The organism is Bradyrhizobium sp. Gha, from assembly GCF_900113735.1.
Classification (GTDB): Bacteria; Pseudomonadota; Alphaproteobacteria; order Rhizobiales; family Xanthobacteraceae; genus Bradyrhizobium.
This window is the reverse complement of record NZ_FOQM01000002.1, coordinates 224,711-282,381: the sequence shown is the minus strand read 5'-3', so window position 1 is coordinate 282,381 and position 57,671 is coordinate 224,711. Positions and strand designations below refer to the sequence as shown.

The following is a 57,671-nucleotide window of genomic DNA, read 5'->3' as shown; positions in this document are numbered from 1 at the left end:
GCTGTATGAAAGCGTGGGTGACGTGAATGCATATTTTTTGGTTCGTCAACACTTCGAGATCTTGAACACGATCATCCGGGAACGATCCGGCACCATCATCAAGACGATCGGCGACGCGGTCATGGCCGGGTTCGAGCGCCCCCAGGATGCGGTTTGCGCCTCCATCAAGATGATCGAAGAACTGTCCAGGTTCAACCGGACCGCTTCGCGGCCGCTGGGCCTCAAGGTCGGTGTCCATAAGGGGCGGGCGATTGCGGTGAACCTCAACGACCGGATCGACTATTTCGGACAGGACGTGAATATCGCCGCACGCGTGCAAGGTCTCGCCGAAGTCAACGAAGTGTGCATCAGTGCAACGGTGATGGAGGCGCCGGGGGTCAGCGACATCGTCAATTCACGCTCGGTGTCGCGCAACTACGAGAACCTGAAGGGCATCGGTCAAAAGATGGAAGTCCATCGCATAACAATCACGCCGAGGCAGACATAAACGACCGCGGTGCTGCCGCGAGGCGAAGGCCGACGGTTCCTCGACGACAGACCGAAATCGTCGGCTCGGGGTCAATCGCGACGGTTTAGCTCGATCAAGTTAGCCTACCCCTGACAGCCGACATCTCCCGGTCGTGGGTGCGGCAGGCGCGCCGCCCGAGCTGAGCTCCATAGCACACCAGCTCACTTGGCAAGATCCCCAAGGCCGACGCTCGCAGTCTCTAAGTCCTAGCTGGCTCTCGCCCTGCTCCATTCACTCCGCTTCAGGGCATTCCGCAAGGTCAGGATGGTTGATGCGAGTTCGGTTGGAGGAACCGGACGGCTGAACAGGAACCCTTGCGCCTCGTTGCATCCTTCCGCCTTCATTTCGTTCAGCTGCTCAACCGTCTCGACGCCCTCGGCGGTTGTTGTCATGCCGAGGCTTCTTGCGAGGCTAGTGATGGCTCTTACGATCAATTTCGATCCCTTTGTTGCCGTTGCGTCACGGACAAAGCACTGATCAATCTTGATTTTGTCAAAGGGGAAACTGCGGAGATAACTCAGAGACGAGTAGCCCGTCCCAAAATCGTCCAGGGCGATGCGCAGCCCACGCGCCTTCAGCTCGTGCAGCATAGCGATGGTTTCAGAGTTGTTGCCGAGCAGAACCGATTCGGTGATTTCAAGTTCGAGCCGGTGCGGCGCCAGCCCCGACATGGCTAATGCGTCGGCGATGACGTTCGTCAAACTCGGGTCCCGAAATTGGGTCGGCGAGACGTTGACCGCAACTTTGAACTCGTTCGGCCAACTGGCCGCCTGCTCGCAGGCTCGATTCAGCACCCACTCGCCCAATGGAGCGATCAGACCAATTTCTTCCGCGAGCGGGATGAATTGGTCAGGGGGAACCAGTCCGCGCGACGGATGCTGCCAGCGCAACAATGCTTCGAAGCCGCTGATCCTGTCCGTGCGCAGGTTATAAACCGGCTGGTAGAACAGAGCGAACTCATCCTTCTCCATTGCCTCGCGAAGGTCGATTTCGAGCGCTCGGCGGTTCTGCGCAGTGACGTCCATCGCCGGCTCGAAGAAGCGCCATCTTCCCCTGCCGTCCATCTTGGACCGGTACAGCGCCAGATCTGCGTTCTTCAGTAGCGTCTCGCGTGTCGTGCCGTCACCCGGCGCCAGGCAGATTCCGATGCTGCAGCCGACATTAACGCGATGGCCCTTCAACTCATACGGAGCGCCGACGCGCTCCACGATCCGCTGGGCAAGGCGCTCGGTTTCTTCCGCTGTCCGAACTTCCGTCTGGATGATCGCGAACTCGTCGCCTCCCAAGCGCGCTACGGTATCAACCTCTCGGACGCAGGCTTCCAATCGTTCTGCGACCGCGCAAAGCAGCCCATCGCCGACCGGATGTCCCAACGTATCATTGATCTGTTTGAAGTTATCCAGATCGATGCAGAACACGGCGAAGTCGGCGCCCGGACCGGTGCCTGCAAGGGCCTGCTCGATTCGCTCGGCAAACAGGGACCGGTTTGGCAGCCTGGTCAAAGCGTCATGTCGCGCCATGAACGCGATTTGCGATTGGGCCCTGTGCTGTTCGGTCACGTCTTCACAGCTGATCAGCCAGCCGCCGTCGGGTGTAGAGCGGTGGGCGATCGAGACGACACGTCCATCGCTGAGGTTCTGGAGGTAATTGCCGCTCTTGCGCCGAGCCAGGAACTCCTCGCACTCCGCCAGAAGATCAGCCACCGTTTGGCTGCCATGGTTGCCGGCGGCAACACTTAAACGGAGGACGTCTTCGAACGTCATTCCCGGTCGCACAAGCTCGGGCGAAATATCGAAGATCTCACAGAAGCGACGGTTGACGACCTGCAGCCGTCCCTCTCTGCCATAGAGGCAGAGACCTTGCGACATATGGGTGAGCGCCGCGTCCAGTCTCAGATTCGTGGCGTGCAGCTCGGCCTTCTGCTGCTTCAACCCGGTAATATCGCTGTAGACGAGCATGACGCCGCCTTCCTGCGTCAAGCTGCGGCTGACCCGGAGCCATCTCCCGTCCGGAAGCTGCGCTTCGGCTTCCATGCCCTCACTATCACCTAGGATGTCTCTGTGCACGAGGCTCAATGAGCTGCTGTCCCCAGTCCACACGCGGCTCCGCCAGGGATCCGGATGAACCAGTTGAGGCGAGCAGCGAATGAATTCACTGGCCCTGGAGTTGGCTAGAGCGATCTCGCCATCCCCATCCAGGAGCACAACCCCTTCACGGGAGTTCTCGAGTGCATCGGACAGCCGCGCCTGGGCCGAACGTCGCTGGGCCACCTCTCGATCGACCATCGATCTGATGTTGTCCCGCATCCTTCCCATTGCGCTCAGGAGAGTACCCAGCTCATCCCCGCCGCCGTTCGGAATGTCCGTGTTCAAATCGCCATCGGCAATGCTCGTTGCAGCTTTAGAGGCGATCGCGACTGGGCCGATGATCCGGCGTACCAAAATCCACGAAAACAGGGCGGACAGCAAAAGCGCGAGCGCCAGCCCCGCGATATTGAGTTGGAGATCCCGTTCGATGGCGGCCAGGGCACGCTGCCGAAATAGAAAGCCATCACCGGCGGTGTAGTTGACAAGCAGTTCGATCTGCTGATTCACAGTCTTGGAGTATTGGTCGAGTTCGACATCCTGCGCATTGCTCGACGCGCGCTCGTCTATTGCTGATTGGATAGGCCGATGAAGCGCGAGCCAGGCGCTAGCCGCCTCCTGGACCTTGGCGGCTGCCTTTTCAGCTCGCGCCGATTGCGAGCGTTCCGCGGCGATCGTGACATCTTCCGAAAGCGACTTCGCAAGCTCGCCGATCTCCGCGTCAAGTCTGGCACGGATTGAGCGATCCTTTGTGAGCAGGCGTTGTGCCGATGCCACACGCATCGCCGCGAAGTCAGCGCCAGCCGCGCGCGCATAGTTGATCGACATCAGCGACTCGTCGAACGTTCTGGTAACTAGGTCGCCGGCATGCCGAATGCCAAGCGTGGCATAGCCTCCCAGGGCTGCGGCTACCGCGCTCATCGCGAGACAAAAGGTCCAGATTCCGATTCGGATCGAACCTCGCAGGGCGAGGAGATTCGACAGGCAGCCGACCATGGACCGAAGCGTCCCGGGGACCGCTCGCGTTTGACGCGCAATCCTGTCGATGAAAAGACTCATCGCCGTGTCTTTCGCTGCAAACAACTAATCGCAAATACGCCGCGCGGACGCAGCCTCGCTGCCTCTGCCTCAAATTTCCCTAGTAATGACCGGAAGGGATGCGGAAATCGTTAAGATCAAGCTGTAATAAGTATAGGAGTAGTTGCGCGGCCGGAAATCCGAGCCGGTTCGAATTGTTGGTAAACTTGAGGTTTTCAGCGGGGCTTAATTGATGGCAAGGCTGGTACCATTCCGCGCGGGGAAGTTCGGTCTCGGGGTCACAGCCGCCATCGTTGGCGGACTCATCACCGGAGTTGCGCTAGGCGCAAATCCCTACATGATCTCGCAAAGGGACCGCGAGTTCAGGCCGCGAGAGATCATCATCAAGCGTGGTGAGACTTTGCGATTTGTTAACGACGACGGCGAGCTCTTGCATCACGCCTATTTGAGCTCGGAGACCTTCAACTTCGACAGCGGTGATGAGCAGCCGGGCAGCCAATTCGATGTCGTATTTTCCGTGCCCGGTGACTACATGGTGCTGTGCGGCATTCATCCCAAGATGAAACTCGGCGTGCACGTCACAAGGTAGGCCTAAAGAATGGTAGTGTTGAAGATCGCGGCGTGGCCAACGTAGTACGTGAACAGTGTAATCGTCAGTGCAGCACATAGTCCGGCAGGAGCGAGCCACGGAGCAGGATAGTCGGACTCGATCGGCCGATTGTCGGAAAGAATTGCGACGAGAACGACAATAATCGCCGAGTGACCAATCACATCCAGCTTGCCGAATTCGAAGCATGCGCTGATAAACATTCCAAGCAGCATGGCCGCCGCGACACGCCGGACCAACGGCGTCCAAGCCAGCGCAAAGGCGAGCGTGAATTCGACCATTCCCGCGGCCCGCATGTAGAACTCACTATTGAAGCCGAGTGTGATGCCGGGGTGTTCGATCAGGAGCGGAAAGCTCCACTCCGGATAAGCCCACTTCTCCACAGATGCCCACATCAAGGTGACAGCGGTCGCATAACGCACGACGTCCAGGGGCGGAATGCCCAACAGATTCTTTTGCAAGCCGGTGAGAGCCAAATAGCCGGCAAGGCCGAGAAAAATCGGATAATCGGCGAGATGGAATGTGCCGTAGTCGCGCACAGCCAGCCCGAACAACACCACGACGCCGGCAGCCGAGAGCGGCAGCGTGCGGCGCGATAGCATTCCGGCTGCGATGGCGAGTTGCAAAATCCCGACCTCGGGCGATGTGGTTTTCAACTCGGGAGTCAGGATGATACCGCCGATCGCCCAGAGCGAGATAAAGAAAAAGCCACAGACCGCACGAATCATGACTTCGGTGTGCAGCCGCAGGGCTTCCGTGCAGCGGCTAAGGGAGCGGACCATCAGCTCGCCCAACAACGTGCGCTCCACGACGCAGCCGGAAAAGAACCAAAGCAGGGCAACTCCGAGGAGCAGCTCAAAATCCTGACAAAGCACGTTCTCGAGGCCTCGCGGCTGGCCGGCGGCATCATATGCGCAGAACCATTTGACGTGGGCGCTCGCAGCACCGGTCCCGAGAATCCAGATGGCAAATCCAACGACCGACTTCGACAGCAAGAAAACGGCTCGCGACGCCGCTAGGGCATCTCGTCGCTGAGAACTGAACATTTCAAAAATCCGCCCACTTGGGAGGGGACAGCTTTAACGGTTTATTCACCTTACCATAAATTTTGATCATTGGGGCCTCCGTGGCAGCCCCTGGTTGTTTGGTGGTTAATGAGGCGCAGCCGGGCCGACCAGAGCCCAGAGGTCCCGCAAGTCCCTTCAAATTTTACAGATTTCGACGACGAGCCCTCAATTCCGCTGTCGTACTGAACGCACCGGACAAATGGCGGGATGGAGCAATCCATGTTCAGAGAACTAGGACCGGCGCGTGCGACAGTAGCCTCGCTGCTTGTCCGTGGCGCAAAGCGCCTTGCGGTGCGCAGCGAAACCCTGGAAGTCGTGACGGGCGCCGTTCTGGTCCTCGGCTTTGGCCTACTAGGATCGGCACTGCCGCACCTTTACTGAGCCCTCCGCGCAAACGCGATCAGAAGCCCCCTCGGCGCGGAAGTCGGTCACAGGACTCAATGGGGCGCCGCAGTAAGCGTCTGAAGAAAGGCGAGCAGGTCCGCCTTTTCGCTCGTCGTTAGAAACAAAGGCGTGATCGAGGGCGATCTGCTTGGACGGTCAATGCCACCGCGGTCATACAGTTCGATGACTTCTTCGAGCGTCGCGATAGATCCGTCATGCATGTACGGCGCACGCTGCGCGACATTGCGCAAAGTCGGCGTCTTGAACGCATATCGCAGCTTTTGCGAGCTCGGAAATAGCCGGCCGCGGCCAACATCACTATCTCTCGCTGTGCCGATATCCTGAAACGATCCATCGGTAAAAGACGGCCCGCTGTGGCAGTTTGCGCAACGCGCTTTGCCGTTGAATATCTCAAACCCACGCTTGGCCCCGGCGCTAATCGCGATTTCGTCGCCCATGATCCAGCGATCAAACGGGGACTCGCCGGCGACGATAGTACGTTGAAAGGTCGCCAAGGCAGCCTCGATCCTGGAACGCGTGATTGCACGATCGCCGTACGCACTCGCGAACGCATCTGCATAGCCCGTCGTGGCAGAGAGCCGGTCGATCAGCTCCGATTCGGTCAGATTCATGTTGGCTCGCCCCGTGATCGGACCAAACGTGACGGCTTCGAGATCCTTGAACTTTCCGTCCCAACCCAGCGGCTCGGTGAACGCCACATCGATCAGAGTGGGTGCGCGAAGCGGCAGGCCTTTCGGGTCCTCCCCAACTGCGCGCGCGAGGCCATCCCCCCAAGACAGCGAGGGATTGTGGCAAGTCGCGCATGACACGGTACGAGACCTCGACAGCAGCGGATCGAAGAACAACATCTTCCCAAGAGCCGCTTTTTGCGCCGAGTAAGGATTGCCATCGGGAAAGGGAATCGCCACCGCCCGACGGTAGCTGGCGCGGATCTCCGCAGCTTCGCTTGATATCTCCGCTGCCGTCGCGCCAAAGCGCTGCCCCAGCGGTACGAACGCCGCAAGCAAAGCCAGGCTGACCCAGACTTTCATCGGCTTCCTCAGGAAAATTGCCGCTCATTATATGAACAAGTTGGTCAAGGAAGCCTTAATGGCCGGTTAGCGTCGCGAGGCTAAGCAACGGCCTGCACTTTTGTCCGGTTAAGGCCGGATTGGACGCACATCGGCCTGCGCTTTGGAACTGCTGCGACCCCCCGCACTTGTCAGCTTAGCACAAGCAAGGTCTCACCATGAGAGTTCGGGTTGGACTGGTCGCACTATACTTCAGCGCATTTAGCACCCTCGCCTATGCACAAAGCAGCGGTGGCGCCGGTGCGGGCGGTGCTGCCGGTTCGGCAGCGGGGGCTGGCTCGGGCAGCACGGCTGCTGGGTCAATGTCTGCTCCTGGATCGGTAAACGGGACCGGGGGGTCGCCAGGACCAAACACGAGCAACGCCCTCAGTCACGGAACGACAGGAAGTCGGCTCGGCAATACCCCTAACGAACGGAAAAATTCTGGCCCATCATCGGCGGCCAGTGGCTTTGTCAACGACGGTACAATGAACAAAGCTGTTCAGGATTTGGGCAACGCAAAAACCGGCATCATACCCGGACACTGATTTGAGTGCGCACGACTTCGTATTCCCGTCGTTCCGGGCAGCGCATCGCGCGCGAACACCCAATCTCGCGCCAAAATCCCTGGATTCCGGGTTCGCGCTACGCGCGCGTCTGGAATGACTGCGGCTCACGGCGACGGTGATCGGGCCGGTTCGCGCCGGCCCCTTTGCTGTCGCAAGGCGACATTGAGGCCGCTGTGGCCAACGTAAGGGCCCCAAGAGGTAGACGCCTCTGCGCTGCAGAACGTCAACGACTGCTCCGTCTAAGTTTGAATGAAGAGCATTCCATGGGCAGCGGTGTCTACGGCTTTGCCGCAACACGAGATCCGGCGTACGATCCGGGTCACAAGCGGGCATCCTCGTGCTGTCTGACTCTGCGGCCCGAAGGCCAGCATCAGGACGATTGGGACTGAGGACAGCTCAACAGCAAAGCGACAGCCAGTCGGACCCTTTTAGCTCGGGCCAAGAGCGCCCGCCGCCAAATGCAGTTGTCTCCTCCCGGTTCGGGGGGCATTCGCGAAACGGTATCGGCGTCGAGATCCTGATGCTAGATTACCTGGGTCATGCCGGAGAGGAGGATGACATGCCTGATAGCGTCTACAAGGTCATAGAACTGGTCGGTACCAGCAGTGACTCGTGGGAGAAAGCGGCCGCCAATGCGGTCGAGCAAGCTGCAAAATCTCTCCGCGATCTTCGCATTGCAGAGGTCATCAAGCTCGACATGCAACTTGATGAGAAGGGAAAAGTTGAGGCTTATCGCGCCAAGCTCAACGTATCGTTCAAGTTCGAGGGCTCCTAGGCCTCCGCACCTCGCCTGCGCTTGTGGGCGAAGATAGCTCATTGGAAACGGGCGCGTTGCGCGGTTCGCCCGACTGGGCGGTCTGACAGCTCGGAAGTAGGCCCCTAGCCTGACGGGGACCGATATGCTTTGATGCGAGGGGCGTTTGGCAGCGTGGCGACCTCATGTACATGCTCATCCGCAAGTACACCAAGGTTCGTTCGGTAGCGGACGCCGCTCGCCGCGCCAGGAGTGGGGTCGGCCAGATCCTGAGGCAATCGCCGGGATTCAGATCCTACTATGTGCTGGATGCGGGCGACGGTGTCGGTATCGCCGTGATGATATTTGACGACCGCGAAAGCGCCAATGCAGCGAACGACAAGGTACTGGCGTTTGTTCAAGCCAGTCTACATGACCTCGATCTTGGAGTTCCCGAAATTACCACCGGCGAAGTTCTGGTGAACATAGAGCCCGATGGGTCCTCCAGCATAAGGTAGGTGCAAACGTCACCAATTGCGTGGCGGGGGCCGCCCGCGGCTGATGCAGTCAACCTGATCCCGTCGCGTTTGCGCGATCGCGCGTCTTGGGCATCTGCATGTCATCGGCCAAGGATATGCGACTGCGCGTTCTTTTCCAGGAATGGCAACACCATGAAGCAACACACCTCCCGAACATTTTTCGTCACCGCGATCGGCTGGACACCGCTCGTGGGCATGGGCACCGCGATGCCGCCAAGGGACCCCGATGAAGATGACGAGGACGAAGACGACGAAGAGGAAGATGACGCTGATGAACCGCCGGTCGTGCGCGAGCCGGACGAAGACTAGACTGGCGCGCGTTCGGCAGTCTGCGCTATAATTCTCCCATGGGCTGGGATGCGAAAGACATCGCGCTTCTCACTAAACTCTGGTCCGCAGGACAGAGCGCCGCCGAGATTGCGCGCCGTCTCGGGTGCAGCCGCAATGCGGTCTGCGGCATCCTGACCCGAAGGCACCTGAAGCGCGGCCGCAAGCCGCCTACAGCAAGACCGAACATAAGGCCGCCGCCGAAGCTGAGGCCGGCATCGTCGGCAGCCTGCGCCCGTCCAGTCGCAAAGAAGGTGTCGCGGAACACAGGGCAGAGGCCGCAGCCCGACGAACTCAGCAAACGGCAGCTTTACGCCATTCTGGCTGAGGCGGTCAGAAACACTGGCTGATCGCTCACGCTCAAACGCGTTGCGCTCCCGTCCGGGCCTGGCCCAACTCGAAGGGGCGGCCGTCGTGTACCTTCCAGGGTTCGTCCGCTCATGGAATGGTCCGGCCGTGCTCCGGCCCCGCGCTTAATCGTTGTGCAAACAGCGCCGAAATATCCGCTTCGGGCCGGCCAGTAGCGGACTTCCCACTCGCGTCCGCAAGCATAAGATGCAGTCGTTTGAAGGAAGCGGATAATACATTGAGGGAATTGCATGGATAAGATGCCCGCAAACGACCGGTTGGGTTCATTTGTCGTTCGGGATCGTCTGGCTGGCAAGCGCGGTCATATGAACGTGCATTATTATCTTCCTGCGAAAGTTGCGGCCGATGGAAGCCCATTGATTGCTATTCACGGATTAGATAGAGCGGCAACGGATTTCCGATCTGTTTTCGTTCAAGCTGCGGAAGATATTGGCAAGATCATCTTGGTACCCGAATTTGATGTTGAAGCCTTCCCCGATGTTTTTTGGTTTAACTTCGGGAATGTGGTTTCATCGCCCACTCTGTCTCCAAATAACCGCGACCAGTGGAATTATCCGCTCGTTGACAGAGTTTTCGAAGCAGCGAAGGCATCAATAGGATTTCAGTCATCGAGGTTTGATCTCTACGGAAACTCCGCTGGCTCGCAATATGCGCTTCGATGCACCGCTCTCTGTTCTCCTGAGCGGCTCCGCAAGGTGGTTATCTCGAATAGCGGAATTTATATGCTGCCTGACCTGACGGTCGCCTATCCCTACGGGATGGGTAACATTGGACTAGGCTCTGATGACTTGCGACGATATCTCGCGCAGAACGTGTATGTTCTTCTCGGCGAGGCAGACGTTGAGACCGATGCCGCCGACTGCCCCGCAATCCGGAAGCTATGGTGCAGGGGCCACATAGGTTAGCTCGAGGCCTATGGCATTATGAGCATTGTAAACAGTTGGCGCTGAAGCTCGAAGTTGCCTTCGGTTGGCAGATTGAGATCGTACCGAACGCCGGCCATGTCAGTCAGTCGATCTTCGACCGGGCGATGGCGTTTCTCGCTTAGGCGATTTTCAAGCTCTTGTGAGCCATAATCGAAATACGAAGCACTCTAGGTCCGCTATGGGTCAATCGCGTCCGTCTAGCCCCGTTTAACCGAGGTCCGGTCTACCTCTGGCAGCCGACATATCCTCGACCGTCGGATGCGGCAGCAACGGGCCTATAGCAGTCATTGGATCAACTCATCCGCAGAGGCGATGATTGCGTCGGGGACGGTGAAACCAAGGAGCTTGGCGGTCTGCAGGTTGACTACGGTTTCGAATTTTGTTGGCCGTTCAATTGGTAGAAGGGATGGCTGGGTTCCCTTGAGCACTCGATCTACATAGTAGGCCAAGCGCCGATACGATTCCGACAGCTTGGGCCCGTAACTACAGATGGCGCCACTTCTGGCGAATATGGGCCAACCAGAAATAACCGGCGCGCCGTGCTTCATGGCGTAATCAATTATGCGATGACGATACTGAATAGCGAAGCCGTCGGCGAAGAGAGAGATTGCTTGTGGGGGATGCGGGTCCATCGCAGAGAAGGCAGCCGCCAACTGATCATCCGTCGAGGTCCCATGAAATTCAATTTCCAAACCGAGCTTCCGGGCCGTCTCCTCTGAGTAGGTGCGCTCTATCTGACTGCCCGGGTGCTCGGGGTTGGCGATGATGGCAATACGCCGTAGCTCTGGAATGATGTCCCGCAATATCTCCAGGCGCTTTGCATTCAATTCGGCCGCCATGAAGGTGAGACCGGTCATGTTGCCACGCGGATGAGCGAGACTGTCGGCAAACCCAGCGGTAACAGGGTCGCCACTAAAGACGTAGACCGCAGGTATGGAAAGTTTCAGCTCGTAAACCAAGGGAACAGCGGCGCCCTGCACAACCAGCAAGTCAACCGGCTTGCGGACCAGCTCAGCTGCAAGTGGCGCTACCCGTAGAAGGTTGTCATCGCCATAGCGGTATTCAATTTCCAGATTGTCGCTTTCTCGATACCCGAACTCGGCAAGAGCGCTGCGGAATGCGTCGAGAAATGGAGTTAGACTCGACGCCCGTTGCGCGGTCAGCCAGCCGATGCTTACAGTCTTTGTTGCTGCCCGAGCACCGCTTTGGTGCGCCGCCGTTCCAAAGGCGATGATCGATGCGAGAAAAGCGCGCCGATTCATTCCATCGCCTCCTGTGTGGGAACGATTTATCCTAGCGCATTGAAATTGCTCCTTCCACCGTTCGGCGAGGACCGCTTTGGGGGCACAAGCGGGGGTTGGAGCGGCTGGTGATCTACCGTGAAAGCAAATCAGGCCCGGCAGTCGCACCCCTACGACCACCGGACCTGAGCGCCAGCCAATATGATTACGGCATCAAACGTTATCAGTGTCGCTGCAGTGCGTGCGCGGCTCTGTCTACTTCCCGACTTTAGGCGATCCGGAAGACTACGGTGTTCCTGCGGTGGAACGCTCGCATTCGCAACATGTTCGATCCGGATGCGGCCGATGGGGGGCCGTCGCCGTGGACGCTGTAGTATGTGCTCATGAAATCGCGATGGCCGCTTATCCCCCAAGAGAGACGAAAGGCGGACATTTCACAAGGCGAAGCGCCACCTGCGGTCCCGGCGTTAGCCTCTTGGAGCGGCCGAACCGTCACCTGCCTTGTCCGGCCGCCCGCATCGCCCCCTCAGTTTCTCGTTATCATCCCATCATCGAAGCGATCGGCGTCCGGGGACATGAAGGAAAAACTACGTCGCGACGTCGCCGCCGCCCGCCGTCTCAAGCCGGAACGCTGCCGCGAACAGGGCTCGGGTGTAATCCGTCTTCGGGTTCTTGAACAACTCGGCGGCCTGGCCTTCCTCGACCACCTTTCCGCTGCGCATCACGATGAGATGGCTGGCGAGCGAGGCGACGACACGCAGATCGTGCGAGATGAACATGTAGGTGAGATCGCGCCTGCGCTGCAAGTCGCGCAACAGGTCGACCATCTGGGCCTGGATCAGCATGTCGAGCGCGCTGGTCGGCTCGTCGAGCACGATGAAGTCAGGCTCCAGCACCACCGCGCGTGCGATGCTGATGCGCTGGCGCTGGCCGCCGGAGAATTCGTGCGGATAGCGATGGCGGGTGTCCGGCTGCAGGCCGACGTCCTCGAGCGCCTTGACGACGCGCGCCTCGCGCTCCTCGCGCGACAGCTTCGGCTGATGCACGGACAGGCCTTCGGCGATGATGTCGGCGATCGACATGCGCGGTGAGAGCGAGCCGAACGGATCCTGGAAGACGATCTGCATGTCGCGCCGGAAGGGGCGCATCTCCTTGAAGCGCAAGCCCTGGATGTCCTTGCCGAGAAAGACGATGCGTCCGTTCGAGGAGATCAGTCGCAGCAAGGCGAGACCCAGGGTGGTCTTACCCGAGCCCGACTCGCCGACGACGCCGAGCGTCTCGCCCTTGCGCACGGCGACGCTGACGCTGTCGACCGCCTTGATGTGGCCGACCGTCTTGCGCATCAAGCCGCGCTTGATCGGAAACCACACCTTCAGATCGTCCGCCGACATCACCACCGGCGCACCGGGCTGCGGCGGCGCCGGATCAGGCTTCGGCTCCGCCGCGAGCAGGTCGCGGGTATAGGGATGTTTCGGCGTCTTGAAGACCTGGTCGACCGGCCCCTGCTCGACGATCACGCCGCCCTTCATCACACAGACGGTGTCGGCGATGCGGCGCACGATGCCGAGATCATGGGTGATGAAGAGCAGGCTCATGCCGAGACGCGAACGGATCTCGGCGAGCAGCCTCAGGATCTGCGCCTGCACGGTGACGTCGAGCGCCGTGGTCGGCTCGTCCGCGATCAAGAGATCGGGCTCGTTGGCGAGCGCCATCGCGATCATGACGCGCTGGCGCTGGCCGCCGGAGAGCTGGTGCGGATAGCTCTTCAGCCGCGTCTCGGGCTCGGGGATTCCGACCTGCGTCAGCAACTCCAGCGTCCGCTTGCGTGCCTCGGCATTGCTGACCGGATTGTGCAGCTGGATGATCTCGCCGATCTGCGCCTCGATCGTGTGCAGCGGATTGAGCGAGGTCATCGGCTCCTGGAAGATGATGGAGATGTCGCTGCCGCGGATCTCCCGCATCTGCCGCTCGGACTGGTCGATCAGCTCCTGTCCCTTGAAGCGGATGCTGCCCGAGGGATGCGAGGCGCTGGGATAGGGCAGCAGCTTGAGGATCGAAAGCGCGCTGACCGACTTGCCGGAGCCGGATTCGCCGACCAGCGCGACACATTCGCCGCGCTTGATCTGGAACGAGATCCTGTCGACGGCGAGCGTGGTGGCGCCGCCCTGGTGGAAGGCCACCGAGAGGTCGCGTACGGCAAGCAGGGGCTGGTTGATCGCGTCCATCACGCCCTCACTTGAACGTCTTGCGCGGATCGAAGGCGTCGCGCACCGCCTCGCCGGTGAAGAGCAGGAGCGACAGCATGCTCGCAACCGAGAAGAAGCCGGCGAAGCCGAGCCACGGCGCCTGCACGTTCGCCTTCGCCTGCGACAGCAATTCGCCGAGCGATGGCGAGCCGGGCGGCAGGCCGAAACCCAGGAAATCGAGAGCCGTCAGCGTCATCACCGAGGATGAGACGATGAACGGCAGGAACGTCATGGTGGCGACCATGGCGTTCGGCAACAGGTGCCGGAACATGATGACCTTATCCGACACACCCAGCGCGCGCGCCGCCTGGATATATTCGAAATTGCGGCCGCGCAGAAATTCCGCGCGGACCAGGCCGACCAGCGACACCCAGTGAAACAGCACCATGATGCCGAGCAGGATGAAGAAGCCCGGCGGAAGCACGGCCGCGACGATCAGCAGCAGATAGAGATAGGGTATGGCGTTCCATATCTCGATGAAGCGCTGGAACAACAGATCCGTCCAGCCGCCGAAATAGCCCTGCACGCCGCCGGCGATGATGCCGATGACCGACGAGCAGATCGTCAGCGCCAGGCCGAACAGCACCGAGATGCGGAATCCGTAGATCATCCGCGCCACGACGTCGCGGCCCTGATCGTCGGTGCCGAGCCAGTTGTATTCGAGGTCGCGGCAGCTCTTCAGGCCCTTCTTCTCCACCACCGGCTTGCACTGGGCTTCCGTCAACAGCCAGGTCGGCGGCGATGGCGCCGGCGTCGGCAGATCGAGATTGTGGGTGTCGTAGGAGTAGCGGATCAGCGGCCAGACGATGGCGCCGCCCTTGTCCCTGATCAGCTTCTGCAGGTAGGGGTCGCGATAGTCGGCCGCAGTCTCGAAATCGCCGCCGAAGGTCGTCTCCGAATAGGTGACGAAGGCGGGCCAGTAGAGATGGCCGTCATATTTGATCAGGAAGGGACGGTCGTTGGCGATCAGCTCGGCGAACAGCGAGACCACGAACATGACCATGAAGATCCAGAAGGACCAGTAGCCGCGGCGGTTAGCCTTGAAGTTCTGCCAGCGCCGCCTGTTGAGCGGCGACGGTGCGAACGACTTCCGCGTGATCGGCACCGCTTCGCCGAACGGCGACTTCGTGGTGGTCTCGACCGGGGTGGGCGCGGTGACTGTCATCAGACCTCCCGCGCCTCGAAATCGATCCGTGGATCGATCCACATATAGGTCAGGTCGGAGATCAGACCGACCACGAGACCAATGAGCGAAAAGATGTAGAGAGTGCCGAACACGACGGGATAGTCGCGGTTGAGAACGCTCTCAAAACCGAGCAGCCCGATCCCATCGAGCGAGAAGATGGTCTCGATCAGCAGCGAGCCCGAGAAGAAGGCGCTGATGAAGGCCCCGGGGAAGCCCGCGATCACGATCAGCATCGCATTGCGGAAGATGTGGCCGTAGAGCACCTGGCGCTCGCTACAGCCCTTGGCCCGTGCCGTCATGACATATTGCTTGCGGATCTCGTCCAGGAACGAGTTCTTGGTGAGAAATGTCATGGTCGCAAAGGCGCCGAGTCCCATCGCGATGATCGGCAGCGTCAGGTGCCAGAAATAGTCGATGATCTTCCAGTACCAGGGAAACTGCGACCAGCCGTCGGACGTCAACCCGCGCAGCGGGAACCAATTGAAGAACGAGCCGCCGGCGAACAGGATGATCAGAAGGATCGCAAACAGGAAGCCTGGAATCGCGTAACCGAGCACGATCACGCTCGATGTCCAGGTGTCGAAGCGCGTGCCATCCCTCACTGCCTTGCGGATACCGAGCGGAATCGAGATCAGGTAGGTCAGCAGCGTGAGCCAGAGGCCCAGCGAGATCGAGACCGGCAGCTTCTCCTTGATGAGCTGGATGACGCTGACGTCGCGGAAATAGCTCTTGCCGAAATCGAAGCGCGCGTAGTTCCAGACCATCAACGCGAACCGCTCCGGCGCCGGCTTGTCGAAGCCGAACTGCTTTTCCAGCTTCTTGATGAAATCGGGGTCGAGGCCCTGCGCGCCGCGGTATTTCGAATTGATGGCATCACTGCCAGCTCCGCCCTGGCCCGGCGCACGCTGCGCGAAGTCGCCGCCGCCGGAGATCCGCGAGGTACCCCCGGTATCGGCACCCGACAATTGCGCGATCACGCGCTCCACCGGACCGCCCGGCGCGAATTGCACGACCACGAACGAAATGAAGAGGATCCCGAGCAGCGTCGGGATCATCAGGAGGAGGCGGCGTGCGATATAGGCGCTCATGAGCTACTTCGCCTGATCGAGCTTGGCGGCCTTGGCGGCATCGTACCACCACAGCGTCCGCTCCCCTACGCCGCTCGTATAGTCGGTGAGCGCGTAACGCGGCAGGTTCGCGGGATGGCCGAACTCGTCCCAATACGCCAGCCGGTGGCTGGTATTGTACCATTGCGGGACCCAGTAGCGGCCGGCGCGGAAGACGCGATCGATCGCGCGGCAGGCAACCGTCAGATCCTGGCGCGTCTCGGCGGCCATCGCCTTCTCGACCAGCGCGTCGAGCGCGGGGCTGGATACGCCGGCCAGATTGTAGGAGCCCTTGGTCGTCGCCGCTTGCGAGGTGAAGTAGGTCCGCAGGCTGTCGCCCGGCGTGGCCGACATGGTGATGCGGTTGATGGCTACGTCGAAATCGAAGGATTCGACGCGGGCGCGGTACTGGACGGCATCGACCAGACGCAGATTTGCGTCGATGCCAAGGACGTTGAGATTCTTGAGGAATGAGGCGTGGTGCGGTTGGAACGAGGCCTCGTCGGTCAGGAACTCGATGGCGAAGACTTCGCCGCTCGGCAACAGCCGCTTGCCGTCCTTGACCGGAAGCTGCGCCTCCTGGAGCAATTGCTGCGCCTTGCGCAGCAGCGCGCGGTCCTGCCCCGAACCGTCCGACACCGGCGGCACGAACGGCTCGCCGAAGACTTCGTCGGGCACCTGGCCGCGGAACGGCTCGAGCAGCTGCAGCTCCTCCGGCGACGGCATCCCTTCGGCGACGAGATCGGAATTCTGGAACGGCGAGCGGGCGCGCGCATAGGCGCCGTACATGATGGTCTTGTTGGTCCACTCGAAGTCGAACGCATAGTTCAGTGCTTCGCGCACATTGGGGTTCTTGAACTTGTCCCGCCGCGTGTTCAGGAACCAGCCTTGTCCGCCCGAAGGCGTCTGATCAGGCACCTCCTCGCGCTTGACCCGTCCATCCTTGATTGCGGGAAAGTCGTAGCGTGTCGCCCAGATGCGCGAGGTGAACTCCTCGCGATAGAGATAGTTCTTGCCGGTGAAGCCTTCGAAGGCAACGTCGCGGTCGCGGTAGAATTCGTAGCGGATCACGTCGAAATTATTGCTGCCGCGACAGACCGGCAGGTCCGCGCCCCACCAATCCCTGACGCGCTCGAACGCGATGAAGCGGTTGATCTCGAACCTGCCGACCTTGTAGGCCCCCGAACCCAGCGGCGTGTCGGTCGTGGTCTCGTCGAACGTCCGGTTCGCGTAATAGGCCCTGGAGAAGATCGGAAGGCTCGCCACGTAAAGCGGCACGTCGCGCGCGCGCTTCGCGGCGAAGCTCACGATCACGGTGGCGTCGTCGATGGCCTCGGCGCCCTTGACGTCGCGCATCTGGATCTGGATCAGCGGATGGCCCTTGTCCTTCAGGACGTTGACCGAGAACGCGACGTCGTGCGCGGTCAGCTTGGTGCCGTCGTGAAACTTCGCCTCGGGCCGCATCGTGAAGCGATAGGCTAGCTTGTCGGGAGAGATCTGCACCGACTTTGCGGCAAAGCCATACATGGCGTCGGGCTCGTCGCCGGCATGCTGCATCAGCGTGGCGAAGGTCAGGTCCATGCCTTGTGCACCCTCGCCCTTGAGGATGAAGGCGTTGAGCGAGTTGAAGGTGAAGAAGGACTGGTTGTAGCCCCTCGTCGACGGAATCAGCGAGAACGTGCCGCCCTTGGGGGCGTCAACATTGACATAGTCGAAATGGTGGAAGTCGGCGGGATATTTGAGATCGCCGAACGCCGACATGCCGTGGGCCTCGCTGAGCCCCTCGGATGCCGCCGCGCCGCGCAGTGCGGCTGCGCTGACTACGGCGCCGGCACCGAGGACCAGCACATGCCGGCGTGAAAGCTGCGCCATGCGAGAAATGTCCTTCACGACTTCTTCGCGATCCGTGCCGCCTTGTCTGCGTCGTACCACCAGATGAAGGGGAAGGCCGACTGGCCGTATTTCGGCATTTCGGAGGGCCGGCCGAAGCGATCCCATCGCGCCGTGCGCAGTTTTGGATAATTCCATTGCGGCACCACATAATGGTTCCACAGAAGCACGCGGTCCAGCGCCTTGGTCGCGGCCACGAGTTCGGCCCGATCCTTCGCGAAGATGACGCGGTCGATCAGCTTATCAATCGCCGGATTCTTGATACCGACGACGTTGCGCGAACCGCTCATGTCCGCAGCTTTCGACCCCCAGGATTCGCGCTGCTCGTTGCCGGGGGACAAGGACTCTCCCCAGGAGGCAACGACGATGTCAAAATCCCATTCGCGCAGCCGGTTTTCATATTGCGTCGGATCGATCGTTCGGACGCTGACTGCGATGCCGAGCCTCTCCAGGGAGGGCTTGTAGAACAACATGACCCTTTCGAAGGCGGGGTCCTGAGCCAGCAATTCGAGAGAGAGCTGGGTCCCTGTCTTGACTTCGATCAGCTTACGATCGCGCACCTCATAGCCGGCTTCCTTCAGCAGGCGGAGCGCCTCTCTGAGATTTTCGCGTACGGCTTCCGGACTCCCGCCGACAGGGTTTGTGTAGGGCGTCGTAAACACCTCGGGCGGAATCTCAGCACGGAGGCTCTCCAGAATCTCGAGCTCTTTTCCTTCCGGCACGCCGGTGGCCATCAGATCTTCGATTCCGTCGAAATAGCTGCTGATACGCTTGTACTGCCCAAAGAAGATCTGCTTGTTCATCTCCTCGAAGTCGAACGCATAGTTGAGGGCCCGGCGCACCCTGGCATCCGCGAACTTGGCGCGACGCAAGTTCGGGGCAAAGGCCTGCATGACGCCCGAGCTGCGATTTGGAAACTCCTCCAGAACAACGCGTTTCTCGGTAACCGCCGGGAAATCGTAGGCCGTCGCCCAGTTCTTCGCGCTGTTTTCGGCGCGCCAGTCAACCTGATCGGCTTTGAATGCCTCGATCGCGACGGTGGCATCCCTGAAATATTCGTAACGCAGCTCGTCGAAATTATTTCGCCCGACGTTAACGTTGACCTCGCGCCCCCAGTAATCCTTGACTCGTTCCAGCACGATGCTGCGACCGGCGACATAATCCTTGATTCGATATGGGCCCGCGCCCAGCGGAATTTCGAGCGTGGTCACCGTTACGTCGCGTTTTTTGCCCTGGGCATCTGTCCCCTCCCACCAGTGCTTGGGCAGAACGACGAGTTGACCGACGATTTGGGGAAGCTCTCGGTTTCCTGGCGCATCGAACGTAAATTTGACATCGCGCTCGCCGACCTTCTCGGCGCTGACCACATGTCGATAATACGCCGCATAAAACGGGTGATTCTTCTTCAGCACGTCCAGTGAATAGATCACATCCTCAGCGGTGACCGGCTTTCCATCGTGCCATTTGGCCTGTGCGCGCAGACGATAGGTCACAAAGGAGGAATCGTCGGGACGGCTGACCGCTTCGGCCAGCAAGCCGTATTCCGTCGAAACCTCATCTAGAGCGGCGGTCGTCAGCGTGTCGTAAATCAAGGGGACCGGCGCTGCGAGATTGCCCTTCACGCCGGAAACAACATAGTTGAAATTATCGAACGTCCCGATCGCGATCTGCCGTACCGTGCCGCCCTTGGGCGCATCAGGATTGACGTAGTCGAACCGCTTGAAGTCGGCCGGGTACTTGATGTCGCCGAACAGCGAGAGCGCATGGCGCCAAGGTAGCTCACCGCCCGATTGCGCCTCCGCCGTGCGGACGATGGGAACACCCGCCGCAGAGCCGAGGGCGGGAAGCGCGGCAACGGCCGCGCCGGTGAGCAGGAGATCGCGTCGGGTAATGGCCAAATCAACATCCCTGTCTTGAAGGAGGCTACTCCTTTAAGTTCCCAATATAGGCGAGGTTTCGACGGAATATGTTGCTTTTTCCTCATCTTGGAAGGCCAGGCGGGTAGTCCGCTGCGGCCAAACGCCCCGGGTACGACACTGCGAGGCTCCAGATAAGGAAACGGCCAGGCTTTGGGGCCTGGCCGCATAGTCCAAGGTCGGTCCGATAGGCCTATTTCGCTGCGGTGGGCAACGGCTTCGGGCTGTCGGACAGGCTGTTGAGGTAGGCGATGACGTCGGCGCGCTCCGAGTCCTTCGGGATGCCGGCGAAGCCCATCGCGGTGCCGGGAATGAAGCCCTTCGGATTCGCGATGAACTTGTTGAGATCGTCGATGGTCCAGGTGCCACCCTTGGCCTTCATGGCGGCGGAGAAATTGAAACCGCCGCGGTCCTCGCCACGATTGTCGCCGACGATGCCGTAGAGGTTCGGACCGACGCGGTTCGGGCCGCCCTTCTCGAAGGTGTGGCAGGCGCCGCACTTCTTCGCGGCAGCCGCGCCCTTCTCGACGGAGGCGGTCTGGAGCAGCTTCTCGATCGGCTCGGACGGGGCTGCGGCCGCAGGAGCGCCGCCCTTGTCACCAGCTTCTTCCTTCACGGCGATCTCGAAGCCCGGCTTTTCCGGCATCTTGGGCGAGAACAGCGCGTTCGCGGTGAAGCTCGTCACCAGCAGAATGAGACAGGTGCCGAGCACGGCACCAAGAATCTTGTTGAGTTCGAAAGAGTCCATTTCCGGCCAGGCCCCACACCGCAAGAAGGAATAAGCGGCCAGGCGGCCGCCAGGACGAGCCTCGGGAGAATCACACGTTCCTTATTGTTTCCCCGAGTTTTGCCATTCAGATATCGGTTTGCCCGGGGTCTGGCAACCCGTATAAGCGATGCGGCTTTCAGCCCATCCCCACCCGTTTCCCGGTGGGGAAATCGCCCCGTTTCCAGGCTCTTGAACCGATGACCAATCCCCGAATTCTGGTGCTGATCCCGGCCCGCATGGCGTCGACCCGCCTGCCTGGCAAGCCACTGAAGGACATCGTGGGCCTGCCGATGATCATCCATGTGCTGCGCCGGGCGCAGGAAGCGGCAGTCGGGCAGGTCGCGGTCGCGACCGATACGCAGGAGATCGCCGACGCCGTGACAGCGGATGGCGGCGTGGCGGTCATGACCAGCCCCAACCATCTCAACGGCTCGGCCCGCATCCACGAGGCCATGCGAAAGCTCGATCCGGGCGGACAGGCCGAGATCGTGATCAATCTCCAAGGCGATTTCCCGACGATCACGACCGACAATATCCGCGACGTGCTGCCGCCGCTGGAGGACCCGGCCGTCGACATCGCCACGCTGGCATCGCAGATCCACACCGAGGAGGAGGACCTCGCCCCCAGCGTCGTGAAGGCGATCGGAACTTCGCTCGGCGGCCGGCGCATGCGCGCACTTTATTTCACCCGCGCCACCGCGCCGAGCGGTAACGGACCGCGCTACCATCATATCGGCCTCTACGCCTATCGCCGCGCGGCGCTGGAGCGCTATGTCTCGTTGCCGCCCTCTCCACTGGAGTTGCAGGAAAGTCTAGAGCAACTGAGGGCCCTCGAAGCCGGCATGCGGATCGACTTCACCATCGTCGACACCGTGCCGCGCGGGGTCGACACGGCCGCGGACCTGGAAACCGCCCGCAGAATCCTTTCCAAATCCTGAGCCGCTGCTAGAAGGCCCGCCATGAGCAAGATGAAGATCGCATTCCAGGGCGAACCTGGCGCCAATTCCCACATCGCCATCGTCGAAGCCTATCCCGACGCGGAGCCGATGCCCTGCGCCACCTTCGAGGACGCGCTGTCGGCGATCTCCTCGGGCGAGGCCGATCTCGGCATGATCCCGATCGAAAATTCGGTCGCGGGCCGCGTCGCCGACATCCACCATCTCTTGCCGGCCTCCGGCCTTTTCATCATCGGTGAATGGTTCTTGCCGGTCCGCCATCAGCTGATGGCGGTCAAGGGCACCAATATTTCCGACATCAAGAGTGTCGAGAGCCACGTGCATGCGCTCGGCCAGTGCCGGCGCGTCATTCGGAAGCTCGGCATCAGGCCCATCGTGCATGCGGATACGGCCGGTAGCGCCCGTGACATTTCCGAGCGCAATGACAAGACCGTCGCTGCGATCGCCTCGCGCCTCGCCGCGAAGATTTACGGCCTCGACATTCTCGCCGAGGACATCGAGGACGAGGCCCACAACACCACCCGCTTCGTCGTGCTGGCGCGCGAGCCGAAATGGGCCACGCCAGGTTCGGGCCCGCTGGTCACCACATTCGTCTTCCGGGTGCGCAACTTGCCGGCCGCGCTCTACAAGGCGCTCGGCGGCTTTGCCACCAATGGCGTGAACATGACCAAGCTCGAGAGCTACATGGTCGACGGGAATTTCTTCGCCACGCAGTTTTACGCCGATGTCGACGGCCACCCCGAAGACAAGGGTCTCGCGTTTGCGATCGAGGAGCTGAAATTCTTCTCGCGCGAATTCCGTATCGTCGGCGTCTATCCGGGCCACCCGTTCCGCGCGACCTTCAGCGAGACGCAGGATTGAAAGCTGTCGTTCCGGGGCACGCGCAGCGTGAACCCGGAACCTCGAGATTCCGGGTTCGATGCTACGCACCGCCCCGGAATGACAGCAACTATTCCGCCCTCCCGATCGCCTCGGCCAGCAGCGAATACGACTTTTTGCGCGCCTCGTGGTCGTACACGGCGGTGATCACCATCAATTCGTCCGGCTTGCTCGCATCCATCAGCGGCTGAAGCTTCTTCCGCACCGTCGCAGGGCTGCCCACGAACAGGCGCGAGCGGTTACGCGCAATCGAGACGCGCTCGGAATCCGTATAGGGATGGGCCAGCGCCTCCTCGACGCTCGGCAGCGGCAGATATTGTCCACGGTCGCGGCGCAGACGATTGAGATCGAAGGATGCCGCGAGCTTCTCCGCCTCCTCATCGGTATCGGCTACAATGACGGCAACGGCGAGGATCGCATGCGGTGTCGCGCGCCAGGCCGAGGGCCGGAAGCGATTACGATAATGCACCATCGCATCGATGGCATCGTGCGATGCAAAATGGTGCGCGAAGGCGAAGCCCATGCCGACCTGGGCTGCAAGCTCAGAGGAATAATCGCTGGAGCCGAGCAGCCAGATCGGCGGCAGCGGGCTGTCGTCAGGCATCGCGACGACGTTGTGATAGGGATGGCCTGCGGGGAATTCGCGCGTCTGCCACAGGATCAATTCGTGCAGCCGCTCCAGAAAATCATCGCCCTCGCGGCGGTCGAGCCGGCTGCGCAGTGCATAGGCCGTGGCACCATCCGTGCCTGGCGCGCGGCCCAGACCGAGATCAATACGGCCGGGAAACAAGGCCTCCAGCATCTTGAACCGCTCCGCCACCACCAGCGGCGCGTGGTTGGGCAGCATCACGCCGCCGGAGCCAACACGGATGTGCTTCGTCACCGCCGCGATCTGCCCAATCATCACGTCGGGCGCGGGGCTCGCGACTGAAGCGAGGTTGTGGTGCTCGGCAAGCCAGTAGCGAACATAGCCGAGCCCATCGACGTGGCGCGCCAGGTCAATGCTGTTGCGCAGCGCCGCAGCCGGCTTTGTGCCTGTGGTGACGACGGAGAGGTCGAGGACTGAGAGCGGGATCATCGCGCGCTAACGTAGTGGAGGGCGGCGCGGCGGCAATGGGTGAACAGCGCAGATCTGGCGTGTGCGGCAGTGCAGGGTGCGCACCCGGCGCGACCCGCGGGGTGGGCCATAATTATGCTCGTAACACCAACTTCATCATGCCCACCGCTAGATTGATAGCAATCAATTTGGCGAAATCTAGCGCAACTTATTGATATAACTTAAATATGTAAAACTTTTGCGCCATCCCACTCACACCCTCCTCGATGCAATATCCGAGACATCTTTGCCGTAAGTGGGCAATTTCCCACATGCGATGGGCTGTCGGGCGCAGCGACCTTGCCTTATCTTACCCCTCCCAAGCTAGATCCGGCCGCCAGATCCCTGGGGCCGAGCCCTGGAGTGAGTGGTGCCATGACCGACTTGACGAACCCTGCGGCAGCCGACGGGCACCTCGCCGTGAAGCGGCCTGCGATCTCGTTCGAATTCTTTCCGCCCAAGACCGAAGATATGGAGCGGAATCTCTGGGAGACCATCAACCGGCTCGCGCCCCTCGACCCGAAATTCGTCTCGGTGACCTACGGCGCCGGCGGCTCGACTCGCGAACGCACCCACTCGACCATCTCCCGCATCCTGAAGGAGACCGCGCTGCTGCCGGCCGCGCACCTGACCTGCGTCGGAGCCTCGCGCGGCGAGATCGACGAGATCGTCGACCGCTACCACGAGGTCGGCGTCCGCCACATCGTGGCCTTGCGCGGCGATCCCGCCGGCGGCATCGGCACGCCCTATGCGAGCCATCCCGACGGCTATCAGACCTCGGATGCGCTTGTCGCGGGAATCAAGAAGCGGCATGCCGACATCGAGGTGAGCGTCTCTGCTTATCCCGAGAAGCACCCCGAAGCGCGGGACTTCGACGCCGACATCGATACGCTCAAGGCAAAAGTCGATGCCGGCGCGACGCGCGCGATCACCCAGGTGTTCTTCGATAACGACCTGTACTTCCGCTATCTCGACCGCGTGCGTGCGCGCGGCATCAACATCCCGATCGTGCCGGGCATCATGCCCATGCACAATTTCAAGCAGGCCCGCAATTTCGTCACCCGGAACGGCACCAGCGTACCCGAATGGCTCGCCGCGAAATTCGAAGGTCTCGACGAGGACGCCGAGACCCGCAAGCTCGTCGCCGCCACGGTGGCAGCCGGCCAGGTGCAGAAACTGGCAAAACACGGCGTCGACACCTTCCATTTCTACACCATGAACCGCGCCGATCTCGTGGTCGCAATCTGCCATTTGCTCGGCATTCGCGCCAAGAGCGCGCAGAAGGCGGCTTGAAGCACAATGACTGTATCCACCTCGCCGAAACGAACCGCCCTCGTCAACGCCGCGCGCGAGCGCATCCTGGTGCTCGACGGTGCCATGGGCACGATGATTCAGAACCTGCAGTTCGACGAGGCCGCCTTTCGCGGCACGCGCTTCGAGAACTTCCATCGCGACCTGCGCGGCAACAACGATCTCCTGATCCTGACCCAGCCGCAGGCCATCGAGGACATCCACGCCGCGTATTTGCGCGCCGGCGCCGACATCGTGGCGACCAATACCTTCTCGACCACCTCGATCGCGCAGGCCGATTACGACCTCACCGATATTGTGTATGAAATGGCGCGCGAAGGCGCCCGTCTTGCCGGCAATGCCGCCCGACGCGTCGCAGCCGAAGACGGCAAGCCGCGCTTCGTTGCAGGTGCCATCGGCCCGACCAACCGTACCGCCTCGATCTCGCCTGACGTGGCCAACCCCGGCTACCGCGCCGTCACCTTCGACGATTTGCGCAAGTCCTATGGCGAGCAGATCCGCGGCCTGATCGACGGCGGCGTCGATCTGCTGCTGGTCGAGACCATCTTCGACACGCTGAACGCCAAGGCGGCGCTCTATGCCATCGCCGAGATCACCGAGGAGCTCGGCATCGACATGCCCGTGATGGTATCGGGCACCATCACCGACAAATCCGGCCGTCTGCTCTCCGGCCAGATGCCGGAGGCGTTCTGGAATTCGGTGCGGCACGCAAAGCCCGTCACCATCGGCTTCAACTGCGCGCTTGGTGCGGAAGATTTGCGCGCGCATATCGCCGACATCGGCCGCGTCGCAGACACCCTGGTCTGCGCCTATCCGAACGCCGGTCTGCCCAACGAGTTCGGCCAATATGACGAGACGCCGGACTACATGGCGCGCCTGGTCGGCGAATTCGCGCGCGACGGCCTCGTCAACGTCGTCGGCGGCTGCTGCGGCACCACGCCGGACCACATCGCGGCGATTGCTGCCGCTGTCGCCCCGCACAAGCCGCGCATCGTTCCGGAGATCGCGCCACGCTTAAGGCTCTCCGGCCTCGAGCCGTTCGTGCTGACGGATGCCATTCCGTTCGTCAATGTCGGCGAGCGCACCAACGTCACCGGCTCGGCCCGCTTCCGCAAGCTGATCACCGCGGGCGACTACACCGCCGCGCTGCAGGTGGCGCGCGACCAGGTCGAGAACGGCGCCCAGATCATCGACGTCAACATGGACGAGGGGCTTCTGGATTCGGAAGCCGCGATGGTGACCTTCCTCAACCTCGTCGCCGCCGAACCCGACATCGCCCGCGTCCCCGTGATGGTCGATTCCTCGAAATTCTCCGTCATCGAGGCCGGCCTGAAATGCGTTCAGGGCAAGCCGGTGGTCAATTCGATCTCGATGAAGGAAGGCGAAGCGAAGTTCATCCACGAAGCCAAGATCGCCCGCCGCCATGGCGCGGCAGTCGTGGTGATGGCGTTCGACGAGCTCGGCCAGGCCGACACGTTCGCGCGCAAGACCGAGATCTGCAAGCGCGCCTACGACATCCTGGTGAACAAGGTCGGCTTCCCGCCCGAGGACATCATCTTCGATCCCAATATCTTTGCGATCGCGACCGGCATCGAGGAGCACAACAATTACGGCGTCGACTTCATCGAGGCGACGCGCTGGATTCGCCAGAACCTGCCGGGCGCGCATATCTCGGGCGGCGTCTCGAACCTGTCGTTCTCGTTCCGCGGCAACGAGCCGGTGCGCGAGGCGATGCACTCGGTGTTCCTGTATCACGCGATCAAGGCCGGCATGGACATGGGCATCGTCAATGCCGGGCAGATGATCGTCTATGACGACATCGATTCTGAATTGCGCCAGACCTGCGAGGACGTCATCCTCAACCGCGATCCGGGCGCGTCCGAGCGTCTCCTGGCGCTGGCCGAGAAATTCCGCGGACGGAAGACCGAGGCAAAGGAAGCCGATCTCGCCTGGCGCGAATGGCCGGTGGAGAAGCGGCTGTCGCATTCGCTGGTGCATGGCATCACCGAGTTCATCGAGCAGGATACCGAGGAAGCCCGCAAGAACGCGTCGCGCCCGCTCGACGTGATCGAAGGACCGCTGATGGCCGGCATGAACGTGGTCGGCGACCTCTTCGGCGACGGCAAGATGTTCCTGCCGCAGGTGGTGAAATCGGCGCGCGTGATGAAGCAGGCGGTGGCCTGGCTGATGCCGTTCATGGAAGAGGAAAAGGCGCGTAATCTCGCCAACGGCCTCGGCGCCGAAGGCTCCTCCTCCGCCGGCAAGATCGTGCTCGCGACCGTCAAGGGCGACGTCCACGACATCGGCAAGAACATCGTGGGCATCGTGCTCCAGTGCAACAATTACGAGGTGATCGACCTCGGCGTGATGGTGCCTGCTTCCAAGATCGTCGAGACCGTGAAGGCGGAGAAGGCCGACATCGTGGGTCTCTCAGGCCTGATCACGCCCTCGCTCGACGAGATGGCGTTCTTCGCGGGCGAGCTGCAGCGCGAGGGCCTGAAGCTGCCGCTGCTGATCGGCGGCGCCACCACGAGCCGCGTGCATACGGCGGTGAAGATCGACCCGAGCTATCGCGCCGGCCCCGTCGTCCACGTCAACGACGCCAGCCGCGCCGTCGGCGTGGCCTCCTCGCTGCTCTCGCCTGAGAAGCGCGAGGCCTATGCTGCCGAGGTGCGCGCCGAATACGCCAAGATCTCCGAGGCGCATCTGCGCGCGCAGGCCGACAAGAAGCGGCTGAAATTGGCCGACGCGCGCAAGAACCGCGTGCCGGTCGACTTCGCGGCCAGCAAGCCGGTGAAGCCTTCCTTCCTCGGCACCAAGAGCTTCGACGACTACGACCTCGCCGAGCTCGTGCCCTACATCGACTGGACGCCGTTCTTCCAGACCTGGGAGCTCGCCGGGCGATTCCCCGCCATCCTCGACGATGCCAAGGTCGGCGAAGTCGCGCGCTCGCTCTATGACGATGCGCGCAGGATGCTCGACACCATTGTGAAGGAGAAATGGTTCCGGGCGCGCGCCACCGTCGGCTTCTGGCCGGCGAACGCTGATGGCGACGACATCGCGCTCTATGCCGACGAGAGCCGCACGAAGAAGATCGCGACGCTGCACACGCTGCGCCAGCAGCTCGAGAAGCGCGAGGGACGTTTCAACGCGGCGCTGGCCGACTTCGTCGCGCCTGCGGGCGTGCCCGACTATGTCGGCGGCTTCGTCGTCACCGCCGGGATCGGCGAGGACGCGGTCGCGGACCGCTTCAAGATGGCCAATGACGATTACTCCTCGATCCTGTGCAAGGCGCTGGCGGACCGCCTCGCCGAAGCCTTTGCCGAGCGCATGCATGCCCGCGTCCGTCGCGAGTTCTGGGCCTATGCGCCTGATGAGGCGCTGTCGAACGAGGAGCTGATCCTGGAAAAATATCAGGGCATCCGCCCGGCGCCCGGTTATCCCGCCCAGCCCGATCACACCGAAAAGGCGACGCTGTTCGCGCTGCTCGATGCGGAGGCCACGGCCGGCGTGCAGCTGACCGAGAGCTTCGCGATGTGGCCGGGCTCGTCCGTGAGCGGACTCTATTTCAGCCATCCCGAAAGCTTCTATTTCGGCGTCGGCAAGATCGAGCGCGACCAGGTCGAGGACTATGCCGCACGCAAGGAGATGAGCGTCTCCGAGGTCGAACGCTGGCTGGCGCCGATCCTCAACTACATCCCGGCGCAACAGACGTCGGCCGCCAGGGACGTGAATGCCTCGTTCGCGGCCACACCGGCGAACGACGTCACGCCCAACGACCTCGCCACGCACCCCCCCGGCTGCACCTGCGCCGTGCATCTGGCCTGGCAGAAAAAGCGGGTCGGGGCAGGCTAGGCTCTTGCCACACATCGGGTGTCGTCCTGGCGAAAGCCAGGACCCATACCGCGTGATCCATCGCGGGAATGATGCTGCACGTGGCGCTCCCGATCAAAATTTGCCGGTGCCTCGCAGCGCCGATCGCGCCGCAGCATCGAAAGCAACCGGGCAGGCCGATTGAAACACCGTTCCTTGGGCGCTACCTTCCCGTGTTTTCATGCTTCTGCGAAGGGAGTTGCCATGACAAGGTTTGCGTTCTCATTGCTGGCATCGTGCGCGTTCCTGCTTTCTGCAGGTGAGGCTGGTGCGCAGAGCCTCGCGTTGACCAGCCCGGACATCGCCGAAGGTGCAACGATCGCCAACGAGCAGGTATTCAAGGGATTTGGCTGTACGGGCAACAACGTTTCGCCGGCCTTGAGCTGGACCGGTGCACCGGCAGCCACCAAGAGCTTCGCCGTGACGATTTATGATCCTGACGCGCCGACCGGCAGCGGCTGGTGGCACTGGGTCGTTTTCAATCTTCCAGCTTCCGTCACTTCGCTTCCAAAGGGGGCAGGCGATCCGAAGAAGAACTCGATGCCGAAGGGAGCGGTCCAGAGCCGCACCGACTTCGGCAGTGATGGCTATGGCGGGCCGTGCCCACCGACCGGCGACAAGCCGCATCACTATCAGATCACCGTCTTCGCCGTAGACGTCGCAAAGCTTCCGGACGCCAAGGATCATTCGGCGTCGGCAGCGCTCGTTGGTTTCGATCTGCACTTTCACACGCTTGCGAAAGCCACACTGACCGGTCTCTACGGCCGATGAGGTGACCTGGCGGCGCTCACCCTTTCGGCGGGGCGAGCGGCTGGACGATCTCCTTGAACGGCGCCAGCGCCTCGCAGCGCTCGGCATGCGCCGCGAGCGCCGGATAGCGTGCGGGATCGAAGAGCTGCGGGTGGGCCTCGCGGGTGAAGCGCACGACGCAGGCGACCGCGACATCGGCGTGGCCGATGCGCTCACCCAGCCAGTACGGCGTCGTCACCTTGGCACGCTCGGTTTCCAGTACCTTCAGCACGTCGGCGATCTGGGCCTGGCAGCGCTCGGCCCACAGCGCGAGCGGCTCCTTCCGCAGCACGCGCTCGTAGAGCAGGCTGACCGCCTTGTCGCCGAGGCCGGTCGCGAGCGCGCAGATGCGCAGGTGCCGGCGACGCTCAGCGCCGCTACGCGGCAGCATCGCCTTGTCCGCACCGACAAGCTCGTCGAGATAGTCCAGAATGATCGTGCTCTCGATCAGCGCCTCGCCATCATCACACACCAGCGTCGGCACGCGGCGCAGTGGATTGTACGGGGCGATCTTGTCGGCATCTCCGAAGGTCGACCACGGCTTGTGCTCGAAGGTGATGCCGTAAAGTCGCAGCGCAATCGCGACGCGGCGGACGAAAGGGGAATCATATTGGCCGATCAGGAACATGGTTTTCGCTCTTCGCAATCGGTGGATCAGGCAGGGCCGATCAGTCTCCACGCTCCGATCGACATCGCGCAACGAGAATTTTCGAAATGGAGCATTGCGCCGGATGCAACCGCGCGCTCACAACATGCGGTCCGACGCGCTTGCAGCCCATCCCGGATCGCGCGCTTGAACGCCGCGATCGCAGCCGAGGGCGGTGAATTTCGAAAGTTAGCGGCGTGGCGGTGCTTCAAACCCCGGCATTGCGAACCTTGCGAAGCCATGAGGATGGAAGGAGTGGTGTAAGCGTCGTTACGCGATAACAGGCGGGGCTGCTTTCTTCGCCTCTCCCGCTTGCGGAGAGGCCGACGCGCAGAGCGCGGCGGGTGAGGGCTCTTTCCACGCAGGCACATCTTCTGCAATCTCGGCGACCCCGACGCGGAGAGAGCCCCCACCCCAACCCTCCCCCGCAAGCGGGAGAGGGAGTCCGAGCTGTGTGCTCTCCTTACGGACTCACCGCGGCGTCAGCGTGATTGCCTCCGCGGTCGCAGCTTCCACTGCGCTGCGGCTGTAGAGCAGCGGCACGTACTGCCCCGACGCCCACAGCGGCGCGAGGTCGCGGTAGTGGCCGCTGAAGGGATCGCCGGATTGCCCTGGTGTGTTGATGGTGCGGCTGGCGTCCCAATTGCCGACGTCGAGCACCATGCGGAACGACGCGCCCGAGAGGAGCCGGTAATCCGAGCGGCGATAGGTGGCGGCGCGCGGCACGTTGGCCGCGCCCCCGAAGGCGAGCGGACCGACCGACATCTGCGTCGCGGTGGCCTTGTCGGCGAGCGGCATCAGCGCGTGGTCGAACTGTGCGACATGCAGGCGACCCCAGCGCCAGGTAGAGGGATCAGGGCCGAGCTTGCTGATGACATCGGCCACCGCCGCACCGAGGCTGTCGCGCAGGATCTGGTCGCGCGTAACAGCGGGATCTGCGCCAAACGATGCATCGGGAGATTCCAGCGCGGCCACGAGCGCCGAAATGCTGGAGGCCTCGGGCGCGATCAGGTCGGCGGCCTTGGGAGCCGTGATCTTCAACAGCACCGGTCCGAGATGATTGGCGATCCAGACCTCGAACACGGCCGCAGCCGCACTGTCGGCGGCGTCGCGCGCATCCCAGGTCTTCAGCAGATCGAGACCCTGCCTCACATTGGCATCGTCAGAGGTGAGCGGCTGCAGCAACTTGACCAGCCGCCGTCCCATCATGGCGGTGTCGTCGTTCTGCAGATCCATGGCGTCGGCGAGCGTCACCTTGTTGTTGGCCGCGAGTACCTCGGTGATGCGCTGCCAGCGCGCGCTGTCGGACCATTCGAACCCGACCCTGCGCTCGTTGACCGGATAATCGGCCGGCAGGTTCATTTGGTTGGCGGTGGCGAAAAAGCCCTGCGCCGGCTGATAGGATTTCGGCAGCTCGTCGAGCGAGAGAAATCCCTGCCATTCATAGCGGCCGTCGCCGGGCACCGGCATCAGGCCATCGAAATTGACACGGCGCGGCGTCTTGCCGGCAGCGACCCAACCGATATTGCCCCTGGTGTCGGCATAGACCTGGTTCTCCGAAGGCGCCCCCCATCGGCGCATGGCGGCGAGGAAGCCGCTCCAGTCCTTTGCGGTCATGTAGTCCGATGAGCCGAAATAGGCCGACGTGCCGGGCTCGAACCAGATCGAGCGCACGACAAAGGCGTGCTTCTTGTCCTGGTCGACGAAGATCACGGGCCCGTGGCGCGTGAATTTCAGCTCGAGGTCGCGATTTCCCTCGCCCTTCACCTCTTCCGTCTCGTGAACGATACGCATGTCCTCCCAGCCACTGCCGTAGCGATACTGGTTGGGATTCTGCGGATTGAGTTCGTAGACGTAGAGGTCCTCCTGGTCGACGTTGAAGATGGTGAGGCCGAAGGCGATGGTGCCGTTGTGGCCGATCGAGATGCCTGGGAGTGCCGGCTCGCCGGCGCCGATCACCGAGAGACCGGGTGCATTGAGTCCGACGATATAGCGCAGCGAGGGCACGCTGTGCTCGCGATGCGGATCATTGGCGAGGATCGGGCGGCCCGTCGCCGTGCGCGAGGCCGCGATCACCCAATTGTTGGAGCCGATGGTGTCGCGCTGCTGGTCGGCCTCGGTGAGATATTTGTCGGGATCGTGCGCGAGCGCCGCCTTCTGGTCCTTGGGCGCGGCAAAGGCGACGGGGCGCGTCGCGAGATCGTAGGCCGCGAGCACGGCCTTCGGCACGGTGCAGGGATCGAGGCCGTCAGGTACCTTCGTCGTCCAGGCCGGCTCCAGCTTCACGCGAAAACGATCGGCATCGAGGCCGGCGGCGCAGGCGACCAGCGAGCGCTTGACCTCGGAGGAGACATTGCGCGTCAGGCCGTGGCTGCGAATGCGAACGACATCGTCTGCCGTCCAGGCATCGGGCATGGTGCCGGCGATCCTGAACTCGATCGGCAGCGGGCGCTTGCCCGCGCGCACGTCAGTGACATAGGCGTTGATGCCGGCGACGAACGCGTCCGCATAGGTCTTCGCCTTGGGGCCATAGGAAGCCCATTCCGCCTTCATGTCGCCGCGATAGAGAAACAGCCGCAGCGCCTTGTCCTGCTCGGCATAGGCCGGACCGAAATCCCTGGCGAGCAGGCCGAGGCCACGCTTGCGCCAGAGATCGATCTGCCAGAGCCGGTCCCGCGCTGCGTTGAAACCCTGCAGGAAGAACAGGTCGTGCTCGTTGCCGGCATAGATGTGCGGGATGCCCCAGACATCGACCAGGATCTGGGCGGGCGCGTCGAGACCGGCGACGTCGGTCATGACCTGACGCGCGCTCAGCAGCGGGTTCGGCTTTTCGCGCCCGATGGCTGGCGCGGCGAGCAGCGCGGCGGCGATCGCCGCGCCAAAGAGCTTTTGGATGACCCGGTTGAAATCCGTGTTCATTCTCTTCTCCCGTTGTTGTTCTTTTTTGCGTGCCGCTAATTTTGGCCCGGTAGCCCGTACAAGAATCCGCCTATTCCTCGCCCTCGTCGCTTGCCAGCACACCCTTCACCGCTCTCGCCCAGCCCGCGAGCTTTCGATCGCGCGTGGCCTGGCTCATGTTCGGCCTGAAGCGGTGCTCGAGGCGCCAATTGTCGGCGAATTTCGTCGGCTCGGGATAGACGCCCGCATTGAGGCCCGCGAGATAGGCCGCGCCGAGCGCCGTGGTCTCCTGGATCACGGGACGGTCGACCGGGGCGTCCAGGAGATCGGCGAGGCGCTGCATGGTCCAGTCCGACGCGGTCATGCCGCCATCGACGCGAAGCACGACGCTGGCGGTTTCCGAGCTCGGCCAGTCCGCGCGCATCGCGGCCCACAGATCGAAGGTCTGGTAACAGACGCTCTCGAGCGCGGCATGCGCGAGCTCGGCCGGGCCGGTGTTGCGGGTGAGGCCGAACAACGCGCCGCGGACGCGCGGATTCCAATAGGGCGCGCCCATGCCGACGAAGGCCGGGACGAGATAAACGCTCTGCATGGAGTCCGACTGATCAGCCAGCGGGCCGGTCTCGGCCGCGTGCTTGATGATGCCGAGACCATCGCGCAGCCATTGCACCGCCGAGCCTGCGACGAAGATCGAGCCTTCGAGCGCGTAGGTGCGCTTGCCGTCGAGCTGATAGGCGATGGTGGTGAGCAGCTTGTTCTGGGAGACCACGGGCGTGGAGCCGGTGTTGAGCAGCGCAAAGCAGCCGGTGCCGTAGGTCGACTTCATCATGCCGGGGCGGAAACAGGCTTGACCGATGGTCGCGGCCTGCTGGTCGCCGGCGATGCCTGCGATGGCGATCGGGCCGCCGAACAAATCAGGCGTGCTCTCGCCGAAGCGGGCGGAGGAATCCTTCACCTCCGGCAGCATCGAGCGTGGCACGCCGATGATCTCGAGCAGTTCGTCGTCCCACTGGCCGGTGTGGATGTTGAACAGCAGCGTGCGCGAGGCGTTGGTGGCGTCGGTGGCGTGCACCTTGCCGCCGGTGAGGCGCCAGAGCAGGTAGCAATCGACCGTGCCGAACATCAGCTCCCCGCGGGCGGCACGCGCGCGCGCGCCGGGGACGTGGTCGAGGATCCAGGCCACCTTGGTGCCGGAAAAATAGGGGTCGATGATCAGGCCTGTTTTCCGCGAGATCAGCGGCTCGCGGCCGTCTGCTTTCAATTTGGCGCAGATGCCGGCGGTGCGGCGGTCCTGCCAGACGATGGCGCGGTGCACGGCCTGCCCCGTGGTGCGGTCCCACACCACGGTGGTCTCGCGCTGATTGGTGATGCCGATCGCGGCGATGTCCTTGGCCGTAATGCCCGCCTGCTCGATCGCGTCGCGGCAGACCATCACGGTCGAGGTCCAGATGTCCTCGGGCTCGTGCTCGACCCAGCCCGAGGCAGGAAAATGCTGCTGAAACTCCTGCTGCGCGCGGGCCGCGATCGAAATGTCGCTCCGGAAGACGATCGCGCGCGAGGAGGTGGTGCCCTGGTCGATGGCGAGGACGAAAGACATGGAAGCTTACCTTGGCGTTTTCTTTGGGCGTTTTCCCCGGAAGGGGTGATTGTGTCGCGCCAAAGAAACGGGATTGCCGCGGAGAGGTCAAGGTGGCATGCGCCGGGCGCGCTTCTCTTACCCTCCCCTGCAGGGCCGTCCAGAGGAGGGTAAGCGAAGCGGCCCTGCAAGTGGCGCGAGGCCCTACACCGCCGCCGTGGTGACGCCGCCGTCGATCACGATGGTCTGGCCGGTCATGAAGCTCGAGGCATCCGAGGCGAGATAGGCGACGGCGCCGGCGATTTCGTCGGGCTCGCCGATGCGGCGCAGCGGCGTGGTCGCGGTGCGGCGCTTGAGGTTGGCTTCGTCTTCCCACAGCGCGCGGGCGAAATCGGTCTTGACGAGGCCGGGCGCGATGCAGTTGACGCGGACGCCCTTCGGGCCCCATTCGCCGGCGAGCGAGCGGCACAGCGCGAAATCGGCGGCCTTGGAGATGCCGTAGGCACCGATCACGGTCGAGCCGCGCAAGCCGCCGATCGAGGAGATGATGACGACCGAGCCGTTGCCGCGTGCCGCCATCTGCGGGATTGCGAGCGCGGCGAGCCAGATGTTGCTCTTGACGTTCGAGCCCATGATCTTGTCGAAGGCCTCGTCCGTGATGTCGAGCAGCGGGCCGTAATACGGGTTCACCGCGGCGTTGCAGACCAGGATGTCGATCTTGCCGTAGTGCTTGGTCGCACCCGCGATCAGCGCCTCGACCTCGGCCTTGCGCGCGATGTTGCAGGGGATCACGGTGGCGTCGCCGCCCGAGGCATTGATGCCGTCGGCGACTTCCTTGCAGGCGTCGGCCTTGCGCGAGGACACCACGACCTTGGCGCCGAGCTTGGCGAGCAGCTCGGCGGATGAGCGGCCAATGCCGCGGCTGGAGCCGGTGACGACGGCGACCTTGCCGGTGAGATCGAACGGGGTGTTTTTCATTGGTGGTGGGCTCCTGTAGCGTCTCGTTCAGGCGTCATCGCCGGGCTTGACCGGGCGATCCAGCGTTCCGGAGACAGCGCGAATAGAACCGAGACGCCGCGGCGTACTGGATCCCCCGCTTTCGCGGGGGATGACAGTCTTCGTGCGGTTTAGATCAACTCAAATCAACCCACCCGAATCCGCGACGCGGCGCTGGTGGTAGTCGGTGTCGCCGAACGTGTTCTCGATCATGGTCAGGCGCTTGAAGTAGTGGCCGATCTTCGCCTCCATCGTCATGCCGATGCCGCCGTGGAGCTGGATCGACTGCTGGCCGACGAATTTCAGCGACTTGCCGATCTGCGCCTTGGCCGCGGCGATGGCGTTGCTGCGTTCCTTGGCGTCCTCGAAATCGCTCGCCATGGTCGCGAACATCGACATCGAGCGGGCCTGTTCGGTGGCGACGAACATGTCGGAGGCGCGGTGCTGCAATGACTGGAACGAGCCGATCGCGACACCGAACTGCTTGCGCGTCTTGATGTACTCGACCGTGGTCTTGAGCGATTCGTCCATCAGGCCAACCGCTTCGGCGCAGAGCGCGACGCGGGCTTCATCGACGACGCGCTCGATCAGCGCGAGGCTGTCTTCCGGATTGCCGATCGCGGCATCCGCGCCCACCTCGACGCCGGTGAAGGTGATGTCGGCGGCGTGCAGGCCGTCCTGGGTCGGGTAGGACTTCCTGGTCACGCCTTTGGCGTTCGCCGGGACCAGGAACACGCCGATGCCTGACGTGTCGCGGCGGTTACCCTTGGTGCGCGCGGTGACGACAAGCGTGTCGGCATTCTCGCCGTTGAGCACGACGAATTTTTCGCCGTCGATGACCCAGCCGTCGCCCTTCTTCTTCGCCGTGGTGGCGACGTCGAAGAGATCGTAGCGCGAGTTCTTCTCGAGCTGGGCAAACGCCAGCGTCTTGCTGCCGTCGACGATGCCGGGAACGTGCGCGGCCTTCTGCGCGTCGGAGCCGGCGTGGCGCAGGAAGCCGCCGCCGATCACGACGGTCGCGAGATAAGGCTCGAGCACCAGAGCCTTGCCGAGCGCTTCCATCACGATCATGGTCTCGACACCGCCGCCGCCGAAGCCGCCATCGGCCTCGCTGAAAGGCAGACCAAGCAGGCCCTGCTCGGCGAGCTTGCCCCAGACGGCTCTGCTCCAGCCGCCCTTCTCCTTCATGTACTTCTTGCGGCTCTCGAAATCGTAGGAATCGGTCAGCAGGCCGTCGATGCTGTCCTTCAGGAGCCGCTGCTCCTCGGTCAGGTCAAAATCCATTTTCTCTCATCTCCCGGTGTCGATTTCGTCATGCCCGGCCTTGTGCCGGGCATCCACGTTCTTCGTGCCGCTAGACGTGGATGGCCGGGTCAAGCCCGGCCATGACGGCGAGTGTGTACGATCAGAGCCCCAGCACCGCCTTGGCGATGATGTTGCGCTGGATCTCGTTGGAGCCGCCGTAGATCGAGACCTTGCGGTTGTTGAAGTAGCTCGGCGCGATCTGGGCGGTCCAGTCCATGGCTTCGTTCGAGCCATCGTCGCCGTGCACGTCGTACGGTGCGGCGAACGGGCCGATCACTTCCATCAACAGCTCGGTGGTGGTCTGCTGGATCTCGGAACCCTTGATCTTCAGCACCGAGGACGCCGGATTGGGCTTGCCCTTGCCGTGCTTGCCTTCGTCGGCGACGACGCGCAGCTGCGTCAGCTCGAGCGCCTTCAGCTCGATCTCGCAGGCCGCGAGCTTCTCGCGGAACGCGGCGTCCTGGATGATCGGCTTGCCTGATGATTCGACCTTGCCGGCGAGGTCGCGGATGCGGCGCAGCCGCTCCTTGGAGACGCCGACCCGGGCGATGCCGGTGCGCTCATTGCCGAGCAGGAATTTGGCGTAATCCCAGCCCTTGTTCTCTTCGCCGATCAGGTTTTCGACGGGCACCTCGACATCGTCGAAGAAGACTTCGTTGACTTCATGACCGCCGTCGATGGTCTGGATCGGACGTACGGTGACGCCCTTCGACTTCATCGAGAACACGATGAAGGAGATGCCCATCTGCTTCTTGGCGGATGCATCGGTACGGCAGAGGCAGAAGATCATGTCGGCGTGCTGGGCCAGCGTGGTCCAGGTCTTCTGGCCGTTGATGATCCACTTGTCGCCCTTGCGCTCGGCTTTCGTCTTCAGCGAAGCAAGGTCCGAACCGGAGCCGGGCTCGGAGAAGCCCTGGCACCACCAATCGTCGACATTGGCGATGCGCGGCAGATACTTCTTCTTCTGCTCTTCGTTGCCGAAGGTGTAGATGACGGGGCCAACCATGCTGACGCCGAAGGCGAGCGGCTGCGGCGCCGGATAGGACTGCAGCTCTTCGTTGAAGATGTAGTGCTGCACCGAGGTCCAACCCGTGCCGCCATACTGCTTGGGCCAATGACTGACGCCCCAGCCCTTCTTGTTGAGGATGCGCCACCACGTCACCATCTCGTCCTTGGAGAGGTGGCGGCCTTCGACCAGCTTGCGCCGCGTATCCGGCGGCACGTTGTCGCGGAAGAATGAACGCACTTCCTCGCGAAACGCCTGCTCTTCTTTCGTGAATGCGAGATCCATCGGATCCTCCTATGAATTACTGCAAAATTTCGAACAGACCAGCCGCGCCCATGCCGCCGCCGACGCACATGGTGACGACTGCGTACTTGGCCTTGCGACGGCGGCCTTCGATCAGGGCGTGGCCGGTCAGGCGTGCGCCCGACATGCCGTAGGGATGGCCGACCGAGATCGCGCCGCCATCGACGTTGATCTTCTCCGGATCGATGCCGAGCTTGTCGCGGCAATAGAGCACCTGCACCGCGAAGGCTTCGTTCAGCTCCCAGAGGCCGATATCGTCGACCTTGAGGCCATGGCGCTTGAGCAGGCGCGGCACGGCAAACACCGGGCCGATGCCCATCTCGTCAGGCTCGCAGCCGGCCGAGACGAAGCCGCGGAAGATGCCGAGCGGCTCGAGACCGCGTCTCGCCGCCTCCTTGTCGCTCATGATCACGCTCGCGCTGGCGCCATCCGAGAGCTGGCTGGCATTGCCGGCGGTGATGGAGAAGCCGTCGCCGCGCACGGGCTTGAGGCCGCCAAGGCCTTCGAGCGTCGTCTCCGGGCGCGGACCTTCGTCCTGCGACAGCGTCACTTCCTTCATCGAGACAGTGCCGGTCGCCTTGTCGGTAACCGCCATCTGCGTGGTGATCGGCGCGAGCTCGTCGTTGAACTTGCCGCCCTGCTGCGCGGCTGCGGTGCGGCGCTGGCTCTCCAGCGAATATTCGTCCTGGCGTTCGCGCGAAATGCCGTAGCGCTGGGCCACGATTTCGGCGGTGTCGATCATGGGCATGTAGACCTCGCCCTTGATCTCGAGCAGCGCCGGATCCTGGGCGTGGAAGCCGTTCATCTTGTCGTTCTGCACCAGCGAGATCGACTCGCCGCCACCGCCGACCGCGATCTCGACGCCGTCGAAGATCACCGAACGCGCGGCCAGCGCGATCGCCTGCAGGCCCGAGGCGCACTGTCGGTCGATCGTGGTGCCGGCGACAGTGACAGGGAGGCCGGCACGGAGTAGCGCCTTGCGCGCGATGTTGCCGCCGGTGGCGCCCTGCTGGAGGGCGGCGCCCATCACGACGTCCTCGATCTCCTTCGGATCGACCTTGGCGCGCGCGACGGCTTCGCCGATGGCGTGGCCGAGCAAGGTGGCGCCCTCGGTGGCGTTGAGCGCGCCGCGATAGGCCTTGCCGATCGGCGTACGGGCGGTGGAAACGATGACGGCGTCGGTCAAGAGCGACCTCCTGGTTGCGTTGGATGTGATGGTTTCTGCTGCTGCCGCAGTTCGTGGCGCGACAATTTTCCGACGGGCGTGCGCGGCAGGTCGTCGACGAACTCGACCGCCGCCGGCATTTCGTGCTTGCCGACCTTGCCGGCGAGCTGCGCGCGCAGCTCGTCGAGCGAGAACGGCTTGGCGCCCGGCTTGAGCTTGATGAAGGCCTTCGCGGCCTCGCCGCGATAGGCGTCGGGAATGCCGAGCACGATCACCTCATGCACGCCCGGAACGGTGTAGATCGCCTGCTCGATCATCTGCGGATAGACGTTGAAGCCACCTGAGATGATCATGTCCTTCTTGCGGTCGACCAGGAAGAAATAACCGTCGGTGTCGACATAGCCGATATCGCCTGTGAGGAAGCGGCCGTCGACGAAGGCCTCCGCGGATCCGGCCGGTCTGTTCCAATAGCCTCTGGTGACGTTCGGACCCTTGATGCGGATCTCGCCGACTTCGCCCGGCGGCAACACTTTGGTTGGATCTTCCAGCGAGACGACGTCAAGCTCGATGCCGGGCAGCATCAACCCGATCGAACCGGGCTTGTCGGGTCCGACAGGCGGATGGCCGGTGCCGGGCGAGCAGGTCTCGGTCATGCCCCAGCCGCTCTTCAGCTTCTTGCCGACCTTGCGCTCGAAGAAGCTCGCGACCTCGACCGGCAGCGGTGCGCCGCCGGAGCCGATCGCGGTGAGCGAGGAGAAGTCGCGCTTGTCGAGATCGGGCAGTGCCGCGATCGCGATCCACATCGTCGGCACGCCGGGGAAATAGGTCGCGCGCTTGACCTCGATGTCGCGCATCACGGCTTCGACGTCGAAGCGCTGGTGGAGCGAGATCAGATTGCCGCGGCGGAGCGACGACAGCAACACCACGGTGAGCGCATAGATGTGGAACAGGGGCAGCACGCAGATCACGCGCTCGACGACGTCGCCACGCGCCGCACGGTTCGGCTTGCCCCAGATGTCGTAGATCGAGACCGCGGATGAAAGATTGCCGTGGGTCAGCATCGCGCCTTTCGGCAGGCCGGTGGTGCCGCCGGTATATTGCAGCAAGGCGACGTCATCGACCGAAACTGCGGGCCATTGTGCCGGCAGCGGCGCGCCTTCGACAAAGGCCTTGAAGGTGACGATGCGGGGATCATCGGGGATCGCCGCCTGCGGCGTGCCGACCTTGCCCCAGCTGTCGTCCTCGCAGACGACCAGGCGATCGATCAACCCCTTCTCCAGTAATTTCAGAGCGGTCGGCAACAAGGCCTGGAGGTTCGAGGTGACGAGCAGGCGCGAGCCGGAATCGGAGACCTTGTGCGTCAGCGCGATCTCGCCGTCGAGCGGCGACAGATGCGCGACGCGGGCGCCTGCCTTCAGCGCGCCGAAGAAATTGACGGGATGATCAGGCGTATTGCCGAGGAACAGCGCGACGGAGCTGTTCTTGCCGCAACCGACGCGCAGGAACGCGGCCGCCGCGCGCTCGGCCTGAGCGGCGAGCTCGGCATAGGTGATCGGACGGTCGCGAAATTCGATCGCGATGCGCGGGCCGTAATTTGCGGCGGCCGTCGCGAGCAGGTCAGGCAGCGTGCCCTGGACGATGCTGTCGTCCCAATGCACGCCCTCAGGGTAGAACTGTTCGCCGGGATGGGTCATTGCTTCGTTACTTCACGTAAGGCAGGCACGGACGGATGGGCACCCTCCCCCCTTGCGGGGGAGGGTTGGGGAGAGGGTAGCCACAAACGCTGCGCTCGCCCCGGGGCTACCCCCCTCCCTGCCCCTCCCCCGCAAGGGGGGAGGGAACGGAGGGAGCGTGCCTCGGAGGAAGACGTCGCGGCTATGGCGACCAACCCAATCACGCCGCTTTCGACTCGGCCGCCAGCGACGCGAAGGTCTTGCCTTCCGCCGCAAGCTTCTTCAGCAGCGGCGCGGGCTCGAGGCTGGGGTCGTTGGTCTCCCTGGCGTAGAACGACAGACGATCGGCGATGTGCTTGAGGCCGACGCTGTCGGCCCAGAACATCGGGCCACCGCGATAGATCGGCCAGCCATAGCCGTACAGCCAGACCACGTCGATGTCGGAGGGGCGCGCCGCGATGCCCTCTTCGAGGATCTTCGCGCCCTCGTTGATCATCGGATAGATCATGCGCTCGAGGATCTCGTCGTCGCTGACGACGCGCTTCTTGCGGCCGAGACGGGCAAGCGTCTCGTCGATCAGCTTCTCGACCTCGGGGTCGGGCATCGGCGCGCGCGAGCCCTGCTCATACTTGTAGTAGCCCTTGCCGGTCTTCTGGCCGAAGCGGCCGGCTTCGCACAACGCGTCGGCGATTTCCGACTTGATGCCGCGGTCCTTACGCGAGCGCCAGCCGATGTCGAGGCCGGCGAGGTCGCCCATCGCGAACGGGCCCATCGGCATGCCGAATTTCGTAACGACGGCGTCGACCTGCTGCGGCAGCGCGCCTTCGAACAACAGCTTCTCGGACTGCTTGCCACGCTGCGCCAGCATGCGGTTGCCGACGAAGCCGTCACAGACGCCGACCACGGCCGGGACCTTCGCAATCTTGCGCGCGATGGTCACAGCCGTCACAAGGGCGTCCGGCGCGGTCTTGTCCGCGCGCACGATCTCGCACAGCTTCATGACATTCGCGGGCGAGAAGAAGTGCATGCCGAGCACGTCCTGCGGACGCTTGGTCGCCTTCGCGATCTCGTCGATGTTCAGGTAGGAGGTGTTGGAGGCCAGCACGGCACCGGGCTTGGCATATTGGTCGAGCTTGCCGAACACTTCCTTCTTGACCGCCATGGTCTCGAACACGGCTTCGATGACGAGGTCGGCATCGCCGACATTCTCGATGCCGACGACACCGTTGATCAGCGCCATGCGCTTGGCGGGTGCATCGGCCGGGATGCCACCGCGCGCGGCGGTCGCTTCCCAGTTCTTCTGCATGATGCCCATGCCGCGCTTGAGCTGCTCCTCGCCTGTTTCGATCAGGGTGACGGGAACGCCCGCGTTGGCAAACGACATCGCGATGCCGCCGCCCATGGTGCCGGCGCCGAGAATGGCGACACGGTTAACGGGACGCGGCTTGGTGCCTTCAGGGACGCCCGCGATCTTGTTGGCCTCGCGCTCGGCGAAGAAGGCATAGCGCTGCGCCTTGGACTGGTCGCTGGCGACGAGCTTGAGGAAACCCTCGCGCTCCTTCTTCAGACCTTCGTCGAACGGCAGGTCGATGGCATAGCCGACCGCGTCGGCAGCCGCGAACGGCGCTTCCAGGCCGCGCGCCTTCTTGGTCATGGCCGCGACCGCATTGGTGAAGATCGAGCGGTCAGCCTTCGCTGCCGCGATCTTTGAATCATCGTCGCGCAGCCGGCGCAGCGGGCGCTTCTCGGCCAGCAGCTTGCGCACGAAGGCTTCCCCGCCGGAGGCCGGGCCTTCGACGATCTCCTCGATCAAGCCGGCCTTGAGCGCTTCAGCCGCGCCGATGGGATCCCCGCCGACGATCATCTTGACCGCGAGCTCGGGACCGACTGCGCGCGGCAGGCGCTGGGTGCCGCCGGCGCCCGGCAACAGCCCGAGTTTCACCTCGGGCAGGCCGAGCTTGGCCTCCTTCACGGCCACACGGAAATGACAGGCAAGCGCCACTTCGAGGCCACCGCCGAGCGCGGTGCCGTGAATTGCGGCCACGACCGGCTTGGGCGAGTTCTCGATCTCCGCCAGCACGTCATTGAGTGCGGGGGCCTTCGGCGGCTTGCCGAACTCGGTGATGTCGGCGCCCGCGATGAAGGTACGGCCGGCGCAGGTCAGCACGATGCCCTTGATGGCGGAATCGGCGATCGCGGCCTTGATGCACTCCAGGATACCGCCACGAACTGCGGCACTCAGCGCATTGACTGGAGGGCTATTGACCGTGACGATCCCGATATCGTCATGACGCTCAAGCTTGACCACTTCGCTCACGGCTTCCCTCCTTGGTGGGGATTTACTTTTGTTCGATTTCGCGGTGCGGAATTTAATTCCGCATCTTGACGGCAGGGTTATTTTGAAGCACGTGGCTTGTCAACGACTCCGCGCAAGAAGCAGATCAGGGATGAAGCGTACAGGAAAGAAGACCGCGACCGATCGGAATTTCGTCGTCGCGCTTTCCCGCGGGCTTGATGTATTGCGAGCATTCCAACCGAGCGACGGACTTCTCGGCAATCAGGAGATTGCCTCCCGCACCAACCTGCCGAAGCCGACGGTGTCGCGGCTGACCTACACGCTGACGAAGCTCGGTTATCTGACACCGGTTCCCCGTTTCGAAAAGTATCAGCTGGCGCCCGCCGCAATGGCGCTCGGTTATGCCGCGCTCGCCAATCTCGGCGTTCGGCATTTGTCGGAACCGTTTCGCGAGGACGTGATGCGCGCGACGGGGGGCGCCGTCGCAATCGGCGGCCGCGACCGCCAAAGCATGATCTATTTCGGGCAGAGCCGCGGCACCGAGACGGTCGGAGTTCAACTTGACGTCGGATCGCGCGTGCCGATTGCAACCACCGCGATGGGGCGCGCCTATTTCTGGGCGTTGAACGATGACGAGCGCACCGAATTGCTGCGCGAACTGCGCGAGCATTACGGCAGCCGGTGGCCCAAGATGCGCGACGGCCTGGAGCGTTCCGGCGAGACGGTCGCCAAGCACGGCTTCGCGATCTCCGTCGGCGACTGGCACGACGACATCGGCGCAGCCGGCGTTGCGCTCAAGCTCAACGACGGAACCGGTCCCTACGCATTCAATTGCGGCGCCCCCGCATTCCGCTTCACGGAAGAGCGATTGATCAACGACATTGGACCGCGCTTGCTGGCGATGGTAAGGAACATCGAAGCGGCGCTCGGGGGTCTGATGCCGCAATCCAAAAAAGAAGTCAGCAAAAAGCTGAAATCAGGAGGAAAAGTTGCGCGTGTGGCCGAGGGGTTCAGATAGCCTTTGTCGTGTCAGGGAGCGGCTCGCGTCGCCCGTTCGCTCACTGATGTCTGTGGGCGAGACGACATGACGCAGGCACAGCTCGCGCAGGGGACATCGCCCCTGCTCGCGGTTCGCGACGTCAGCGTCGTGTTCGGCGGCATCGTCGCGCTCAACGGCGTGTCCTTTGACATGCACAAGGGCCAGATCCTCGGACTGATCGGCCCCAACGGCGCCGGCAAGACCACGCTCTTCAACTGCCTCTCCCGGCTCTACCAGCCGTCATCCGGAGACATCCTGATGGAAGGTGTGAGCATCCTGAAGCGGCCGCCGCACCGGATCGCCGAGATCGGCATCGGCCGCACCTTCCAGAACGTGGCGCTGTTTCCGAACCTGTCGGTGATGGACAATGTCCGCGTCGGCACCCACGCCCGTACCTCCAGCGACATCATCAGCGACTCGCTGCGCCTGGCCTGGATTCGCCGCAGTGAAACCGGCGTGAACAACAAGGTGCGCGAGATCCTCGCCTATCTCGACCTCGAGGAGGTCGCCCACACCACCGTGTCGGGCCTGCCCTTCGGTACGCAGAAGCGCGTGGAGCTGGCGCGGGCGCTGGCGGCGGACCCGAAGATCCTGCTGCTCGACGAGCCCGCCGGTGGCCTGAATCACGAGGAGGTCTATGTGCTCGGCGACCTCATCCGCAAAATCCGCGATGAGCGCCACATGACGGTGCTGCTGGTCGAGCACCACATGGGCCTCGTGATGTCGATCGCCGACCACGTCGTCGCGCTGAATTTCGGCAAGAAGCTCGCGGAAGGCACGCCCGCCCAGGTGCAGGCGGATCCCGACGTCATCAAGGCCTATCTCGGGAGCAAGGACCAATGACCGTTCTGCTCAACGTCAAGGACCTGCGCGCCTATTACGGTCAGGTGCAGGCGCTCCATGGCCTCTCCTTCTCGCTCAACGAGGGCTCGCTCACGACGCTGCTGGGAGCCAACGGTGCCGGCAAGACCACGACCTTGCGCGCGATCTGCAACATGGTGCGCTCCACCGGCGGCATCGAATTCGACGGCAAGCCGCTGAACAACCGCTCGACCGAGAGCATCGTGCGCTTCGGCATCGCCCATGTGCCGCAGGGCCGCGGCACCTTCACCACCATGACGGTGGAGGAGAATCTCCAGCTCGGCGCCATCACCCGCAAGGACAATGCCGGCATCGTCTCCGACATCGAGCGGATGTATGCGCATTTCCCTGTCCTGAAGCAGCGGCACACCCAGCAGGCCGGTACGCTGTCCGGCGGCGAGCAGCAGATGCTCGCGGTCGCCCGCGCACTGATGCTGCGGCCGCGCCTGATGCTGCTCGACGAGCCGTCCTTCGGACTTGCGCCGCTGGTGGTGCGCGACCTGTTCGGCATTCTCGGCAAGATCAACCGCGAGGACAAGGTGTCGATCCTGGTGGTCGAGCAGAACGCCCAGCTCGCGCTCGAGCTCGCCGATCAGGCCTATGTGATCGAGACCGGCCGTATCGTGATGTCCGGCAATGCCAAGGACATCGCGAACAACGAAGAAATCCGCAAATCCTATCTGGGTTACTGAGGAGCCGGCACGATGGAGCTGTTTACCAACCAGGTGCTGGCCGGCATTGCTACCGGTGCCATCTACGCCTGCATGGCGCTCGCCGTGGTCATGATCTACCAGGCGATCGACCATCTCAACTTCGCGCAGGGCGAGATGGCGATGTTCTCGACCTTCATCTCCTGGCAGTTGATGCAATGGGGCGTGCCCTATTGGGGCGCCTTCCTGATCACGCTGATCTTCTCGTTCTTCGCCGGCATCGCCATCGAGCGCATCCTGTTCAAGCCCCTCGCGAAAGCCCCTGTCCTGACCAACGTTGCCGGCTTCATCGCGCTGTTCGCGATCATCAACTCGTCGGCCGGCCTGATCTGGGACTTCACCATCAAGCAGTACCCGACCCCGTTCGGCTCCGCGCCGTTCCTCGGCAGCCAGCTGATCTCTACCCACCAGGCCGGCATGATCGGCGTCACCGTGCTGCTGCTGCTCGCCCTGTATTTCTTCTTCCAGTACACCAGGATCGGCCTTGCCATGCGCGCCGCTGCGTCTGTTCCTGAATCGGCCAGGCTCGTCGGCATCAACACCTCCTGGATGATTGCTCTGGGCTGGGGCATGGCCACCGCGATTGGCGCGATCGCCGGCATGCTGATCGCCCCCGTGGTGTTCCTCGAGCCCAACATGATGGGCGGCGTGCTGATCTACGGCTTTGCCGCCGCCGTGCTCGGCGGACTGACCAGCCCGTTCGGCGCCGTGGTCGGCGGCTTCCTGGTCGGCATCTTCGAGAACCTCGCCGGCACCTACATCCCCGGCGTCGGCAACGAGCTGAAACTCCCGATCGCGCTCGCGCTGATCATCTCCGTCCTGGTCGTCAAACCCGCTGGTCTGTTCGGCCGGCACATCGTCAAGCGAGTTTGATCATGAGCGCAGCAGAAGATGTCGTCGCCGAAGGCAACGAGACGGTCGAAGCCGTTCCGAAGCGCGCCATGACGCTGGGCACGGGCACCTCGGTGGTGGTGCTGCTGCTCCTCCTCATCGTTCCCGTGTTTGCGAAGAACTTCGTGATCTTCCAGCTCACGCAGCTCCTGTATCTGGGCCTCGCTGTGCTGGCGTTGAACATCCTGACCGGCGGAAGCGGCCAGTTCTCGCTCGGCCAAAGCGCGTTCTACGGCATCGGCGCCTACATCACCGCCGTCATGATGGAGCAGTTCAACATCCCGTACTTCCTGTGCCTGCCGGTCGCTGGCGTGCTGTGCTTCGGCGCGGGCTTCCTGTTCGGCCAGCCGGCGCTGCGGCTTTCCGGCGTGTACCTCGCGCTCGCGACCTTCGCGCTCGCCACCGCGATGCCGCAGCTCCTCAAGCTGAACTTTCTCGAGCCCTGGACCGGCGGGGTGCAGGGCCTCGTCGTCACCAAGCCCGACGCGCCGTTCGGCCTGAAGATTTCGCAGGACATGTGGCTGTATTATTTCACCCTCGTCGTCGTGCTCGCGATCTACATCTTCTCGGTCAATTTGCTGCGCTCCCGCTCGGGCCGCGCCTTCATGGCGATCCGCGACAACGAGATCGCGGCCTCCGCGATGGGCGTCAACGTCGCGCTGTACAAGACGCTCGCTTTCGGCGTCTCCGCCGGCATCACCGGCGTCGCCGGCGGACTCAGCGCGATCGCGGTGCAGTTCGTCGCACCGGACAGCTTCACCATCACGCTCGCGATCCAGCTATTCCTCGGCATGGTCGTCGGGGGCGTCGGCTGGCTGCCCGGCTCGATCGTCGGCGCGGCCTTCATCATCTTCGTGCCGAACATCGCAGAGGGCATTTCCAAAGGCCTCTCCGGCGCCGTGTTCGGCGTGCTGCTGTTCCTCGTCATCTACCTCGTGCCGCACGGCGCAAGGCAACTCGCGATCATGGGCCAGCAACTCGCCGGACGGCTCAGAAAAAGCTGAAAACGCTCGTCAAGACCGTTTGTTTAACCAAGGAGACCCAATTGCCTTTCGGAAGAACACTACGAACCGCCGCACTCGTAACGGCGGTCGCGACCCTCACCTCCGGCGCAGCACTCGCTCAGAAGACATACGACACCGGCGCGACCGATACCGAGATCAAGATCGGCAACATCATGCCGTACAGCGGTCCGGCGTCGGCCTACGGCATCATCGGCAAGACCGAAGAAGCCTATTTCAAGATGATCAACGACAAGGGCGGCATCAACGGCCGCAAGATCGTCTACGTCACCTATGATGACGGCTATTCACCGCCGAAGGCGGTCGAGCAGGTCCGCAAGCTGGTCGAAAGCGACGAGGTACTCGCCGTGTTCAACCCGCTCGGCACGCCGTCCAACACCGCAATCCAGAAATATCTGAACGCCAAGAAGGTGCCGCAGCTGTTCGTCGCCACCGGCGCCACCAAGTGGAACGACCCGAAGCACTTCCCCTGGACCATGGGCTGGCAGCCGTCCTACCAGAGCGAAGCGCAGATCTACGCGAAGTGGCTGACGAAGGAGAAGCCCGACGCCAAGGTCGCGATCCTCTACCAGAACGACGATTTCGGCAAAGACTACCTCAAGGGCACCAAGGACGGCTTTGGCGCCAAGGCCTCGTCCACGATCATCATGGAAGAGAGCTATGAGGTCTCCGAGCCCTCGATCGATGGCCACATCGTCAAGATCAAGGCCGCCAATCCCGACGTGCTCTTGATCTACACGACGCCGAAGTTCGGCGCCCAGACCATCAAGAAGACCGCCGAGCTCGGCTGGAAGCCGCTCCAGATCATCACCAACGTGTCGGCTTCGGTCGGCAGCGTGATGAAGCCTGCGGGCTTCGAAGCCTCGCAGGACGTGCTGTCGGCGGCTTACGCCAAGGACGGCGCCGATCCGCGCTGGGCTGACGATGCCGGCATGAAGAAGTGGGTCGAGTTCCTGGACAAGTACATGCCCGGCGTCGACAAGACCGACTCCAGCGTCGTCTACGGCTACGGCGCCGCGCAGACGCTGGTCAAGGCGCTGGAACAGTGCGGCGACGATCTCACCCGCGCCAATCTGATGAAGCAGGCGGCGAGCCTGAAGGACTTCACACCGGACACGCTCCTGCCCGGGGTCAAGATCAACACCGGTCCGAGCGACTTCGCCCCGATCAGTCAGCTGCAGATGCAGCGTTTCAAGGGCGAGAAGTGGGAACAGTTCGGCGACATCATGAACGGCGACGTCGCTCCGGAATAACGCGTCGTCACAATCGTCCAAACTGGCGAGGCCCCCACGAACGATCGTGGGGGCTTTTTGTTGACGTCACGGATCAATCTTGTTCAATGCGGCGCCGATCCAGGTGAGGTGGGAGAGCGATGACCGTCGTTCGATTTCAGGTTGCGGCGTTTTCGGCCGCATTCGCGTTGTGCACTGCGGTGGGTAATCCCGTCCTGGCGCAGAAAGCCTACGACAACGGCGCCTCGGATACCGAGATCAAGATCGGCAACATCATGCCCTATAGCGGACCAGCCTCCGCTTACGGCGCGATCGGCAAGGCCGAGGAAGCCTATTTCAACAAGATCAATGCCGAGGGCGGCATCAACGGCCGCAAGGTCAAGTTTATCTCGTATGACGATGGGTACTCGCCGCCGAAGACGGTGGAGCAGGCCCGCAAGCTGGTCGAGAGCGACAATGTGCTCTTGATCTTCGGCTCGCTCGGCACCTCCACCAACGGCGCCATCCGCAAATACATGAACGAGAAGAAAGTGCCGCAATTGTTCGTGGCGAGCGGCGCCTCGAAGTGGAACGACCCGAAGCAATATCCCTGGACCATGGGCTGGCAGCCGAGCTACGCGAGCGAAGCGAAGATCTACGCCAAGTACATCATCACGGAGAAGCCGGACGCAAAGATCGGCGTGCTCTACCAGAACGACGATTTCGGCAAGGACTATCTGAACGGGCTGAAGAACGGCCTCGGCGCCAAGGCCTCGATGATCGTGCTCGAGGAGGCTTACGACACATCGGAGCCCGCGATCGACGAGCACATCGTGAAGCTGAAGGCCGCGGGCGCCGACGTGCTCATCAGCGTCACCACGCCGAAATTCGCCGCGCAGGCGATCAAGAAGGTGGCCGAGATCAACTGGCACCCGGTCCACATCATCTCGAACGTGTCCGCGTCGGTCGGGGGAGTGATCGAGCCCGCGGGCTTCGAGATCTCGCAAGGCATTTTGTCGGCGATCTACATCAAGGATGGCTCCGACCCGCAATGGAATGCGGATGACGGCATGAAGAAGTTCTACGACTTCGTCGCGCAGTACGATCCGAAGGCCAACAAGCTCGATGCCGGGGTGTCGTTCGGTTACGCCGCCGCACAGACGATGGTGAAGGTGCTGCAGATGTGCGGCGACAATCTCACCCGCGACAACGTCATGAAGCAGGCCGCGAGCTTGCACGATTTCGCGCCCGACACGCTGCTTCCCGGCATCAAGATCAACACCGCGCCCGACGATTTCGCGCCGATCGAGCAGCTTCAGATGATGCGGTTCAAAGGCAAGGCCTGGGAATTGTTCGGCGACATCATTTCGAGCGAGCCCGGTCACTGACCGAAACCCAGAATTGTTCAATTGGCGTGAAGCAACCCAGGAGGGTCCGGCCTTCTCGCAGTTGCACAGGCGCTCCTGACTACTAAAGACGCAGCCCCGCCGCCGACGTTGCGGGGGCTTTCTGTTGAAGGCCCAAGCCAAATCGTATTGAATTGGCCTCGCGCGGACCAAGAACAATGAAGGCAAGAAAAGGAGCGCACACACCAAGAAAAAAGGGAGATTGGAATGCCCGCTGTCACCGGCAAGCTTGCGGCCGCGTCACTGGCGCTCGCGCTCATTGCGGCCTCGACCTCGATCGCGTCCGCCCAGAAGAAATACGATACCGGCGCGACCGACACCGAGATCAAGATCGGCAACATCATGCCCTACAGCGGACCGGCCTCCGCCTACGGCATCATCGGGCGGACCGAAGCCGCCTATTTCAAGAAGATCAACGAGGAAGGTGGCATCAACGGCCGCAAGATCAACTTCATCTCCTATGACGACGCCTACTCGCCGCCGAAGACGGTCGAGCAGGCTCGCAAGCTGGTCGAGAGCGACGAGGTGCTGCTCATCTTCAACTCGCTCGGCACGCCGCCGAACTCGGCGATCCACAAGTACATGAACTCGAAGAAGGTGCCGCAACTGTTCGTCGCCACCGGCGCCACCAAGTGGAACGATCCGAAAGACTTCCCCTGGACGATGGGCTGGCAGCCCAACTACCAGAGCGAAACGCAGATCTATGCGAAATGGCTGCTGAAGAACAAGCCGGACGCCAAGATCGCCGTGCTCTTCCAGAACGACGATTATGGCAAGGACTATGTGAAGGGCCTGAAGGATGGCTTGGGGGCCAAGGCCGCCTCGATGATCGTTGCGGAAGAAAGCTACGAGACCTCGGAGCCGACCATCGACAGCCACATCGTCAAGCTGAAGTCGACGGGCGCCGACGTCTTCATGAACATCACGACGCCGAAATTCGCGGCGCAGGCGATCAAGAAGGTGGCGGAGGTCGGCTGGAAGCCGCTGCATTTCCTGAACAACGTCTCCGGCTCCGTCGGCAGCGTGCTCAAGCCCGCGGGCTTCGAGAATGCGCAGGACATCATCTCCGCCGACTATCTCAAGGACGTCTCGGATCCGCAGTGGAACAACGACCCCGGCATGAAGGAGTTTCTCGCTTTCATGACCAAATACTTCCCCGACGGCGACAAGCTCGACCACGGCACCATCGTCGGCTACGGCGTGGCGCAGACCCTTGTCCAGGTGTTGAAGCAATGCGGTGACGATCTCACCCGCGCGAACGTCATGAAGCAGGCCGCCAGCCTGAAGAACTTCCGCACCGAGGTGCTGCTGCCCGGCATCCAGATCAACACCTCGCCGACCGACTTTGCGCCGATCAGCCAGCTTCAGCTCGAGAAGTTCAAGGGCGAGAAGTGGGATCTGTTCGGCGACGTGATCAGCGCCGACGTCGGCGGCTAGCCGCTCCTGACAGCGGAGAGAAACAGCCCCCTGCGAGACGATCGCAGGGGGTTCTGCTGCATGCCGATTATCATCACGCGATTGCACAATCGAATGACGGTAAAGCATGCTTACCCTTTCGCGTCCGATGCGCTAGGCAGGGGAATGGCGACGTTCTCGCCACAGCTCTAGTCTGCTCACGAGTTTGCCGAAGGCCATCGTCATGACCGACCGACGTCCCCTGCTCCGCGCGCTCTACGACGCCGCCGTTGCCGCGGCCCATCCGGATACGATCCTGGCGCCGCATCTGCGCCCCGCCCCGAAGGGCCGCGTGATCTGCCTTGCCGCCGGCAAGGGCGCTGCTGCGATGGCCGCCGCAGCGGAACGGCACTATCTCGATGCCCTCAAGCTGGCTCCGGAGCGCCTCGTCGGCATCGCCACCACGCGCCACGGCTACGGCGTGCCGACCCGCCGCATCCGAATCGTCGAAGCCGGCCATCCGGTGCCCGATGAGGCCGGCCTGAAGGGTGCGGCCGACACGCTCGCGCTCGCAGGCGAAGCCGGTCCCGACGATCTGCTGCTGGTGCTGCTCACCGGCGGCGGCTCGGCGAACTGGATCGCGCCGGTCGATGGGATCAGCTTTGCGCAGAAGCAGGCGGTCAACAAGGCGTTGCTGCGCTCGGGCGCGCCGATCGGCGAGATGAATGTCGTGCGAAAGCATCTCTCGCGCATCAAGGGCGGGCGACTGGCGCGCGCCGGCAAGAATGCCGCCGAGATCGTGACGCTCGCGATCTCCGATGTGCCGCACGACGACGCTTCCGCGATCGCCTCGGGTCCGACCGTCCCCGATCCGACCTCGTTGGCCGACGCACGCGCGATCGTCGCAAAGTACAAGCTCGCCATCGACGATGCCGTACGGCGCGCGCTCGACGATCCCGCCAATGAAAGCTGCAAGCCCGGCGACGCCGCCTTTGCCCGCGCGCATTTCGAATTGATCGCGCGGCCCAAGCAATCGCTCGACGCTGCGGTGAAGCTCGCCAGGGACGCGGGCTATGAGACCATCGATCTCGGCGCCGATCTCGAGGGCGAGGCCCGCGAGGTCGCCGCCGACCACGCCAGGCTCGCGCTTGCCGCCCGCGCCCAGGGCAAGCGCGTCGCGATCCTGTCCGGCGGCGAGCTCACGGTGACGGTGCGAGGCAATGGCCGCGGCGGCCCAAACCAGGAATACGCGCTGGCGCTGGCCTCACTGTTGAAGAACACGCCCGACATCTCGGCGCTTGCCGGTGACACCGATGGCGCGGACGGAGGGGCCGGCCATCCCACCGATCCCGCCGGTGCGCTGATCGACGCGGCGACCTTCGCCAGGATGAAGGCGGAGGGACTTCAGCCACAGGCCTATCTCGACAACAACGACGCGACGACGTTCTTCGAGGCGACCGGCGATCTGCTCATGCCCGGCCCGACGCTGACCAATGTGAACGACATCAGGGTGATTTTGGTGGATTGAGGGGGCTGCTCCAAAGGTCGGCGTCATTCCCCGCGAAGGCGGGGAATCCGCCGCGGCCCCTCTGCATCCCACGTATGTCTCTGGAATACTGGATCGCCCGCCTTCGCGGGCGATGACAGTGAGGCTCAAAACTCGTTGGCGATCTTCGACAGCATGTCCAGCAGCGCTTGGCGGTTGGCTTGCCCCAGCAGCTCGTTGAGCCGCGACTCGTGCTTGGTGGCGACGAGCTTCTTGGCGCGCGTCAGGACCGCCTTGCCCTTATCGGTCAGCACCAGGATGTGCGAACGCCGGTCGTTGGTGGAGCGGATCCGGGCGCAGAGGTCGCGGCTCTCGAGATTGTCGAGCATGGCGACGAAATTCGGCCTGAGGATACCGAGGGTGGAGGCGATCTCGGTCTGGTTCCGGCCCGGGTTCTTCTCGACCAGCAACAGCACCGAGAACTGCGCCGGCGTGAGCTGGAGCGAGGCCATGCAGCGCAGGAAATTCTCGAATACCTTGAGCTGCGCCCGTTTCAGCACGTAGCCGAGCTGTTCGGAGAGCTCGCCGAGCTGGAGGGCTTCGGGCAGGCCCTCGGGCGCGTCCTTGCGGCCTTTGGTGGCCTCGCCGGGTTTTTCGGAGGACTTCTCAGCGCTTTTCGAAACGGTCATCGCCTCATGCTCGCAATCCCGCTAAATTCGGGACGGGTCGTTTCCCACCCTTGATGTTATATTTGATAATTGTTATTGACCATATCAAATATCGTCAGCGTATTTCAATGGCTGTGAGGGACCATCCACCGCAAGCGCGGAGAGGGGCCCAATCTTCGAGGGGGAGCGTCCGGTCTTGAACACCACCATCATGCTGTTCCTGCTGCAGGACGGCATCACCAATGGCGCGATCTATGCGCTGCTCGGGCTGGCGCTGGTGCTGGTGTTCGCCGTCACCCGCGTCATCCTCATCCCCCAGGGCGAGTTCGTCACCTATGGCGCGCTGACCTATGCCTCGCTGGCGTCGGGCCAGATGCCGGGCACGGCCAAGCTGGCGCTGGCCATGGGCATCGGTGCCTGCGCCTTCGAGCTGTTCGTCGCGCGCAAGGCGCTGCATGGCCGGCTGATCCTGCGCAGCGTGCTTGCCAACATCGTGCTGCCGGCGATCGTGTTGACGCTGACGATCTACTTCGCCGCCCAGAAGCCGCCGGTCGCGGTCTGCATCGCGCTGTCGCTGGCGATCGTGGCGATGATCGGCCTCTATCTCTACCGCATCGCGTTCCAGCCGCTGGCGCACACTTCGGTGCTGGTGCTGCTGATCGCGTCGGTCGGCGTCCATCTGGCGATGCAAGGGCTGGGCCTCTTGTTCTTCGGCGCCGAGGGCCAGCGCGGACCGGCCGTGCTCTCCGGCGCCTTCACCGCGGGCTCGCTGCGCTTCACCGGCCAGAGCATCACGGTCTACGGCATCACCGTCGCCTTCATCGTCGGTCTCTGGCTGTTCTTCGGCCTGACGCTCTACGGCAAGGCGCTGCGCGCCACCGCGGTCAACCGGTTAGGGGCGCGGCTCGCCGGCATCCGCACCACGCTTTCAGGCCAGATCGCCTTCCTGCTGGCATCCGTCATCGGCGCGCTGTCCGGCATCATGATCGTGCCGATTACGACGCTCTACTATGACAGCGGCTTCCTGATCGGCCTGAAGGGTTTTGTGGCCGCGATCATCGGCGGTCTCGTCAGCTATCCGCTGACTGCCGTCGCGGCGCTCTTCGTCGGCATCGTCGAGGCGTTCTCGTCCTTCTATGCCTCCAACTACAAGGAGGTGATCGTGTTCATGCTCCTGATCCCCGTGCTGCTGCTGCGCTCGCTCGCGGCGCCTGCGGTCGAGGAAGAGAAGGACTGACATCAACATGCAGAGCCGGCTTCCCATCCTCGTCTTCGCACTCGTTATGGCGGCGATTCCGTTCGTTCCGGGCATACCACCGTTCTGGATCGTGCTGCTCGACAATATCGGTCTTTCCGCGCTGGTCGCGATGGGCCTCGTGCTGCTCACCGGCGTCGGTGGCCTCACCTCGTTCGGCCAGGCGGCCTTTGTCGGCTTCGGCGCCTACACCACGGCGCTGCTCACGACCGCTTACGGGCTGTCGCCCTGGCTGACGCTGCCGCTGTCGCTCGTGGTCAGCGGGCTGCTCGCGGTGCTGCTCGGTCTGATCACTGTGCGCCTCTCCGGCCATTATCTGCCGCTCGGAACGCTGGCCTGGGGGCTAGGCCTGTTCTACCTCTTCAGCAAGCTCGGATTCCTGGGACGCAACGACGGTATCTCGGCGATCCCGCCGCTGTCGATCGGCTCGTTCAGGATGCTCGATCCCGGCTCGATCTACTTTGCGATCTGGGTCGCGGTGATCCTATCGGCGCTGGTCACCATGAACCTGCTGGACTCCCGCACCGGCCGCGCCATCCGCGCGCTGCGGCGGGGGCATGTCGCGGCGGAGGCGTTCGGCGTGCAGACGCCGCGCGCAAAAATGCTGGTGTTCATCCACGCCGCCGTGCTCGCCGGCCTCTCCGGCTGGCTCTATGCCCACCTCCAGCGCGCGGTGAACCCGACGCCGTTCGGCGCGCAGGCCGGCATTGAATATCTCTTCATCGCGGTCGTCGGCGGTGCCGGCTATGTCTGGGGCGGCGTGCTGGGCGCAGCGATCGTGGTCATCCTGAAAGAGGTGCTGCAGAGCTATCTGCCGCTGATCCTGCCCGGCTCCGGCCAGGTCGAGACCATCGTGTTCGGCATCATGCTGGTGGCCCTGCTCCAACTCGCGCCCGGCGGGGTGTGGCCGTGGCTGATGTCGCTGCTGCCCGAACGCAGGGGCGGCAAGAAGCCTGACACCTCGCTGAAGCTCGAACAGCGCACCCGCTCGCGGGCCGAGGGCGGCGTGTTGCTCCAAGTCGAAAAAGCGCGGAAACAGTTCGGCGGCGTGGTCGCGGTCAACAATGTCTCCTTCGACGTCCAGGCGCGCGAGATCGTCGCCCTGATCGGACCGAACGGTGCCGGCAAGAGCACGACCTTCAACCTGATCACCGGCGTGCTGTCGGCGACCTCGGGCGCGATCTCGGTGCTCGGCAAGAGGGTGGACCGCGCGCCACCGCAGGAGATCGTCAAGCTCGGCATCAGCAGGACCTTCCAGCACGTCAAGCTCGTGCCTGACATGACCGTGCTGGAGAATGTCGCGATCGGTGCGCATCTGCGCGGTCATTCCGGGCCGCTCGCCGCGATGCTGCGGCTCGACCGCGCCGATGAAGCCAAACTGCTGGCGGAGGCCGCCCGCCAGATCGAGCGCGTCGGTCTCGCGGAGCAGATGCATCAGCTTGCGGGCAGCCTTTCGCTCGGCCAGCAGCGCATCGTCGAGATCGCGCGTGCGTTGTGCGTCGACCCGATGCTGCTGCTGCTCGATGAGCCGGCCGCCGGCCTGCGTCACATGGAGAAGCAACAGCTTGCGAAGCTGCTGCGCGATTTGCGCGACGGCGGCATGAGCGTCCTTTTGGTCGAGCACGACATGGGCTTCGTGATGAACCTCGCCGATCGCATTGTGGTGCTGGATTTCGGCACCAAGATAGCGGAAGGAACGCCCGCCACGATCAAGACCAATCCCGAAGTGATCAAGGCCTATCTCGGAGTGGCGGCATGAGTGCGCTGTTATCGGTCACCGACGCGCATGTCGCCTACGGCAAGGTCGAAGCCGTGCGCTCGGTTGCGCTCGAAGTCGGCGAGAGAGAGATCGTCACCATCGTTGGCGCCAACGGCGCGGGCAAGACCACGCTGCTATCGGCCATCATGGGCATCCTGCCGCTGAAGGGTCGCGTCAACTTTGCCGGGCAGGATCTGGCCCGGCTCGACATCGAGGATCGCGTCGCGATGGGCCTCGGCCTGGTCCCTGAGCACCGCGAATTGTTCGTGACCATGAATGTCGAGGACAATCTCGAGTTGGGTGCTTTCCGCATCGAGCGGAGCCGGGCAAGGGCCTCGATCGAGCGGATCTACACGCTGTTTCCGCGCCTCAAGGAGCGCCGCAAGCAGCTCGCCGGCACCTTGTCCGGCGGCGAGCAGCAGATGCTTGCGATGGGCCGCGCGCTGATGGGCGAACCGAAGCTGCTGATGCTGGATGAGCCGAGCCTCGGCCTCGCCCCGATCATCGTCGCCGACATTTTCCGCATCGTGACCGAGCTAAAGGCCAGCGGCGTCTCCGTACTGCTTGTCGAGCAGAATGCCCAGGCAGCGCTGAAGATCGCCGACCAGGCCTATGTGATGGAGCT

Annotated in this window: 46 protein-coding genes (2 of these 46 running past the window's edge); 25 read left to right on the top strand and 21 right to left on the bottom strand. The window is 62.9% G+C overall.

What is annotated here, in order from left to right; all coding sequences use genetic code 11:
- Nucleotides 1-487 carry the 3' portion of an adenylate/guanylate cyclase domain-containing protein gene (locus BM222_RS04455; RefSeq protein ID WP_092227054.1) on the top strand. The gene continues 1,019 nt to the left of window position 1, outside the view, so only the last 487 of its 1,506 coding nucleotides appear in the window; its start codon lies off the left edge, out of view; its stop codon occupies nucleotides 485-487.
- 227 nt (nucleotides 488-714) lie between these two features.
- Here the strand turns inward: BM222_RS04455 and BM222_RS04450 are convergent, their stop codons facing one another.
- On the bottom strand, nucleotides 715-3,651 hold the full coding sequence (locus BM222_RS04450; RefSeq protein WP_244547009.1) for an EAL domain-containing protein: 2,937 nt from the start codon (nucleotides 3,649-3,651) through the stop codon (nucleotides 715-717).
- A 211-nt stretch (nucleotides 3,652-3,862) separates the two neighbouring features.
- Between BM222_RS04450 and BM222_RS04445 the strand changes: the two genes are divergently transcribed.
- The gene (locus BM222_RS04445) at nucleotides 3,863-4,219 is read left to right on the top strand and encodes a methylamine utilization protein (protein WP_244547008.1); all 357 of its coding nucleotides are present in this window, start codon (nucleotides 3,863-3,865) and stop codon (nucleotides 4,217-4,219) included.
- A gap of 2 nt (nucleotides 4,220-4,221) precedes the next feature.
- Here BM222_RS04445 and BM222_RS04440 read toward each other — a convergent pair whose 3' ends face one another.
- Entirely contained in the window at nucleotides 4,222-5,283 is a 1,062-nt protein-coding gene (locus tag BM222_RS04440) for a hypothetical protein (protein ID WP_092227052.1), read from the bottom strand.
- A gap of 240 nt (nucleotides 5,284-5,523) precedes the next feature.
- Here BM222_RS04440 and BM222_RS40880 point away from each other — a divergent pair, with 240 nt between their 5' ends.
- The gene (locus tag BM222_RS40880) at nucleotides 5,524-5,685 is read left to right on the top strand and encodes a hypothetical protein (RefSeq protein WP_177243009.1); all 162 of its coding nucleotides are present in this window, start codon (nucleotides 5,524-5,526) and stop codon (nucleotides 5,683-5,685) included.
- Nucleotides 5,686-5,741: 56 nt separating this feature from the next.
- On the opposite strand, the gene BM222_RS04435 is transcribed toward BM222_RS40880, so the two are convergent.
- The gene (locus BM222_RS04435) at nucleotides 5,742-6,740 is read right to left on the bottom strand and encodes a cytochrome-c peroxidase (protein ID WP_092227051.1); all 999 of its coding nucleotides are present in this window, start codon (nucleotides 6,738-6,740) and stop codon (nucleotides 5,742-5,744) included.
- Nucleotides 6,741-7,886: 1,146 nt separating this feature from the next.
- On the opposite strand from BM222_RS04435, the gene BM222_RS04430 reads away from it, so the two are divergent.
- The 5 genes from BM222_RS04430 to BM222_RS39810 all read left to right on the top strand — a co-directional run bounded on the left by BM222_RS04430 (nucleotide 7,887) and on the right by BM222_RS39810 (nucleotide 10,200).
- The gene (locus tag BM222_RS04430) at nucleotides 7,887-8,102 is read left to right on the top strand and encodes a dodecin family protein (RefSeq protein WP_092227289.1); all 216 of its coding nucleotides are present in this window, start codon (nucleotides 7,887-7,889) and stop codon (nucleotides 8,100-8,102) included.
- 164 nt (nucleotides 8,103-8,266) lie between these two features.
- Nucleotides 8,267-8,578 carry a hypothetical protein gene (locus BM222_RS04425; protein ID WP_092227050.1) on the top strand — a complete coding sequence of 104 codons (312 nt, stop codon included), beginning with the start codon at nucleotides 8,267-8,269 and terminating at the stop codon, nucleotides 8,576-8,578.
- 153 nt (nucleotides 8,579-8,731) lie between these two features.
- The gene (locus tag BM222_RS40875) at nucleotides 8,732-8,908 is read left to right on the top strand and encodes a hypothetical protein (RefSeq protein WP_177243008.1); all 177 of its coding nucleotides are present in this window, start codon (nucleotides 8,732-8,734) and stop codon (nucleotides 8,906-8,908) included.
- A gap of 38 nt (nucleotides 8,909-8,946) precedes the next feature.
- Nucleotides 8,947-9,276 (top strand): GcrA family cell cycle regulator, encoded by a 330-nt coding sequence (locus BM222_RS04420; RefSeq protein WP_092227049.1) that lies wholly within the window; start codon nucleotides 8,947-8,949, stop codon nucleotides 9,274-9,276.
- 249 nt (nucleotides 9,277-9,525) lie between these two features.
- Nucleotides 9,526-10,200 (top strand): alpha/beta fold hydrolase, encoded by a 675-nt coding sequence (locus BM222_RS39810; protein ID WP_143105897.1) that lies wholly within the window; start codon nucleotides 9,526-9,528, stop codon nucleotides 10,198-10,200.
- A 305-nt stretch (nucleotides 10,201-10,505) separates the two neighbouring features.
- Here the strand turns inward: BM222_RS39810 and BM222_RS04410 are convergent, their stop codons facing one another.
- From BM222_RS04410 to BM222_RS04380, 7 genes are all read right to left on the bottom strand, one after another.
- The gene (locus BM222_RS04410) at nucleotides 10,506-11,483 is read right to left on the bottom strand and encodes an ABC transporter substrate-binding protein (RefSeq protein WP_092227047.1); all 978 of its coding nucleotides are present in this window, start codon (nucleotides 11,481-11,483) and stop codon (nucleotides 10,506-10,508) included.
- A 566-nt stretch (nucleotides 11,484-12,049) separates the two neighbouring features.
- Nucleotides 12,050-13,687, bottom strand: coding sequence for an ABC transporter ATP-binding protein (locus BM222_RS04405; protein WP_177243007.1), 1,638 nt, complete (start codon nucleotides 13,685-13,687; stop codon nucleotides 12,050-12,052).
- A gap of 7 nt (nucleotides 13,688-13,694) precedes the next feature.
- Nucleotides 13,695-14,873: an ABC transporter permease gene (locus BM222_RS04400; protein ID WP_092227046.1), complete on the bottom strand. Its 1,179-nt coding sequence runs from the start codon at nucleotides 14,871-14,873 to the stop codon at nucleotides 13,695-13,697.
- Complete coding sequence (locus BM222_RS04395; RefSeq protein WP_092227045.1) at nucleotides 14,873-15,982, bottom strand: microcin C ABC transporter permease YejB; 1,110 nt, start codon at nucleotides 15,980-15,982, stop codon at nucleotides 14,873-14,875. Before BM222_RS04395 ends, BM222_RS04400 begins: the two co-directional genes overlap by 1 nt.
- A 3-nt stretch (nucleotides 15,983-15,985) precedes the next feature.
- Nucleotides 15,986-17,872 (bottom strand): extracellular solute-binding protein, encoded by a 1,887-nt coding sequence (locus BM222_RS04390; protein ID WP_092227044.1) that lies wholly within the window; start codon nucleotides 17,870-17,872, stop codon nucleotides 15,986-15,988.
- Nucleotides 17,873-17,886: 14 nt separating this feature from the next.
- Nucleotides 17,887-19,788 carry an ABC transporter substrate-binding protein gene (locus BM222_RS04385; RefSeq protein WP_092227043.1) on the bottom strand — a complete coding sequence of 634 codons (1,902 nt, stop codon included), beginning with the start codon at nucleotides 19,786-19,788 and terminating at the stop codon, nucleotides 17,887-17,889.
- 211 nt (nucleotides 19,789-19,999) lie between these two features.
- Nucleotides 20,000-20,554 (bottom strand): c-type cytochrome, encoded by a 555-nt coding sequence (locus tag BM222_RS04380; protein WP_092227042.1) that lies wholly within the window; start codon nucleotides 20,552-20,554, stop codon nucleotides 20,000-20,002.
- A 218-nt stretch (nucleotides 20,555-20,772) separates the two neighbouring features.
- On the opposite strand from BM222_RS04380, the gene BM222_RS04375 reads away from it, so the two are divergent.
- Together BM222_RS04375 and BM222_RS04370 are read left to right on the top strand one after the other, a co-directional pair.
- On the top strand, nucleotides 20,773-21,513 hold the full coding sequence (locus BM222_RS04375; protein WP_092227041.1) for a 3-deoxy-manno-octulosonate cytidylyltransferase: 741 nt from the start codon (nucleotides 20,773-20,775) through the stop codon (nucleotides 21,511-21,513).
- A gap of 21 nt (nucleotides 21,514-21,534) precedes the next feature.
- Nucleotides 21,535-22,392 carry a prephenate dehydratase gene (locus BM222_RS04370; RefSeq protein WP_092227040.1) on the top strand — a complete coding sequence of 286 codons (858 nt, stop codon included), beginning with the start codon at nucleotides 21,535-21,537 and terminating at the stop codon, nucleotides 22,390-22,392.
- An 88-nt stretch (nucleotides 22,393-22,480) separates the two neighbouring features.
- On the opposite strand, the gene BM222_RS04365 is transcribed toward BM222_RS04370, so the two are convergent.
- A complete protein-coding gene (locus BM222_RS04365; RefSeq protein ID WP_092227039.1) occupies nucleotides 22,481-23,488 on the bottom strand; it encodes an LLM class flavin-dependent oxidoreductase in 1,008 nt (335 codons plus the stop codon).
- Between the two features lie 393 nt (nucleotides 23,489-23,881).
- Between BM222_RS04365 and metF the strand changes: the two genes are divergently transcribed.
- The 3 genes from metF (at nucleotide 23,882) to BM222_RS04350 (ending at nucleotide 29,461) form a co-directional block, all read left to right on the top strand.
- The gene (gene metF, locus BM222_RS04360; protein WP_177243006.1) at nucleotides 23,882-24,799 is read left to right on the top strand and encodes a methylenetetrahydrofolate reductase [NAD(P)H]; all 918 of its coding nucleotides are present in this window, start codon (nucleotides 23,882-23,884) and stop codon (nucleotides 24,797-24,799) included.
- A gap of 6 nt (nucleotides 24,800-24,805) precedes the next feature.
- On the top strand, nucleotides 24,806-28,672 hold the full coding sequence (gene metH / locus BM222_RS04355; protein WP_092227037.1) for a methionine synthase: 3,867 nt from the start codon (nucleotides 24,806-24,808) through the stop codon (nucleotides 28,670-28,672).
- Between the two features lie 222 nt (nucleotides 28,673-28,894).
- Nucleotides 28,895-29,461, top strand: coding sequence for a YbhB/YbcL family Raf kinase inhibitor-like protein (locus BM222_RS04350; RefSeq protein WP_092227036.1), 567 nt, complete (start codon nucleotides 28,895-28,897; stop codon nucleotides 29,459-29,461).
- A gap of 16 nt (nucleotides 29,462-29,477) precedes the next feature.
- Here the strand turns inward: BM222_RS04350 and BM222_RS04345 are convergent, their stop codons facing one another.
- From BM222_RS04345 to BM222_RS04305, 9 genes are all read right to left on the bottom strand, one after another.
- Complete coding sequence (locus tag BM222_RS04345) at nucleotides 29,478-30,107, bottom strand: glutathione S-transferase family protein (RefSeq protein ID WP_092227035.1); 630 nt, start codon at nucleotides 30,105-30,107, stop codon at nucleotides 29,478-29,480.
- 489 nt (nucleotides 30,108-30,596) lie between these two features.
- The gene (locus BM222_RS04340) at nucleotides 30,597-33,044 is read right to left on the bottom strand and encodes a penicillin acylase family protein (protein ID WP_092227034.1); all 2,448 of its coding nucleotides are present in this window, start codon (nucleotides 33,042-33,044) and stop codon (nucleotides 30,597-30,599) included.
- A gap of 70 nt (nucleotides 33,045-33,114) precedes the next feature.
- Nucleotides 33,115-34,620, bottom strand: a complete 1,506-nt coding sequence (gene glpK / locus BM222_RS04335; protein WP_092227033.1) for a glycerol kinase GlpK — start codon at nucleotides 34,618-34,620, stop codon at nucleotides 33,115-33,117.
- A gap of 183 nt (nucleotides 34,621-34,803) precedes the next feature.
- Complete coding sequence (locus BM222_RS04330; RefSeq protein WP_092227032.1) at nucleotides 34,804-35,577, bottom strand: SDR family NAD(P)-dependent oxidoreductase; 774 nt, start codon at nucleotides 35,575-35,577, stop codon at nucleotides 34,804-34,806.
- Nucleotides 35,578-35,736: 159 nt separating this feature from the next.
- Nucleotides 35,737-36,879: a pimeloyl-CoA dehydrogenase small subunit gene (gene pimD / locus BM222_RS04325; protein WP_092227031.1), complete on the bottom strand. Its 1,143-nt coding sequence runs from the start codon at nucleotides 36,877-36,879 to the stop codon at nucleotides 35,737-35,739.
- Nucleotides 36,880-37,000: 121 nt separating this feature from the next.
- The gene (pimC, locus tag BM222_RS04320) at nucleotides 37,001-38,191 is read right to left on the bottom strand and encodes a pimeloyl-CoA dehydrogenase large subunit (protein WP_092227030.1); all 1,191 of its coding nucleotides are present in this window, start codon (nucleotides 38,189-38,191) and stop codon (nucleotides 37,001-37,003) included.
- A gap of 16 nt (nucleotides 38,192-38,207) precedes the next feature.
- Nucleotides 38,208-39,395 (bottom strand): acetyl-CoA C-acyltransferase, encoded by a 1,188-nt coding sequence (locus tag BM222_RS04315; RefSeq protein ID WP_092227029.1) that lies wholly within the window; start codon nucleotides 39,393-39,395, stop codon nucleotides 38,208-38,210.
- The gene (gene pimA, locus BM222_RS04310) at nucleotides 39,392-41,068 is read right to left on the bottom strand and encodes a dicarboxylate--CoA ligase PimA (protein WP_092227028.1); all 1,677 of its coding nucleotides are present in this window, start codon (nucleotides 41,066-41,068) and stop codon (nucleotides 39,392-39,394) included. The genes BM222_RS04315 and pimA overlap by 4 nt, the downstream gene beginning before the upstream one ends.
- A gap of 199 nt (nucleotides 41,069-41,267) precedes the next feature.
- A complete protein-coding gene (locus BM222_RS04305) occupies nucleotides 41,268-43,364 on the bottom strand; it encodes a 3-hydroxyacyl-CoA dehydrogenase NAD-binding domain-containing protein (protein WP_092227027.1) in 2,097 nt (698 codons plus the stop codon).
- A 130-nt stretch (nucleotides 43,365-43,494) separates the two neighbouring features.
- Between BM222_RS04305 and BM222_RS04300 the strand changes: the two genes are divergently transcribed.
- The 9 genes from BM222_RS04300 to BM222_RS04260 all read left to right on the top strand — a co-directional run bounded on the left by BM222_RS04300 (nucleotide 43,495) and on the right by BM222_RS04260 (nucleotide 53,406).
- Complete coding sequence (locus tag BM222_RS04300; protein WP_177243005.1) at nucleotides 43,495-44,361, top strand: IclR family transcriptional regulator; 867 nt, start codon at nucleotides 43,495-43,497, stop codon at nucleotides 44,359-44,361.
- 66 nt (nucleotides 44,362-44,427) lie between these two features.
- Nucleotides 44,428-45,225, top strand: a complete 798-nt coding sequence (locus BM222_RS04295) for an ABC transporter ATP-binding protein (RefSeq protein ID WP_092227026.1) — start codon at nucleotides 44,428-44,430, stop codon at nucleotides 45,223-45,225.
- On the top strand, nucleotides 45,222-45,935 hold the full coding sequence (locus tag BM222_RS04290) for an ABC transporter ATP-binding protein (protein ID WP_092227025.1): 714 nt from the start codon (nucleotides 45,222-45,224) through the stop codon (nucleotides 45,933-45,935). Before BM222_RS04295 ends, BM222_RS04290 begins: the two co-directional genes overlap by 4 nt.
- Nucleotides 45,936-45,947: 12 nt before the next feature.
- Nucleotides 45,948-46,826, top strand: coding sequence for a branched-chain amino acid ABC transporter permease (locus BM222_RS04285; protein WP_092227024.1), 879 nt, complete (start codon nucleotides 45,948-45,950; stop codon nucleotides 46,824-46,826).
- A 2-nt stretch (nucleotides 46,827-46,828) separates the two neighbouring features.
- Entirely contained in the window at nucleotides 46,829-47,848 is a 1,020-nt protein-coding gene (locus BM222_RS04280) for a branched-chain amino acid ABC transporter permease (protein ID WP_092227023.1), read from the top strand.
- Between the two features lie 41 nt (nucleotides 47,849-47,889).
- Nucleotides 47,890-49,119, top strand: a complete 1,230-nt coding sequence (locus BM222_RS04275) for an ABC transporter substrate-binding protein (protein ID WP_092227022.1) — start codon at nucleotides 47,890-47,892, stop codon at nucleotides 49,117-49,119.
- A gap of 119 nt (nucleotides 49,120-49,238) precedes the next feature.
- A complete protein-coding gene (locus tag BM222_RS04270) occupies nucleotides 49,239-50,465 on the top strand; it encodes an ABC transporter substrate-binding protein (RefSeq protein WP_092227021.1) in 1,227 nt (408 codons plus the stop codon).
- Nucleotides 50,466-50,690: 225 nt separating this feature from the next.
- The gene (locus BM222_RS04265; protein ID WP_092227020.1) at nucleotides 50,691-51,920 is read left to right on the top strand and encodes an ABC transporter substrate-binding protein; all 1,230 of its coding nucleotides are present in this window, start codon (nucleotides 50,691-50,693) and stop codon (nucleotides 51,918-51,920) included.
- A gap of 202 nt (nucleotides 51,921-52,122) precedes the next feature.
- Nucleotides 52,123-53,406, top strand: a complete 1,284-nt coding sequence (locus BM222_RS04260) for a glycerate kinase type-2 family protein (protein ID WP_092227286.1) — start codon at nucleotides 52,123-52,125, stop codon at nucleotides 53,404-53,406.
- 125 nt (nucleotides 53,407-53,531) lie between these two features.
- On the opposite strand, the gene BM222_RS04255 is transcribed toward BM222_RS04260, so the two are convergent.
- Nucleotides 53,532-54,053 carry a MarR family winged helix-turn-helix transcriptional regulator gene (locus BM222_RS04255; protein WP_092227019.1) on the bottom strand — a complete coding sequence of 174 codons (522 nt, stop codon included), beginning with the start codon at nucleotides 54,051-54,053 and terminating at the stop codon, nucleotides 53,532-53,534.
- A gap of 175 nt (nucleotides 54,054-54,228) precedes the next feature.
- On the opposite strand from BM222_RS04255, the gene BM222_RS04250 reads away from it, so the two are divergent.
- The 3 genes in view from BM222_RS04250 to BM222_RS04240 are tightly spaced (at most 7 nt apart) and all read left to right on the top strand, a layout consistent with a single transcriptional unit that may run on beyond the window.
- Nucleotides 54,229-55,269 carry a branched-chain amino acid ABC transporter permease gene (locus BM222_RS04250; protein ID WP_177243004.1) on the top strand — a complete coding sequence of 347 codons (1,041 nt, stop codon included), beginning with the start codon at nucleotides 54,229-54,231 and terminating at the stop codon, nucleotides 55,267-55,269.
- 7 nt (nucleotides 55,270-55,276) lie between these two features.
- Entirely contained in the window at nucleotides 55,277-57,046 is a 1,770-nt protein-coding gene (locus BM222_RS04245; RefSeq protein ID WP_092227018.1) for a branched-chain amino acid ABC transporter ATP-binding protein/permease, read from the top strand.
- On the top strand, nucleotides 57,043-57,671 hold the 5' portion of the coding sequence (locus BM222_RS04240) for an ABC transporter ATP-binding protein (RefSeq protein WP_092227017.1). Its footprint extends 103 nt past the window's final position; 629 of the gene's 732 nt are visible here — the first part of the coding sequence; the start codon lies at nucleotides 57,043-57,045; its stop codon lies off the right edge, out of view. The genes BM222_RS04245 and BM222_RS04240 overlap by 4 nt, the downstream gene beginning before the upstream one ends.

Excerpts from the sequence above, each read along its gene's own strand:
- pimC (WP_092227030.1), bottom strand. The coding sequence starts at position 38,191 with ATGGATCTCGCATTCACGAAAGAAGAGCAGGCGTTTCGCGAGGAAGTG.
- BM222_RS04445 (WP_244547008.1), top strand. The coding sequence starts at position 3,863 with ATGGCAAGGCTGGTACCATTCCGCGCGGGGAAGTTCGGTCTCGGGGTC.
- BM222_RS04370 (WP_092227040.1), top strand. The coding sequence starts at position 21,535 with ATGAGCAAGATGAAGATCGCATTCCAGGGCGAACCTGGCGCCAATTCC.
- BM222_RS04280 (WP_092227023.1), top strand. The coding sequence starts at position 46,829 with ATGAGCGCAGCAGAAGATGTCGTCGCCGAAGGCAACGAGACGGTCGAA.
- BM222_RS04285 (WP_092227024.1), top strand. The coding sequence starts at position 45,948 with ATGGAGCTGTTTACCAACCAGGTGCTGGCCGGCATTGCTACCGGTGCC.
- BM222_RS04330 (WP_092227032.1), bottom strand. The coding sequence starts at position 35,577 with ATGAAAAACACCCCGTTCGATCTCACCGGCAAGGTCGCCGTCGTCACC.
- BM222_RS04400 (WP_092227046.1), bottom strand. The coding sequence starts at position 14,873 with ATGACAGTCACCGCGCCCACCCCGGTCGAGACCACCACGAAGTCGCCG.
- BM222_RS04260 (WP_092227286.1), top strand. The coding sequence starts at position 52,123 with ATGACCGACCGACGTCCCCTGCTCCGCGCGCTCTACGACGCCGCCGTT.
- BM222_RS04380 (WP_092227042.1), bottom strand. The coding sequence starts at position 20,554 with ATGGACTCTTTCGAACTCAACAAGATTCTTGGTGCCGTGCTCGGCACC.
- BM222_RS04245 (WP_092227018.1), top strand. The coding sequence starts at position 55,277 with ATGCAGAGCCGGCTTCCCATCCTCGTCTTCGCACTCGTTATGGCGGCG.
- BM222_RS39810 (WP_143105897.1), top strand. The coding sequence starts at position 9,526 with ATGGATAAGATGCCCGCAAACGACCGGTTGGGTTCATTTGTCGTTCGG.
- pimA (WP_092227028.1), bottom strand. The coding sequence starts at position 41,068 with ATGACCCATCCCGGCGAACAGTTCTACCCTGAGGGCGTGCATTGGGAC.
- BM222_RS04255 (WP_092227019.1), bottom strand. The coding sequence starts at position 54,053 with ATGACCGTTTCGAAAAGCGCTGAGAAGTCCTCCGAAAAACCCGGCGAG.
- BM222_RS04420 (WP_092227049.1), top strand. The coding sequence starts at position 8,947 with ATGGGCTGGGATGCGAAAGACATCGCGCTTCTCACTAAACTCTGGTCC.
- pimD (WP_092227031.1), bottom strand. The coding sequence starts at position 36,879 with ATGGATTTTGACCTGACCGAGGAGCAGCGGCTCCTGAAGGACAGCATC.
- BM222_RS04375 (WP_092227041.1), top strand. The coding sequence starts at position 20,773 with ATGACCAATCCCCGAATTCTGGTGCTGATCCCGGCCCGCATGGCGTCG.
- BM222_RS04410 (WP_092227047.1), bottom strand. The coding sequence starts at position 11,483 with ATGAATCGGCGCGCTTTTCTCGCATCGATCATCGCCTTTGGAACGGCG.
- BM222_RS04395 (WP_092227045.1), bottom strand. The coding sequence starts at position 15,982 with ATGAGCGCCTATATCGCACGCCGCCTCCTCCTGATGATCCCGACGCTG.
- BM222_RS04440 (WP_092227052.1), bottom strand. The coding sequence starts at position 5,283 with ATGTTCAGTTCTCAGCGACGAGATGCCCTAGCGGCGTCGCGAGCCGTT.
- BM222_RS04405 (WP_177243007.1), bottom strand. The coding sequence starts at position 13,687 with ATGGACGCGATCAACCAGCCCCTGCTTGCCGTACGCGACCTCTCGGTG.
- BM222_RS04265 (WP_092227020.1), top strand. The coding sequence starts at position 50,691 with ATGCCCGCTGTCACCGGCAAGCTTGCGGCCGCGTCACTGGCGCTCGCG.
- metF (WP_177243006.1), top strand. The coding sequence starts at position 23,882 with ATGACCGACTTGACGAACCCTGCGGCAGCCGACGGGCACCTCGCCGTG.
- BM222_RS04350 (WP_092227036.1), top strand. The coding sequence starts at position 28,895 with ATGACAAGGTTTGCGTTCTCATTGCTGGCATCGTGCGCGTTCCTGCTT.
- BM222_RS04345 (WP_092227035.1), bottom strand. The coding sequence starts at position 30,107 with ATGTTCCTGATCGGCCAATATGATTCCCCTTTCGTCCGCCGCGTCGCG.
- BM222_RS40875 (WP_177243008.1), top strand. The coding sequence starts at position 8,732 with ATGAAGCAACACACCTCCCGAACATTTTTCGTCACCGCGATCGGCTGG.
- metH (WP_092227037.1), top strand. The coding sequence starts at position 24,806 with ATGACTGTATCCACCTCGCCGAAACGAACCGCCCTCGTCAACGCCGCG.
- BM222_RS04425 (WP_092227050.1), top strand. The coding sequence starts at position 8,267 with ATGTACATGCTCATCCGCAAGTACACCAAGGTTCGTTCGGTAGCGGAC.
- BM222_RS04390 (WP_092227044.1), bottom strand. The coding sequence starts at position 17,872 with ATGGCGCAGCTTTCACGCCGGCATGTGCTGGTCCTCGGTGCCGGCGCC.
- BM222_RS04450 (WP_244547009.1), bottom strand. The coding sequence starts at position 3,651 with ATGAGTCTTTTCATCGACAGGATTGCGCGTCAAACGCGAGCGGTCCCC.
- BM222_RS40880 (WP_177243009.1), top strand. The coding sequence starts at position 5,524 with ATGTTCAGAGAACTAGGACCGGCGCGTGCGACAGTAGCCTCGCTGCTT.
- glpK (WP_092227033.1), bottom strand. The coding sequence starts at position 34,620 with ATGTCTTTCGTCCTCGCCATCGACCAGGGCACCACCTCCTCGCGCGCG.
- BM222_RS04270 (WP_092227021.1), top strand. The coding sequence starts at position 49,239 with ATGACCGTCGTTCGATTTCAGGTTGCGGCGTTTTCGGCCGCATTCGCG.
- BM222_RS04295 (WP_092227026.1), top strand. The coding sequence starts at position 44,428 with ATGACGCAGGCACAGCTCGCGCAGGGGACATCGCCCCTGCTCGCGGTT.
- BM222_RS04365 (WP_092227039.1), bottom strand. The coding sequence starts at position 23,488 with ATGATCCCGCTCTCAGTCCTCGACCTCTCCGTCGTCACCACAGGCACA.
- BM222_RS04430 (WP_092227289.1), top strand. The coding sequence starts at position 7,887 with ATGCCTGATAGCGTCTACAAGGTCATAGAACTGGTCGGTACCAGCAGT.
- BM222_RS04300 (WP_177243005.1), top strand. The coding sequence starts at position 43,495 with ATGAAGCGTACAGGAAAGAAGACCGCGACCGATCGGAATTTCGTCGTC.
- BM222_RS04340 (WP_092227034.1), bottom strand. The coding sequence starts at position 33,044 with ATGAACACGGATTTCAACCGGGTCATCCAAAAGCTCTTTGGCGCGGCG.
- BM222_RS04290 (WP_092227025.1), top strand. The coding sequence starts at position 45,222 with ATGACCGTTCTGCTCAACGTCAAGGACCTGCGCGCCTATTACGGTCAG.
- BM222_RS04435 (WP_092227051.1), bottom strand. The coding sequence starts at position 6,740 with ATGAAAGTCTGGGTCAGCCTGGCTTTGCTTGCGGCGTTCGTACCGCTG.